At 73.5% G+C, this 57,671-nt stretch carries 42 protein-coding genes (1 of these 42 running past the window's edge); 9 read left to right on the forward strand and 33 right to left on the reverse strand.

All coding sequences use genetic code 11. The features are described from left to right. Positions 1-306 precede the first annotated feature (306 nt). The 9 genes from ACIP37_RS33785 to eccD all read right to left on the reverse strand — a co-directional run bounded on the left by ACIP37_RS33785 (position 307) and on the right by eccD (position 11,334). Positions 307-1,992, reverse strand: coding sequence for a ribonuclease J (locus ACIP37_RS33785; protein ID WP_363586538.1), 1,686 nt, complete (start codon positions 1,990-1,992; stop codon positions 307-309). A gap of 170 nt (positions 1,993-2,162) precedes the next feature. After that, complete coding sequence (dapA, locus tag ACIP37_RS33790) at positions 2,163-3,062, reverse strand: 4-hydroxy-tetrahydrodipicolinate synthase (RefSeq protein WP_063347602.1); 900 nt, start codon at positions 3,060-3,062, stop codon at positions 2,163-2,165. 228 nt (positions 3,063-3,290) lie between these two features. Then, entirely contained in the window at positions 3,291-4,022 is a 732-nt protein-coding gene (gene thyX, locus ACIP37_RS33795) for an FAD-dependent thymidylate synthase (protein ID WP_363586537.1), read from the reverse strand. After that, on the reverse strand, positions 4,019-4,477 hold the full coding sequence (locus ACIP37_RS33800; RefSeq protein ID WP_400845102.1) for a hypothetical protein: 459 nt from the start codon (positions 4,475-4,477) through the stop codon (positions 4,019-4,021). Before ACIP37_RS33800 ends, thyX begins: the two co-directional genes overlap by 4 nt. A gap of 7 nt (positions 4,478-4,484) precedes the next feature. After that, positions 4,485-5,231 carry a 4-hydroxy-tetrahydrodipicolinate reductase gene (gene dapB, locus ACIP37_RS33805; RefSeq protein WP_063347605.1) on the reverse strand — a complete coding sequence of 249 codons (747 nt, stop codon included), beginning with the start codon at positions 5,229-5,231 and terminating at the stop codon, positions 4,485-4,487. A gap of 14 nt (positions 5,232-5,245) precedes the next feature. Beyond that, on the reverse strand, positions 5,246-6,598 hold the full coding sequence (locus ACIP37_RS33810) for a pitrilysin family protein (protein ID WP_350887436.1): 1,353 nt from the start codon (positions 6,596-6,598) through the stop codon (positions 5,246-5,248). A 114-nt stretch (positions 6,599-6,712) separates the two neighbouring features. After that, positions 6,713-8,920 (reverse strand): polyribonucleotide nucleotidyltransferase, encoded by a 2,208-nt coding sequence (locus tag ACIP37_RS33815; protein WP_363586535.1) that lies wholly within the window; start codon positions 8,918-8,920, stop codon positions 6,713-6,715. Positions 8,921-9,376: 456 nt separating this feature from the next. Beyond that, positions 9,377-9,667, reverse strand: coding sequence for a 30S ribosomal protein S15 (gene rpsO / locus ACIP37_RS33820; protein WP_363586534.1), 291 nt, complete (start codon positions 9,665-9,667; stop codon positions 9,377-9,379). A 209-nt stretch (positions 9,668-9,876) separates the two neighbouring features. Continuing rightward, positions 9,877-11,334, reverse strand: coding sequence for a type VII secretion integral membrane protein EccD (eccD, locus tag ACIP37_RS33825; protein WP_363586533.1), 1,458 nt, complete (start codon positions 11,332-11,334; stop codon positions 9,877-9,879). Between the two features lie 367 nt (positions 11,335-11,701). Between eccD and eccCa the strand changes: the two genes are divergently transcribed. Both eccCa and ACIP37_RS33835 read left to right on the forward strand, forming a co-directional pair. Continuing rightward, positions 11,702-15,646: a type VII secretion protein EccCa gene (gene eccCa, locus ACIP37_RS33830; protein ID WP_400845105.1), complete on the forward strand. Its 3,945-nt coding sequence runs from the start codon at positions 11,702-11,704 to the stop codon at positions 15,644-15,646. A 483-nt stretch (positions 15,647-16,129) separates the two neighbouring features. After that, positions 16,130-17,542: an APC family permease gene (locus ACIP37_RS33835; RefSeq protein ID WP_363632068.1), complete on the forward strand. Its 1,413-nt coding sequence runs from the start codon at positions 16,130-16,132 to the stop codon at positions 17,540-17,542. Positions 17,543-17,612: 70 nt separating this feature from the next. On the opposite strand, the gene ACIP37_RS33840 is transcribed toward ACIP37_RS33835, so the two are convergent. The 6 genes from ACIP37_RS33840 to ACIP37_RS33865 form a co-directional block, all read right to left on the reverse strand. Next, the gene (locus tag ACIP37_RS33840) at positions 17,613-18,851 is read right to left on the reverse strand and encodes a hypothetical protein (RefSeq protein ID WP_400845108.1); all 1,239 of its coding nucleotides are present in this window, start codon (positions 18,849-18,851) and stop codon (positions 17,613-17,615) included. A gap of 91 nt (positions 18,852-18,942) precedes the next feature. Further along, entirely contained in the window at positions 18,943-19,485 is a 543-nt protein-coding gene (locus ACIP37_RS33845; protein WP_350885682.1) for a SigE family RNA polymerase sigma factor, read from the reverse strand. Positions 19,486-19,615: 130 nt separating this feature from the next. Further along, positions 19,616-20,848 (reverse strand): type VII secretion-associated serine protease mycosin, encoded by a 1,233-nt coding sequence (gene mycP, locus ACIP37_RS33850; protein ID WP_363632065.1) that lies wholly within the window; start codon positions 20,846-20,848, stop codon positions 19,616-19,618. Positions 20,849-20,948: 100 nt separating this feature from the next. Then, on the reverse strand, positions 20,949-21,245 hold the full coding sequence (locus tag ACIP37_RS33855; RefSeq protein ID WP_363586526.1) for a WXG100 family type VII secretion target: 297 nt from the start codon (positions 21,243-21,245) through the stop codon (positions 20,949-20,951). 102 nt (positions 21,246-21,347) lie between these two features. Then, complete coding sequence (locus ACIP37_RS33860; RefSeq protein WP_350885676.1) at positions 21,348-21,653, reverse strand: WXG100 family type VII secretion target; 306 nt, start codon at positions 21,651-21,653, stop codon at positions 21,348-21,350. Between the two features lie 181 nt (positions 21,654-21,834). After that, complete coding sequence (locus tag ACIP37_RS33865) at positions 21,835-23,568, reverse strand: type VII secretion protein EccB (RefSeq protein ID WP_363632063.1); 1,734 nt, start codon at positions 23,566-23,568, stop codon at positions 21,835-21,837. Between the two features lie 179 nt (positions 23,569-23,747). On the opposite strand from ACIP37_RS33865, the gene eccE reads away from it, so the two are divergent. From eccE to ACIP37_RS33880, 3 genes are all read left to right on the forward strand, one after another. Beyond that, a complete protein-coding gene (gene eccE, locus ACIP37_RS33870; protein WP_400812028.1) occupies positions 23,748-25,181 on the forward strand; it encodes a type VII secretion protein EccE in 1,434 nt (477 codons plus the stop codon). Further along, positions 25,181-25,948 carry a hypothetical protein gene (locus ACIP37_RS33875; protein ID WP_363586523.1) on the forward strand — a complete coding sequence of 256 codons (768 nt, stop codon included), beginning with the start codon at positions 25,181-25,183 and terminating at the stop codon, positions 25,946-25,948. The genes eccE and ACIP37_RS33875 overlap by 1 nt, the downstream gene beginning before the upstream one ends. Positions 25,949-26,077: 129 nt before the next feature. After that, on the forward strand, positions 26,078-28,237 hold the full coding sequence (locus ACIP37_RS33880; protein ID WP_400812030.1) for a MinD/ParA family protein: 2,160 nt from the start codon (positions 26,078-26,080) through the stop codon (positions 28,235-28,237). Positions 28,238-28,292: 55 nt separating this feature from the next. Here ACIP37_RS33880 and ACIP37_RS33885 read toward each other — a convergent pair whose 3' ends face one another. The 10 genes from ACIP37_RS33885 to rimP all read right to left on the reverse strand — a co-directional run bounded on the left by ACIP37_RS33885 (position 28,293) and on the right by rimP (position 41,808). Then, positions 28,293-29,237 carry a bifunctional riboflavin kinase/FAD synthetase gene (locus tag ACIP37_RS33885; protein WP_363586521.1) on the reverse strand — a complete coding sequence of 315 codons (945 nt, stop codon included), beginning with the start codon at positions 29,235-29,237 and terminating at the stop codon, positions 28,293-28,295. Positions 29,238-29,302: 65 nt separating this feature from the next. Continuing rightward, complete coding sequence (locus tag ACIP37_RS33890; protein WP_400845111.1) at positions 29,303-32,923, reverse strand: serine protease; 3,621 nt, start codon at positions 32,921-32,923, stop codon at positions 29,303-29,305. A 295-nt stretch (positions 32,924-33,218) separates the two neighbouring features. Further along, the gene (gene truB / locus ACIP37_RS33895) at positions 33,219-34,148 is read right to left on the reverse strand and encodes a tRNA pseudouridine(55) synthase TruB (RefSeq protein ID WP_363586519.1); all 930 of its coding nucleotides are present in this window, start codon (positions 34,146-34,148) and stop codon (positions 33,219-33,221) included. Positions 34,149-34,182: 34 nt separating this feature from the next. After that, positions 34,183-35,286 (reverse strand): bifunctional oligoribonuclease/PAP phosphatase NrnA, encoded by a 1,104-nt coding sequence (locus ACIP37_RS33900; protein ID WP_363586518.1) that lies wholly within the window; start codon positions 35,284-35,286, stop codon positions 34,183-34,185. A gap of 2 nt (positions 35,287-35,288) precedes the next feature. Further along, positions 35,289-35,729 carry a 30S ribosome-binding factor RbfA gene (rbfA, locus tag ACIP37_RS33905; protein ID WP_350885658.1) on the reverse strand — a complete coding sequence of 147 codons (441 nt, stop codon included), beginning with the start codon at positions 35,727-35,729 and terminating at the stop codon, positions 35,289-35,291. 153 nt (positions 35,730-35,882) lie between these two features. Then, positions 35,883-36,179: a DUF503 domain-containing protein gene (locus ACIP37_RS33910; RefSeq protein ID WP_063347622.1), complete on the reverse strand. Its 297-nt coding sequence runs from the start codon at positions 36,177-36,179 to the stop codon at positions 35,883-35,885. Positions 36,180-36,347: 168 nt separating this feature from the next. Then, a complete protein-coding gene (gene infB, locus ACIP37_RS33915; RefSeq protein ID WP_400812035.1) occupies positions 36,348-39,542 on the reverse strand; it encodes a translation initiation factor IF-2 in 3,195 nt (1,064 codons plus the stop codon). A 249-nt stretch (positions 39,543-39,791) separates the two neighbouring features. Beyond that, positions 39,792-40,091 (reverse strand): YlxR family protein, encoded by a 300-nt coding sequence (locus tag ACIP37_RS33920; RefSeq protein WP_079135592.1) that lies wholly within the window; start codon positions 40,089-40,091, stop codon positions 39,792-39,794. A 94-nt stretch (positions 40,092-40,185) separates the two neighbouring features. Next, positions 40,186-41,196: a transcription termination factor NusA gene (gene nusA / locus ACIP37_RS33925; RefSeq protein WP_063347626.1), complete on the reverse strand. Its 1,011-nt coding sequence runs from the start codon at positions 41,194-41,196 to the stop codon at positions 40,186-40,188. 57 nt (positions 41,197-41,253) lie between these two features. Then, positions 41,254-41,808, reverse strand: coding sequence for a ribosome maturation factor RimP (rimP, locus tag ACIP37_RS33930; RefSeq protein WP_350885651.1), 555 nt, complete (start codon positions 41,806-41,808; stop codon positions 41,254-41,256). 305 nt (positions 41,809-42,113) lie between these two features. Here rimP and ACIP37_RS33935 point away from each other — a divergent pair, with 305 nt between their 5' ends. Both ACIP37_RS33935 and ACIP37_RS33940 read left to right on the forward strand, forming a co-directional pair. Continuing rightward, entirely contained in the window at positions 42,114-43,217 is a 1,104-nt protein-coding gene (locus ACIP37_RS33935; RefSeq protein WP_400845116.1) for a DUF4439 domain-containing protein, read from the forward strand. An 87-nt stretch (positions 43,218-43,304) separates the two neighbouring features. Further along, positions 43,305-44,228, forward strand: a complete 924-nt coding sequence (locus ACIP37_RS33940) for an aminoglycoside phosphotransferase family protein (protein ID WP_363624957.1) — start codon at positions 43,305-43,307, stop codon at positions 44,226-44,228. An 8-nt stretch (positions 44,229-44,236) separates the two neighbouring features. Here ACIP37_RS33940 and ACIP37_RS33945 read toward each other — a convergent pair whose 3' ends face one another. The 5 genes from ACIP37_RS33945 to dxr form a co-directional block, all read right to left on the reverse strand. Beyond that, the gene (locus ACIP37_RS33945) at positions 44,237-44,788 is read right to left on the reverse strand and encodes a GNAT family N-acetyltransferase (protein WP_063347629.1); all 552 of its coding nucleotides are present in this window, start codon (positions 44,786-44,788) and stop codon (positions 44,237-44,239) included. A 70-nt stretch (positions 44,789-44,858) separates the two neighbouring features. Continuing rightward, positions 44,859-45,734 (reverse strand): GNAT family N-acetyltransferase, encoded by an 876-nt coding sequence (locus ACIP37_RS33950; RefSeq protein WP_350885688.1) that lies wholly within the window; start codon positions 45,732-45,734, stop codon positions 44,859-44,861. A gap of 157 nt (positions 45,735-45,891) precedes the next feature. Then, a complete protein-coding gene (gene ispG / locus ACIP37_RS33955; RefSeq protein WP_363586514.1) occupies positions 45,892-47,052 on the reverse strand; it encodes a flavodoxin-dependent (E)-4-hydroxy-3-methylbut-2-enyl-diphosphate synthase in 1,161 nt (386 codons plus the stop codon). Positions 47,053-47,195: 143 nt separating this feature from the next. Further along, a complete protein-coding gene (locus tag ACIP37_RS33960) occupies positions 47,196-48,500 on the reverse strand; it encodes a site-2 protease family protein (RefSeq protein ID WP_363586513.1) in 1,305 nt (434 codons plus the stop codon). A gap of 119 nt (positions 48,501-48,619) precedes the next feature. After that, on the reverse strand, positions 48,620-49,849 hold the full coding sequence (dxr, locus tag ACIP37_RS33965; RefSeq protein WP_363632052.1) for a 1-deoxy-D-xylulose-5-phosphate reductoisomerase: 1,230 nt from the start codon (positions 49,847-49,849) through the stop codon (positions 48,620-48,622). An 84-nt stretch (positions 49,850-49,933) separates the two neighbouring features. Between dxr and ACIP37_RS33970 the strand changes: the two genes are divergently transcribed. Beyond that, entirely contained in the window at positions 49,934-50,602 is a 669-nt protein-coding gene (locus ACIP37_RS33970; protein ID WP_363586512.1) for an NAD(P)-binding oxidoreductase, read from the forward strand. A gap of 89 nt (positions 50,603-50,691) precedes the next feature. Here the strand turns inward: ACIP37_RS33970 and ACIP37_RS33975 are convergent, their stop codons facing one another. From ACIP37_RS33975 to ACIP37_RS33985, 3 genes are all read right to left on the reverse strand, one after another. Continuing rightward, positions 50,692-52,134 carry an aldehyde dehydrogenase family protein gene (locus ACIP37_RS33975; RefSeq protein WP_063347635.1) on the reverse strand — a complete coding sequence of 481 codons (1,443 nt, stop codon included), beginning with the start codon at positions 52,132-52,134 and terminating at the stop codon, positions 50,692-50,694. Between the two features lie 269 nt (positions 52,135-52,403). Further along, positions 52,404-53,969, reverse strand: coding sequence for a PucR family transcriptional regulator (locus tag ACIP37_RS33980; protein WP_400812041.1), 1,566 nt, complete (start codon positions 53,967-53,969; stop codon positions 52,404-52,406). A gap of 153 nt (positions 53,970-54,122) precedes the next feature. Next, a complete protein-coding gene (locus ACIP37_RS33985) occupies positions 54,123-56,201 on the reverse strand; it encodes an ATP-binding protein (RefSeq protein WP_400845119.1) in 2,079 nt (692 codons plus the stop codon). Positions 56,202-56,441: 240 nt separating this feature from the next. Here ACIP37_RS33985 and gabT point away from each other — a divergent pair, with 240 nt between their 5' ends. Then, positions 56,442-57,671, forward strand: the 5' portion of a protein-coding gene (gene gabT / locus ACIP37_RS33990; protein ID WP_400812045.1) for a 4-aminobutyrate--2-oxoglutarate transaminase. Its footprint extends 111 nt past the window's final position; 1,230 of the gene's 1,341 nt are visible here — the first part of the coding sequence; its start codon is at positions 56,442-56,444; its stop codon lies beyond the right edge, outside the window.

The raw sequence follows: 57,671 nt of genomic DNA on the forward strand, positions 1-57,671 counted from the left end.
TGGCACGCTGTTGAGTTCTCAAGGAACGGACACTTCCTTCGGACCGCCTTCCAGCGGGCCCTCCGGGCGCTTCGTTCTTTCGTGTTTCCAGCTTATCAGATGTTTTCCGCTCCGTTTTCCGGAGTTTCATTTACCTGATCGGCTTTCGCCTTTCGGCGCTCCCGAACTCTACCAGAGTTTCTCGGGCCGTTTTCCGCGGTCATTCTCGAATTCGCATTCGAGAGACTTCCTGCGGGGCCGTCCCGTGGGGCAACCCGGAGAACATTACGCACCGGGCTGCCCCACGTCAAACCAGCCGCCGGAGGCTCAGACCTCGACGACGACCGGCAGGATCATCGGCCGGCGGCGGTAGTTGTCCGCCACCCACTTGCCGACGGTCCGGCGGACCAGCTGCTGGACCAGGCGGGGCTCCAGCACGCCGTCGCTCGCCGAGCGGTCCAGGGCCTCCTGGAGCTTGGCGGCGACCGGCACGAACGCGTTGTCGTCGATGCCGGAGCCGCGGGCCTGGAAGGTCGGGCCGCCCACGATCTTGCCGTTGGTCGAGTCAACCGCGACGAAGACCGAGATGAAGCCCTCCTCGCCGAGGATCCTGCGGTCCTTGAGCGAGGCCTCGGTGATGTCGCCGACCGAGGCGCCGTCCACGTAGACGTACCCGGCCTGCACCTTGCCGACGATCCGGGCGACGCCCTTCTCCAGGTCGACGCAGACGCCGTCCTCGGCGATGACCACGCGGTTGCGCGGAATGCCGGTGGCGATGCCCAGGTCGGCGGCGGCCCGCAGGTGGCGCCACTCGCCGTGGACCGGCATCAGGTTGCGCGGCTTGCAGATGTTGAAGAAGTACAGCAGCTCGCCGGCCGAGGCGTGGCCGGAGACGTGCACCTTGGCGTTGCCCTTGTGCACGACCTTGGCGCCCCAGCGGGTGAGGCCGTTGATCACCCGGTAGACGGCGTTCTCGTTGCCCGGGATGAGCGACGAGGCCAGGACGACGGTGTCGCCCTCGACGATGCGGATCTGGTGGTCGCGGTTGGCCATCCGGGACAGCGCCGCCATCGGCTCGCCCTGGGAGCCGGTGCAGATCAGCACGACATCCTTGTCCGGCAGGTCGTCGAGCTGCTTGACGTCGACGACCATGTTGCCGGGGACCTTCAGGTAGCCGAGGTCGCGGGCGATGCCCATGTTGCGGACCATCGAGCGGCCGACGAAGGCGACCTTGCGCTTGTACTCGTGCGCGGCGTCCAGCACCTGCTGGATGCGGTGCACGTGGCTGGCGAAGGAGGCGACGATGATGCGCTTGTCGGCGTTCGCGAAGACGTTCCGCAGCGCGGCCGAGATGTCCCGCTCGGGCGGGATGAAGCCGGGGACCTCAGCGTTGGTGGAGTCCACCAGCAGCAGGTCCATGCCCTCTTCGGCCAGCTTGGCGAAGGTCGGCAGGTCGGTCAGGCGGCCGTCGAGCGGCAGCTGGTCCATCTTGAAGTCGCCGGTGGCCACGACCATGCCCGCAGGGGTGCGGACGGCGACCGCCAGGGCGTCCGGGATGGAGTGGTTGACCGCGATGAACTCGCAGTCGAAGGGACCGATGCGCTCGCGCTCGCCCTCCTTGACCTCCAGCACGTACGGCCGGATGCGGTGCTCGGCGAGCTTGGCCTCGATCAGGGCGAGGGTCAGCTTGGAGCCGATCAGCGGGATGTCCGGGTTCTCCCGCAGGAGGAACGGGACGGCGCCGATGTGGTCCTCGTGCCCGTGGGTGAGGACGATGCCGTCGATCTTGTCGAGGCGGTCCCGGATGTAGGTGAAGTCCGGGAGGATCAGGTCCACGCCGGGCTGCTCGTCCTCGGGGAAGAGGACGCCGCAGTCGACGATCAGGATGCGGCCCCCGTATTCGAAGACCGTCATGTTGCGGCCGATCTCGCCGAGACCGCCGAGCGGGGTGATGCGGAGGGCGCCCTCCTTCAGGGCCGGGGGTGCGCCGAGTTCGGGGTGCGGGTGACTCAAAAGACTCTCCTCACGACGCACGCCATATGCCCGGGGTCCTCCCCCTGAAGACATATGGCGTGCGTACTCAGTGTCGTTTTCCTACTGGGTCGGTGCTCTCGCGCCGTCGGTCCGGTCCAGCGGCGGGCCCGTGAGGGTCCGGCGAGCCGGGGCGCGCACGTCTTCGTCTGTTACAGGTGTACCCCGCCGGCGGCGAGATCCTTCGTCAATCGTGCGATCTCCTCGGGAGTCGCGCCGACCAGCGGCAGCCTCAGCGGGCCGGCCGGCAGTCCCTGGAGCTCCAGCGCGGCTTTGGCGAGGATGACACCCTGCGTGCGGAACATACCGCTGAACACCGGGAGCAGGCCCTGGTGGATCGCCGTGGCCTTGGCCACATCGCCGGCCAGGTACGCCTCGATCATCGCACGCAGTTCACCGGCCACGACGTGTCCGACGACGCTGACCACTCCGGCGGCTCCGACCGACAGCAGCGGCAGGTTGAGGATGTCGTCGCCGGAGTACCAGGCGAGGTCGGAGCGGGCGATGGCCCAGGCGGCCGCGCCGAGGTCGCCCTTGGCGTCCTTGTTGGCGACGATCCGCGGGTGCTCGCCGAGGCGGACCAGCGTCTCGTGGCTCAGCGCGACGCCGCTGCGGCCCGGGATGTCGTAGAGCATGACCGGCAGCCCGGTGGTGTCCGCGATGTGCACGGTGTGCCGGTACAGGCCCTCCTGCGGGGGCTTGCTGTAGTACGGCGTGACGACCAGCAGGCCGTGGGCTCCGGCGGCCTCCGCCTGTCGCGCCAGCTCGGCACTGTGGTGGGTGTCGTTGGTGCCGACGCCGGCCACCACGTGGGCGCGATCCCCGACCGCCTCCACCACGGCGCGGACGAGCTGGGCCTTCTCGGCGTCGCTGGTGGTCGGGGACTCACCGGTGGTGCCGTTGACGACGAGGCCGTCGTTGCCGGAGTCCACGAGGTGCGTGGCGAGGCGCTGGGCGCCGTCGAGGTCGAGTCCGCCGTCGGCGGTGAACGGGGTGACCATCGCGGTCAGGACCCGGCCGAACGGCGTCTGGGGGGTGGAGGTCGGAGCCATGCGTCCAAAGCTACTCGTAGGCGGTGGGGCGGTACCCACACCGGTCCAGTGTTCGGACAGGGGCATACCACGCGAAGCGGCGGAAACAGGCGGTGACATGGGATTCCGGTGCTGCCCGCTCGGGGGTTCGGGCAGCACCGGAATCCGTGTTCATGAATGTAGGGAGCGGCTAGAAAAGCCGCAATCCAGACATGCGTGACACTCCGCCCATATGCCTATCGTCCCAGGTCAGGGAGCGACCCGGCCGTGCTTCTCGAAGGCCGCATGGGTGAGCGGCATGAGCCGCGCCCACTCCTGCTCCATCTGCTCGGCGACCATCTCGATCTCGCGCTGCGGGAAGGACGGCACCGCCGAGTGCTCCCGCTTGGTCCGCAGCGACAGGAAGTGCATCAGCGAACGGGAGTTGCAGGTCGCGTACATCGAGGAGAACAGGCCGACCGGCAGCACCGCCCGGGCCACCTCGCGGGCCACGCCGGCCGCCAGCATCTCCTGGTAGCGCGCGTAGGACTCGCGGTACGCGGCCTCCATCGCCTCGGTGGTGGTCCTGTGCTGCTCGGGGGTGCCGTCGACGAACTCGTAGCGGCCCGGGCGGCCCTGCTGGACGAGCTTGCGCTCCTCCGCCGGGACGTAGAAGACCGGCTGCAGCTCGCGGTAGCGGCCGGACTCCTCGTTGTAGGACCAGCCGCTGCGGTGCCGGTGGAACTCCCGGAACACGAAGATCGGCGCGCTGATGAAGAAGGTCATCGAGTTGTGCTCGAAGGGGGTGCCGTGCCGGTCCCGCATCAGGAAGTTGATCAGGCCCTTGGACTTCTCCGGGTCCTGCTGGACCGCCTCCAGGGACTGCTCCCCCGCGGTCGAGACGCGGGCCGCCCAGATGACGTCCGAGTCGGCGGCCGCGCTGCGGACCAGCTCGACCGTGACGTCGCTGCGGAAGCTGGGGGCCGTCGGTTGGTCGCTCACGCGTTGCTCCTTGCGGGTTCGGTGCTGTGCAGCTTGATGGCGTGCTGCATGGTCTTGCGGGCGCGCGGGGTGTCGCCGGCGTCGGCGTACGCCACCGCGAGGCGGAACCAGACCCGCCAGTCGGCCGGCGCGGCCTCCGCCTCGGTCTGTCGGCGGGCGAACACCGCGTCGGCCGAGGCCCGGTCGATCCGCCCGCCGGTGGTGCGCTGGAGCTCGTCCACCGGCAGGCCGCCCTCGGCCTCCAGCTCCCGGGCGAGCTGCTCGCTGGCCCGGCCGAACCGGACGGTCTGGCGCAGGAACCAGACGCCGATCACCGGGATGACGAAGGCGCACAGGCCGATGCCGATGCCGAGCGGCTTACCGGTGGCGACCAGTTGGACGCCCTCCCCGACGCAGAGGAGGGCGACCAGCAGCAGCACGCCGGACAGGACGAGGAATCCGGTACGGGACGTCATGCCGGGCTCACAGGTCCAGGAAGTGTTCGAGGCCCAGGGTGAGCCCCGGCGTCTCCACGACCTTGCGCACACCGAGCAGGATGCCCGGCATGAAGCTGCTGTGGTGCAGCGAGTCGTGCCGGATGGTGAGCGTCTCACCGGTGTCGCCGAACATCACCTGCTGGTGGGCGAGCAGCCCGCGCAGCCGGACGGCGTGCACCGGCACCCCGTCCACGTCGGCGCCGCGGGCACCGGGCAGGCTGTGGGTGGTCGGGTCCTGCTGCTGCGGGCGGCCGGCCTCGGCGCGGGCCGCCGCGATCAGCTGCGCAGTACGGGTGGCGGTGCCGCTGGGGGCGTCGGCCTTGCGGTCGTGGTGCAGCTCGACCACCTCGACCGACTCGAAGTACTTCGCCGCGGTCTGGGCGAACTTCATGCCGAGCACCGCGCCGATGGAGAAGTTCGGCGCGATCAGCAGGCCCAGCTCGGGGGCCTGGTCGAGCCAGCCGCGGACGGTGGCCAGCCGCTCGTCCGTCCAGCCGGTGGTCCCGGTGACCACGTGGATGCCGTGGTGCAGGCAGTAGTCGAGGTTGCCCATCACCGAGTCCGGGTGGGTGAGCTCGACGGCGACCTGGACGCCGGCCTCGGTCAGCTCCGCCGGCTCGGACCCGCGGCCCAGGGTGGCCACCAGTTCGAGGTCCGGCGCGGCCTCGACGGCCTTGACCGCCTCGGAGCCGATCCGACCGTTGGCACCGATCACGGCGACACGCAGCGTCATAGCGAAATGTCCTCTCACACCAGCAGATCGGCGAGCTTGGCGGCCCGCTTGTCGTTGACCGGTCCGATCAGCGCCAGCGACGGCCGGTACGCGCCCAGCACATCACGGGCCACCGCGTGGACGTCGTCCAGGGTCACGGCCGCGATCCGCGCCAGCATCTCGTCCACCGACAGGTGGTGTCCGTAGCTCAACTCGGCCTTGCCGATCCGGTTCATCAGCGAGCCGGTGTCCTCCATGCCCAGCACGGTGGAGCCGGAGATCTGGCCGATCGCGCGCCGCAGCTCCTCCTCGGTGATGCCCTCGGCGACCACCTTGGCCAGCTCCGCGCGGCAGATCCGCAGCACCTCCTCGACCCGCTTGGGCTGGCAGCCGGCGTAGATGCCGAACAGGCCGCTGTCCGCGTAGGACGAGGAGTACGAGTACACCGAGTACGCCAGGCCCCGCTTCTCCCGCACCTCCTGGAACAGCCGGGAGCTCATCCCGCCGCCGAGGGCCGCGTTGAGCACGCCCATCGCCCAGCGGCGCTCGTCGTGCCGAGGCACCCCGGGCACGCCCAGCACCAGGTGGGCCTGCTCGGTGGAGCGGTTGAGCACCTCGACCCGGCCGGCCGTGCGCAGCGCCTTGACGCCGCGGCGGGCCTCGGCGGGGGCCGCGTCGGAGCGGGCCAGTACCGCCGCGAAGGCCTGCTCGACCTGCTTGACCACCGTGTGGTGGTCGAGGTTGCCGGCGGCCGAGACGACCAGGTTCTCGGGCCGGTAGCGGCGGCGGTAGAAGCCGGCGATCTGCTCCCGGGTGAGCACCTTGATGGTCTCCTGGGTGCCCAGGATGGGGCGGCCGAGCGGGCCGCTGCCGAAGATCACCTTGGCGAACAGGTCGTGCACCACGTCGCCCGGGTCGTCCTCGGCCATCGCCATCTCCTCGAGGATGACGCCGCGCTCGGCGTCGACGTCCTCGGAGCGGATCAGCGAGCCGGTGACCATGTCGCAGACCACGTCGATGGCCAGCGGCAGGTCGGTGTCCAGGACCCGGGCGTAGTAGCAGGTGTTCTCCTTCGCGGTGAAGGCGTTCATCTCACCGCCGACCGCGTCCAGGGCAGCCGAGATGTCCAGCGCGCTGCGCCGCGCGGTGCCCTTGAAGAGCAGGTGCTCCAGGTAGTGGGTGGCGCCGTTGAGCTGCGGGGTCTCGTCCCGCGAGCCGACGCCGACCCAGATGCCGAAGGTGGCTGAGCGCACCGTCGGCAGGGTCTCGGTGACGACCCGAAGGCCGCCGGGGAGGACGGTGCGGCGCACCGTGCCGGCGCCGTCGGCGCCCTTGAGCAGGGTCCGGGTGGAGCCGGGGCGCTGCTTCGCCGCCGGGGCCTGAGCCACGGGGGGTACCTCCAGAGGAAACACGCGTGGGAACGCATGGACGAACGCGGGGGCAACAGGGTGCGGCCCGCACGCCGGGAGGCGTACGGGCCGCAAGGGTCAGCTAGCGGCGCTTCACTCGGAAGCGGTCTCGCCGGCTTCCTCGCCCTCGACGACGGGGATGAGGGAGAGCTTGCCGCGCGGGTCGATCTCGGCGATCTCGACCTGCACCTTGGCGCCGACACCGAGGACGTCCTCGACGTTCTCGACGCGCTTGCCGCCGGCCAGCTTGCGGATCTGCGAGATGTGCAGCAGGCCGTCCTTGCCCGGCATGAGCGAGACGAACGCGCCGAACGTCGTGGTCTTCACCACGGTGCCCAGGTAGCGCTCGCCGACCTCCGGCATGGTCGGGTTGGCGATCTGGTTGATCGTGGTGCGGGCGGCCTCGGCGGCCGGTCCGTCGGCGGCACCGATGTAGATGGTGCCGTCGTCCTCGATCGTGATCTCGGCGCCGGTGTCCTCCTGGATCTGGTTGATCATCTTGCCCTTGGGGCCGATGACCTCACCGATCTTGTCCACCGGGATCTTGATGGTGATGATCCGCGGGGCGTTCGGGGACATCTCGTCCGGCGTGTCGATGGCCTCGTTCATCACGTCGAGGATGTGCAGACGCGCGTCCTTGGCCTGCTTCAGCGCGGCGGCCAGCACCGACGCCGGGATGCCGTTGAGCTTGGTGTCCAGCTGCAGGGCGGTGATGAAGTTGCGGGTACCGGCGACCTTGAAGTCCATGTCGCCGTACGCGTCCTCGGCACCGAGGATGTCGGTCAGCGCGACGTAGTGGGTCTCGCCGTCGATCTCCTGGGAGATCAGGCCCATGGCGATACCGGCGACGGCGGCCTTCAGCGGCACACCGGCGTTCAGCAGCGACATGGTGGAGGCGCAGACCGAGCCCATCGAGGTGGAGCCGTTGGAGCTCAGCGCCTCGGAGACCTGGCGGATGGCGTACGGGAACTCCTCGCGCGAGGGCAGCACGGGGATGATCGCCCGCTCCGCCAGCGCGCCGTGGCCGATCTCGCGGCGCTTGGGCGCACCCACGCGGCCGGTCTCGCCGACCGAGTACGGCGGGAAGTTGTAGTTGTGCATGTAGCGGCGGCGCGTCTCCGGGGAGAGCGTGTCCAACTGCTGCTCCATGCGCAGCATGTTGAGGGTGGTGACGCCCAGGATCTGGGTCTCGCCACGCTCGAACAGGGCCGAGCCGTGCACGCGCGGGATGGCCTCGACCTCGGCGGCCAGGGTGCGGATGTCGGTGACACCGCGGCCGTCGATGCGGACCTTGTCCTTGATGACGCGCTCGCGGACGACCTTCTTGGTCAGCGCGTTGTAGGCGGCGCTGATCTCCTTCTCGCGGCCCTCGAACTCGGGGAGCAGCTTCTCGGCGGCCAGCGCCTTGACGCGGTCCAGCTCGTTGTTGCGCTCCTGCTTGCCCGGGATGGTGAGGGCCTGGGCGAGCTCGTCCTTGACGGCGGCGGTCAGCGCGGCGAGGACGTCGTCCTGGTAGTCCAGGAAGACCGGGAACACGCCGGTCGGCTTGGCGGCCTGGGCGGCGAGCTGCGACTGGGCGGCGCACAGCACCTTGATGAACGGCTTGGCGGCGTCCAGACCGGCGGCGACGACGTCCTCGGTCGGCGCCTCGGCGCCGCCCTCGACCAGCTTGATGGTCTTGTCGGTGGCCTCGGCCTCGACCATCATGATCGCGACGTCGCCGTCCGGCAGGACGCGACCGGCGACGACCATGTCGAAGACGGCCGACTCCAGCTCGCTGTGGGTCGGGAAGGCCACCCACTGGCCGTTGATCAGCGCGACGCGGACGCCGCCGATCGGGCCGGAGAACGGCAGGCCCGCCAGCTGGGTGGAGGCGGAGGCGGCGTTGATGGCCACCACGTCGTACAGGTGGTCGGGGTTGAGCGCCATGACGGTGCAGACGACCTGGACCTCGTTGCGCAGGCCCTTGACGAAGGACGGGCGCAGCGGGCGGTCGATCAGGCGGCAGGTGAGGATCGCGTCCTCGGAGGGCCGGCCCTCACGACGGAAGAACGAGCCGGGGATGCGGCCCGCGGCGTACATGCGCTCCTCGACGTCCACGGTCAGCGGGAAGAAGTCGAAGTGCTCCTTCGGCTGCTTGGACGCGCTGGTGGCCGACAGCACCATGGTGTCGTCGTCCAGGTAGGCCACGGCGGAGCCGGCGGCCTGACGGGCCAGACGGCCGGTCTCGAAGCGGATGGTACGGGTGCCGAAGGAACCGTTGTCGATCACGGCCTCGGCGTAGAACACGTTCTCTTCCACCTGGAAGATCTCCTCTTTCGTACGTCTCCGGGAGAGCGTCCCCGCGCTGCCTGCCGGCTGGCCCTGGCCCTCCTGGCAAGGAGGACGGCAGTCGGGCCGGTCTTCGATCGAAGCCTCCGGGGTGCTCCGCTCGGTCTGCGGGGCTTCCGGGGGCCACTACCGAGGACCGGCGCCTCACGGCTGCCGGGCCGGGACGGGCGGTCCGCGTCTGGACGCTCTCTCGGATGCGGGCGGCTTCCGTTTGAAGCCTTCGGCCCGCGGGGGGTTCGGGTTCGTCTGCCCGGGTGGCGCGCTGGTGCGCCATCACCGGGCATGCCCACAACCCTACGGTGCAATCCTCGGCCACCTGGGGAGGTACGCGCGAGTTGTTATGTCCGGGCGCCGCGGCTCGGGGTGTCCGCGGCATACGCGCGAGGGGCGGCTCCCCGGTGTGGGGAGCCGCCCCGAGCGGCGGTCTTAGCGGGCGCCACCGGCGGCACCGCGGCGGATGCCCAGGCGGTCGACGAGCGTACGGAAGCGCTCGATGTCCTTCTTGGCCAGGTACTGCAGCAGGCGGCGGCGCTGGCCGACCAGGATCAGCAGGCCACGACGCGAGTGGTGGTCGTGCTTGTGGATCTTGAGGTGCTCGGTCAGGTCCGCGATGCGGCGGGAGAGCATGGCCACCTGGACCTCGGGGGAACCGGTGTCGCCCTCCTTCTGGCCGAACTCGGCGAAGATCTGCTTCTTGACGTCAGAGGCGAGAGCCACTGCAACTCCTTCAGGGTGTACCGAGCGGTCCTGGTCGACAACACAGGACTCATGAGGACTCGGTGTCGTGACGGAGCGCGGCCGGCGGTCTGCGACCCACCGGAGGCGGACACACGGCTGCGCTCGAAGGCCAAGGGTACCAGTGCCGCCCACCCGGCCGGTCGGCGGGCCGGACGGGCCGAACGGGGCGGGCGGCACGGGCCGGCCGGTCAGCTGGTGGCGCCGCGGACCAGCCGGTAGACGTCCAGGACGGCGAGCGCCAGCGGGACGAGGGAGATCAGGGTCAGGCTGTCGACCAGGTCCAGGATGCGCCCCCAGAACGGGGAGACGCCGAGCCGGGGCACCACCAGCGCGATCGCGGCGAGCAGCGCCGCGCCGAACGCGATGGAGGCGGCCAGCCAGACGGTGCGCAGGTCGACCTCGGCGGAACTGGCAGCGCGCAGGATGAACTGCGGGGTGTGCAGGGACAGGCCGATGATCAGCAGGGCCAGACCGAGCAGCCCGGCGATGGTGAGGCTGAAGACCTGCGCGGTGTAGCGGAACAGCCGGGCGCGCAGCATCGTGGCCAGGCCCAGGGCGAGCGCGAGCAGCTCGGGGAACGTCCGGTCGGTGAAGCCGAGGACGGCGCAGGAGCCGACCACGACCGCGGCGCAGCCGCCGACCAGGCCGACCAGGACCTCGTGGCCGCGGCGGGCCTGGTGGGCGATCCGCTCGTACTGGACGGCCTCGGCGCGCTCGGCCTCCTCGTCGTAGTCGCGGCTGCGGGTGCGGGTCTGGCCCGGGGCGCTGAAGCCGACGGGCAGCCGGGCGAAGCGGGCGGAGAGGCCGGGCAGGAAGCCGACGGCCGCGACGGCGGTGATGCCGGTGACGGCGGCGATGTGCCCGGCGGGGGTGTCCGGCAGCAGGACGGCGGCGAAGGTGGCGAGCGCGCCGGCGGCGGCGACCAGGGCGGCGGCGACGAACACCGCGTCCTTCTCGGGGAGCAGTCCCACCAGCAGCACGGCGACCACCAGCACGGCGACGCAGCCGGCCAGGAACTGGAGCCGGCCGGGGCCGTCCCACGGGTGGGCGACGGCGAGGACGCCGCTGCCGCCGATCATGGCGTGCGGCAGGGCGCCGAGGCCGAGCGCGAGGGCGGCGTGGGCGTCCTGGTAGACCCGGGCGCGGACGCCGGCCAGCGCGGTGAGGACGACGGCGGTGACGCCGGCCAGGACGCCGGGCAGGCCGTGCATGTCGTGGCGCAGGTCGGCGAACCAGAGCGCGAAGCCGAGCAGGACGAGCAGCAGCGCGGCGCCGATCAGGCCGAAGGCCCGCATGAGTTCGGCGCTCCAGAGTCGGCGGTCGGTCTCGACGGCGCTGGCGATCGCGTCGGCGACGTCGTCGTAGACGGCCGGCGGGAGGGACTCGGCGAAGGGGCGCAGCGCGAGCAGGTCGCCGTCGCGGACCTGCTGGGCGGCGAGCGGCAGGCCGCTGTCGAGGACGGTGCCGTCGCGGCGCACCAGGTGGAAACCGGTGGGCGCGCCGTCGGGCTGGCTCTGGTTGGCCAGGCGCAGCACCTCGGGGTAGACGTCCGCGAGCGGGACGTCCTCGGGCAGGGCGACGTCGATCCGGCGGTCCGGGGCGACGACGGTGACCCGGCAGTAGCCGGTCGCGGTGGTGTCGCTCATCGCCGCACCTCGGTCCTTCGACGCACTGGGCGCTCCCCCTTGTTGACGGTGCCGCGGCACGGCGGCGCTCGGTGTGGCAGTGGAACCGGCCCGACCGGGCCGCGAGTTGGCGCGGCGTTACCCTACCCGCTCGGTTCGTGCCCGGCCCCGGTGCGGGCCGGGCCCCCGGCGGGGGGTGCGGACGCGGGCCTGGCGGGCGGTGCGGGGGCGACCGTTAGGATCGGCCCCTGCGCGCGGTACGGGGGGCGGCGCCGTGTGGTGCGTCCTCGCCCTGGTGAAACCCGTACGAGCCGTACGAGTCGTACGAGTCCAGTTGCGTGAGGGCTGATGCCGAAGTGATCGATCGACGCCGCGGGGTGGATGACACATGGGTGTGATCACGGTCAAGCGCCCGGGCCGGGCCTATCCGCCGGCGGTGCCGGACGAGCCGGTGGAGCTGGTGACCCCGCCCGAACTGCCCCGGCAGGGCGGCGAGGACTGGCTGATGAGCATCCTCCCGATGCTCGGCATGGGCGGCTCGGCGGTGTTCTTCTTCGCGCCGGGCGCGGCGGCCCCGATGAAGATCATGGGCGGTCTGATGGTCGCCTCGACGGTCGGCATGGTGCTGGCGCAGATCGTGCGGGCCCGCAAGGGCGGTTCGACCGCGATGGCGGACGAGCGGCGCGACTACCTCAAGTACCTGCAGCAGATGCGCCGCCAGGTGCGCCGCACGGCGGAGCGCCAGCGCGGCGCGCTGCTGTTCCTGAACCCGGCGCCGGACCAGCTGTGGTCGATCGTGGCGGACGGCCGGCGGCTGTGGGAGCGCCGCACCGGGGACAGCGACTTCGCGCAGATCCGGGTGGGCCTGGGCCCGGTTCAGCTGTCGACGCCGCTGGTGGCGCCGCAGACCGCGCCGATGGACGAGCTGGAGCCGCTGTCGGCGGCCGCGATGCACTCCTTCCTGAAGGCCCACGGCACCTTGCAGGACCTGCCGCTGGCGGTGTCGCTGCGCGCCTTCTACCACGTCACGGTGTGCGGGGACGCGGACTCGGTGTACGGCAACGTGCGCGCGATGATCGCCCAGTTGACCACCCTGCACTCGCCGGACGACCTGCTGGTCGCGGTGGCCGCGGCGCCGGGCGCGGCGGAGGAGTGGGAGTGGACCAAGTGGCTCCCGCACAACCAGCACCGCAAGGAGGCCGACGGCGCGGGCTCGCGCCGGCTGATCGCCACCGACCTGGGCGAGCTGGAGTTCCTGTTGCAGGACGAGCTGGCCGGCCGCCAGCGGTTCGTGCGGGACGCGGCGCCCGCGCCGGACCAGCCGCACCTGGTGGTGGTGATGGACGGCGCCGGGGTGCCGCCGAACTCGCTGCTGGCGAGCCCCGAGGGCGTGCAGGGGGTGACCGTCATCGAGGTGGTGCCGGGCGACCTGGACGAGCCGAGCGGGCACCTGATGGTGACGGTGAGCCCGCAGGAGCTGGTGCTGCGCTCGGCCTCCGGGGCGACGTACACCGGCACGCCGGACCTGCTCTCGGTCTGGCAGTCCGAGGCGCTGGCGCGGCAGTTGGCGCCGTACCGGCTCTCGGCCGGCGGGGACGACGAGCCGCTGCTGTCGAACCTGGACTTCACCGACCTGATGAACTCGGGCGACCCGGGCTCCTTCGACGTGACGCGCAGCTGGCGCCCGCGCGCCCAGCACGAGCGGATGCGGGTGCCGATCGGGGTCGGCGCGAACGGCGAGCACGTCTACCTGGACATCAAGGAGGCCGCGCTGGAGGGCATGGGCCCGCACGGCCTGTGCGTGGGCGCGACCGGCTCCGGCAAGTCGGAGCTGCTGCGCACCCTGGTGCTGGCGCTGGCGATGACGCACTCCTCGGAGATCCTGAACTTCGTCCTCGCCGACTTCAAGGGCGGCGCGACCTTCTCCGGCATGGCGGACATGCCGCACACCTCCGCGGTGATCACCAACCTGGAGGGCGAACTCACCCTGGTCGACCGCATGCGGGACGCGATCGAGGGCGAACTGCACCGCCGCCAGGAGCTGCTGCGCTCGGCGGGCAACTACGCCAACATCCACGAGTACGAGCGGGCCCGGGCGGCCGGCGCGGCGCTGGACCCGCTGCCCTCGCTGGTGCTGATCATCGACGAGTTCTCCGAACTCCTCACCGCCAAGCCGGACTTCATCGAGATGTTCATCCAGATCGGCCGGATCGGCCGGTCGCTGGGGGTGCACCTGCTGCTGGCCTCGCAACGCCTGGAGGAGGGCAAGCTGCGCGGCCTGGACACCTACCTCTCCTACCGGATCGGTCTGCGCACCTTCTCGGCGGCCGAGTCGCGGGCGGCGATCGGGGTGCCGGACGCCTACCACCTGCCGCCGGTGCCGGGCGTCGGGTACCTCAAGTTCGGCGAGGACGTGATGGACCGGTTCAAGGCCGCGTACGTCTCGGGGCCCTACCGGGCGCCGGGGCAGCAGCGGTCGACCGGCGGGCGGCGGGTGAACGCCCGCCCGGTGCTGTTCACCGCGGCCCGGGTGGAGCCGCCGGAGCCGGCGGTGGAGGAGGAGGCGCCGCTCGCCCCGGAGCAGGACGACGCGCTGGTCGACACCGTGCTGGACGTGTTCGTGCAGCGGATGACGGGCCAGGGCCCGGCCGCGCACCAGGTGTGGCTGCCGCCGCTGGAGGAGGCGCCGAGCATGGACCACCTGCTGCCGCCGCTCCAGGTGGTGCCGGAGCGCGGGCTGACCGCGCCCGGCTTCCCGGCGGGCCGGCTGCGGGTGCCGATCGGCATCGTGGACAAGCCGCGCGAGCAGAAGACCGACGTCCTGGAGGTCGACTACGCGGGGGCGGCCGGCCACGGCCTGGTCGTGGGCGGCCCGCGCTCGGGCAAGTCGACGGTGGTGCGCACCACGGTGGCCTCGTTCGCGCTCACCCACACCCCGCGGGAGGTGCAGTTCTACCTGCTGGACTTCGGCGCGGGCAGCTTCCAGTCGCTGGCCGGGCTGCCGCACGTCGGCGGGGTGGCCGGGCGCCTGGACGTCGACAAGGTGCGCCGGATGGTCTCCGAGGTGCACGGGGTGCTGAACCGGCGCGAGGAGCTGTTCCGGGCCGCCGGGATCGACACCATCGGCACCTACCGGGCCCGCCGGGCGGCCGGGCAGCTGCCGGACGAGGCGTTCGGCGACGTGTTCCTGGTGATCGACGGCTGGAACACCTTCAAGCAGGAGTTCGAGGTGCTGGAGCCGGTGATCGGCGACATCGCCCAGCGCGGCCTCGGCTACGGCGTCCACCTGGTCATCACCGCGGCCCGGTACGCGGAGGTGCGCCCGGCGCTGAAGGACCTGCTGCAGAACCGGACCGAGCTGAAGCTCGGCGACCCGATGGAGTCCGAGGTGGACCGCCGGGTGGCGCAGAACGTCCCGCCGCTGGCCGGGCGCGGCATCACCCCGGAGCGGCTGCACTTCCTGTCCGGCCTGCCGCGGCTGGACGGCTCCTGCGCGGTGGACGACCTCCAGCACGGGGTGGCCGGCCTGGTCGCCGCCGTCGACGGGGCCTGGACCGGGCCGCGCGCGCCGCAGGTGCGGATGCTGCCGGCCGTCCTGGACGGGAACTCGCTGCCGAAGGGCTTCGAGCGCCCGGAGCGCGGGATCGCCTTCGGCGTGGACGAGGCCGAGCTGGCACCGGCCTTCGTGAACTTCGAGACCGACCCGCTGTTCATCGTCTTCGGCGACACCGAGTCGGGGAAGTCGGCGCTGCTGCGGATGCTGGTCAAGCAGATCACCGAGCGGTACACCCCGGACCAGGCGGGCATCGTGGTCGGCGACTACCGGCGCGCGCTGCTGGGCGCCGTGCCGCCGGAGTACCTGGTGGAGTACGCGGCCGCGCAGCCGGCCATGGCGGCCATCGTGGACATGCTGCGCGGGGCCTGCGCGCGCCGCCTGCCCGGCCCGGACGTCACCGCCGAGCAGCTGCGCAACCGCAGCTGGTACAGCGGCAAGGACATGTTCGTGATCGTGGACGACTACGAGCTGGTCGCGACGAGTTCGGGCAACCCGCTGGCGCCGCTGGCGGAGTTCCTGCCGTTCGCCCGGGACATCGGCCTGCGGGTGATCGTGGCCCGCAGCGCGGGCGGCGCCGGCCGCTCGCTGTACGAGCCGGTGCTGCAGCGGATGCGCGAGCTGGGCGGGCAGGGCGTGATCCTCTCCGGCAACCGGGACGAGGGCGCGCTGCTGGGGACGGTCAAGCCGATGCCGCTGCCGCCGGGGCGCGGGGTGTACGTGTCGCGCCGGGCGACCGGCGGGCAGATGGTCCAGACGGGCTGGCTGCCGCTGGTGTGACGGCACCGGCGCACCGCGCCGGCGGCTACGGACGGTGATCGAGGGGTCGGGCTCGCGGGAGCCCGGCCCCTTTCGCGTCCCAGGTGTCGAAACGTTACCTAGATCTTTCCGGCGCGGGGCTGCGGTTCCCGCACCCCGCCCGGGGGTTGCGGCCGCACAGGGGGGGCGCCTGGGCGTATCGCCGTCCGACTCCACGGACACCTTTGAAAGGTGGCTTGCAACACTCTGTTCACCTTGGATTCAGTTGCAATGTGGCAGAGGTAACAAGTCGGGCAAAGCTCGCAATGACCGTACGTGATCATCGGATCGCATGTCTATGCCCTTCCGCGCAACGGATTCCGAAGCATTTCGGCCATTGACGCAATCAATACGCCCAGGTTCCATTGCGACCCAGGAGCGACCCCACCAGAACCCCGAGCAGACAGCCAGCGGAGGCGATACCGCTCCCACCCACAGGACCGCACAGAGCCGATCGGAAGCCACATGACCGACACGCTTCGCCCGCCACGCGCCGCGACCCCCGCGACGGCCGACACCGCCGCCGCCGCCGCGCCCCAGCAACTCAAGCGCTCGATCGGCGTGGTGGGCGGCACCCTGCTCACACTGTCCTGCGTCACCCCGGCCTCCACGCTCTTCGTGATCGTCCCGGAGCTGTTCTCCAGCATCGGCAGCGCCACCGCCCTGGCCATCGCCATCGGCACCGTGCTGTGCGTCGCCGTCGCGTTCTGCTACTCCGAGCTCGGCACCCTGATCCCCAGCGCCGGCGGCGAGTACGCGATGGTCGGCACCCTCGCCGGGCGGCTGGCCGGCTGGCTGGTCTTCGTGCTCTCGCTGATCGTCGTGATGATCGTCCCCTCGGTCATCGCCCTCGGCACCGCCGACTACCTCGCCCCCGTGCTGCACCTCGACAAGGCCATGACCGGCGCCGCCGTGATGCTCGCCGCCACCCTGGCCGGCCTGCTCGACCTGCGCGCCAACGCCTGGATCACCGGCGTCTTCCTGGTGCTGGAGGTCATCGCGGCCGGCGTCGTCTCGGTGCTCGGGTTCTCCCACGCCAACGGCGACGCCCCCAGCCTGCTGCACGGCGTGGTCACCGGGGACGGCGGCGCCACCACCACGGTGAGCATCGGCGCCATCGTCGGCGCGCTCGGCATCGCCCTGTTCATCACCCAGGGCTTCTCCACCGCCGTCTACCTCTCCGAGGAGCTGGAGAACCCCCGCCGCAACGTCTCGCGCACCGTGCTGTGGACGCTCGGCATCTCCTCCGCCGTCATCCTGGTCCCGGTCGTCGCCATCACCATGGGCGCCCCCGACCTCCAGACCCTGAGCTCCGGCGACATCTCCGGCATGGTCACCGCCTGGAGCAACTCCGCGGTCGGCACCTTCATCAGCCTCTGCGTCGCGCTGGCGATCATCAACGCCGGCATCGTCATGGTCATCCAGAACTCCCGGGTCCTGTTCGCCTCCGCCCGTGACAAGGCCTGGCCCGAGCCGGTCAACAAGGCCTTCGGCACCCTCGGCCGGTTCGGCTCCCCGTGGGTCGCCACCCTGGCCGTCGGCCTGCCCGGCGCCGCGCTCTGCTTCGTCAAGGGCGCACTGCTCAGCAACATCACCGGCGTCGCCGTCACCGGGATGTACCTGCTGGTCGCGATCGCCGCGCTGCTCTCCCGCCGCGCCCACCACAAGCACGCCGCCGCCTGGCGGATGCCGCTGTGGCCGGCCGTCCCGGTGGTGCTGATCGCCGTCCTCGTCTACGTGATGACCCAGCTGGACACCGAGCCCCTGCTGTGGACCGGCGGCATCACCGCCGCCGCCACCCTCTACTGGCTGTTCTACCTGCGCCCCCGCCAGGACACCCGCTGGGTGATCAGCCTCCCCGAGGACCAGCAGCCCTGACCCCCACCCCTCCCCCACACGGCAGTGCCCCGGGCTCCCCCTCGCCCGGGGCACTGCCACGTCCGCACCGCTACTTCTTCAGCTTCCACACCGGCGCGGTGGCGATCGCCTTCAGCTGGTCGTTGCTCAGCGCCGGGGTGCCGCGGGTCGCCGGGGTCTGCTGGGTGCCGCTGTTGAACGCGCTGATCACCACCCGCAGGCCGTCCGCGTGCAGGGTGTCGACGGTCCACATGCCCGGGTTGGAGCCCCGCTTGCCGACCACCACCCTGGTGCCGTCCGGCTGTGCCCGGGCACTGCCGAACAGCTCCTCCTTGGTCTTGTCGTCGCGGGACCAGTCCTGCACGTTGATCTCCACCATGGACTTGCCCTTGCCGTCGTCGACCACGAAGTCCGCGTAGCCAGGCTGTCCCCCGGTCTCCGTCTCGGTCAGCCCGGACGGCAGCAGCTTGGCGACAATCGCCAGGATCTCGTCCTTGCCGTACTCCTTGCCGTTGTCCGGCCCCGGCTCCGGCCGCGGCTCGGGGAACTTGGCGATGATCCCGTCCCAGGCCTTGTCGGTGACGACCGCCCTCAGCTGCTCCGGCGACAGCGGCGGCGTCCGACGGCTGTCCGGTGCGCCCTTCTCCGCCTCGGCGTTCCACTCCGTCAGCTCGATCACGCGGCCGTCGGCGCCGCCCAGCCAGGCGGACCACCTCTTGGTGCCGGCCTGCTTGTTCGGGTACTCGTAGCCCTGGAACAGGGTCAGCTTGCCGCCGCCCGGCAGGCCCGCGCTGGTGCAGGCGTCGTACGGGACGAGCTTCCGGTCCGGGCAGCCGTTCTCCGTCAGGACCGGGCTACCGGCCCCGACCCGGTTGACCGAGACCGCCATCGCGGCCCTGCCCCGACCGTCGTCGAAGACCAGCGTGCCGCCCTGGCGTTGGCCGGCGTTCTCGTCGCTGGTCCGGCCGCCCGGCAGCAGGCCCCGCAGGGTGGCCAGCACCTCCTCGCCGGTGACCTCGCCCGGCTCCGCGGAGGAGGCCGCCGCGACCGGGGCCGCCGAGCCGCCCCCGCTGCCGCCGGCGGTGCTCGGGGCGGCCGCGGGCACCGCACTCGGGCGCGGCGAGGAGCCGGTGAGGTACACCGCGCCGGTCCCCACCAGGGCCAGCGCGGCCGCGCCGCCCACCACCGCGGCGGTCGAGCGGCGGCGCCAGCGTCGGCGTCCGCGCTGGTACCCGCCCGCGAGCAGGTCGGACGGCTCGGTGCGGAAGCCCTCGCCCGTACGGGTGAGGGCGTAGAGAAGATCGTCATCGAACTTGTCCGGTTCGGACATGGGTGGTCACCGTCTCCTTGCATCACGAAATTGCGTCACGGGTTGCGTCACGGGTTCCGTCACGGGTTCCGTCACGGACTACGAGCAGTGGTCAGCGGGCGGCGAGCTCGGCCAGCGAGTCGCCGAGCAGGCCGCGCAGCCGGGCCAGCGCCCGGGTGGTGCGGGTACGGACCGCCCCCGGGGAGGAGCGCAGCACCTCGGCGGTCTCCGCGACGCTGCGGTCCTCCCAGTAGCGCAGCACCAGGACGGCGCGGTCCTTGGGCGGCATCCGGCCGAGGGCGTCGAGCAGGGTCATCCGCAGCGCGCCGTCCGCCTCCCGCGCCTCCGACTCGGGCACGGCCCCGATGGGGCGCTCGGTGCTGGAGCGGCGGCGCTGCTGGGCGAGGAAGGTGCGCACCATCACCGTGTGGGTGTAGGCGGCCGGGTTGTCGATCCGGTTCCGGCCGCCGGTCCAGGCGCTGCGCCGCCAGAGCACGTACATCCGGCTGAGTGCCTCCTGGACGAGGTCCTCGGCGTAGTGGGTGTCGCCGCTGGTCAGCAGGCAGGCCGAGCGGTACAGGTGGCCGGTGCGGCCGGACACCAGCTCCAGGAACTCTGCGTCCTCGGCCTCCCGGCCCGCCCCGATCCACCCCATGCCCGCCGCTCCCCCGTGTCCGCGCTCCCCGACACTTCTTGGATGCGGTGAGCGGCCCACGACGTTACAGCCGTTCCGGAGGATTCTTCCGCGCACTCCCCGGGCACCGGGCGGGTGCTGCGCACACGGATCAGTCGGCGGACCTGCGGCGGAGGTCGCGCAGGACGACGCCGCCGCCGATGAGCAGCGCGACCAGCAGCGCCCCGATGCCGAGGACGTACGTCGCGGTGCGGCCGTCGCGGTCGGCCTGGGTCTCGCCGAGGCCGACCGGCCGGGGCACGATCGGGGCGGCGGCCAGCTGGACGGGGGCGTCCGGGGTGGCGGTGAACGGCGCGCTCTCGGGGGCCTTGGTGACGGCCCTGACCGGGTCGACCACGCCCCAGCCGATGAACCGGTCCGGATCGCGCTGGGTGCGCTGTGCGGTCTGCTCGATCCAGGCCCGCACCTGGGCCGGCTTCCAGTTCGGGTGGGCGCCGACCAGCAGCGCGACGAGCCCGGACACGTACGGGGCGGAGAAGCTGGTGCCGTTGTCGACGCACTGGCCGCCCCTGGGGACGGTGGAGAGCATGTCGACGCCGGGTGCGGCGACCTTCACGAAGGAGCCGTACTGGGAGAACGGGGCGCGCTCGTTGTTGCGGTCGGAGGCGCCGACGGCGAGCACGGTCGGGAACGCGCCGGGGTAGGTGTCGCCCTCCTTGCCGTCGTTGCCGGTGGAGGCGACCACCACGACGCCGCTGTCCTCGGCGGCCTGGACGGCGGCCTTCAGCTCCTGGTACCCGCCGAAGCCGGCGGCGCCGGCGCCGCGGACGTCCTGGGAGATGTTGATGACCTTGGCCTTGGCCCTGACCGCCTCGTTGACGGCCTGGACCAGGGTGGAGACGTCGCCGTTGCCGTCGCTGTCGTTCTGGCGGATCGACAGGACGGTGGCGTCGGGGGCGAGCCCGACGAAGCCCGTCCGGTCGTAACGGCGGGCGGCGATGATGCCGGCCACCTTGGTGCCGTGGCCGACCGGGTCCTCCTTGGAGCTGCCCGGGACCTTCTCCTTGGTCTCCCGGTTCACCACCAGGTTGGAGCCCTCCAGGACCTTGCCCGCCAGCTGCGGGTTCTGGTCGTCCACGCCGGTGTCGATGACCGCGACGGTCACCCCCGCGCCGGTGGTCCGACCGCCCTGCCACAGCTCGTCCAGCAGCAGGCGCTGCAGCGACCACGGCACGGTCGGCACGTCGGGCGCGTTCTTCGGGCAGTCGCCCGCGGCGGCCAGCCCTGGTCCGCTGTCCGCGTGCGCCGGGGCGGCGAGCGGGCCGCCCAGCACGGCGAGCGCGGCCAGTGCCGCGGCCGCCTTCCGGTACCCGCGTCCGGACACCCTGCCACCCCTCATGTCGTCCACCCGTGCCGCGCGCCGAAGGGCGGGTACCCGGAGTCCGAGCACCCGCCCCCTCACGTTCCCGCTGGGGAACGCGTGGTCAGCTGTTCCCCCACAGCTTGGCGTTGTTGTTCTCGGTCGTCCGGTAACTCTGCGCGGCGCCGTCCAGCGAGGAGGCGATCTGCGTGCAGACCTTCTGCAGGTCGGCGGCGCGCGCGTCCCACTGGGTCTGGTGGGCCTGGTAGCCCTGCTGGGCCGCGCCCTGCCAGCTGGACGCGATGCGGTTGACGTCGCCCTTGAGGTCGTTCAGCAGGTGGTCGATGCGACCGGCCGAGGCGCGCACTTCCTCGGCCGCGTGGTGGACGGTCTCGAAGTTGACGAGGATGTGGTCGGACACGATGTCTCCCTTGACGAGGATGCGGAGCACCCCGCGCTCAGCCGCGGGCGCCCCACCGAGCGGAAGGTCGGAACAGAACGGTGATCAGCGCGGTGCGGCTGATCAGCCCTGGGCGTTGGAGAACAGCGCCTTCTGCTCTTCCTCGGTGCTCGCGTAGTGCTTGGTGGTCAGCTCGATCGCGTGCTGGATCGCGGTGAGCGACTCCTTCAGCTTCGCGATGTCGGTGTTGACCTGGTCCTGCAAGGCCTTGTAGGCGTTCGCCGCCTGGCCCTGCCAGCCGCCGGTGATGCCATCGACCGTGCTGATGAGCTTCTGCCGCTCAGCCTCGATCTTCCCGATCGCGTCCTCGATCCGCTTGGCGAAAGCCAGCATCTCCTGAGCCGTCATCGTGAACTGACCCTGAGCCATGCTCCACCATCCCCCATGAGACAGACATTGCGTGTACGGAGGGCATCGCGGCCCGACCGTCCCATCACCCTAGTGATGTCCAGGAGCACTGTAGTCGGCACACGCAGCTCACCCAACACCGAACTCGGCGCAGTTACCAGACCATGACACTGAGGCCAATTCCGTTGCCGGGCTTGGTCGATCAGGCGTTCTGCGGCTGGGCGGCGCTCTTCGCCGTCAGCGGCGGGCCGGCCGGAACGAGGTCCGACCACTCGTGCGGCACCGGGAGCGGCTGGAGCTCCTTGTAGCCCAACCGGGCCTGGTTGGCGCCCGATTCGTCCTGCGGCGGCTGCTGGTCCGGCGTGGTGGCGCCCGGCTGCGGGGTGGGCGTCTTCGGGGCGCCGCCCTGGCCCGGCTGCGCGCCCTGGCCCGGCTGTCCGCCCGCACCCGGCTGCGCACTCTGGCCCGGCTGCGCGCCGGGCGGGGTGGTGGCGCCGCGACCACCGTCGCCGTTGGCCGGCACCGAGTAGCGCAGACCGGTCTCGGTGATCAGGAAGTCGGTGCCGGAACCGCCCGCCGCGTTGTCCAGCGCGCGGTAGAAGAGGCCGTGCCCGGGCGTCACGTACGCGGCGCCCGCGCCGTTGTTGTACGGCGCCGGGTAGGACGTCCCGGCCCAGACGCTGCGCCGGGGCGTGCGGCCGTCCTCGGCGACGCCGTCGAAGGTGCTGCACACGACCAGGCGCGCGTCCTGCCGGTCCTGCCAGTTGTTGGCCGGCGCACCGGACTTCAGCGGCCAGTCGTCCCCGGTGCTCGGCAGCCGGACGTCGTTGCCGAGCTTGGCGTGGTCGGCCGGGGTCATCTCGTCGCTGCGCGGCCGCTTGTCGCCGTCGTACTTGTAGAGGTCCTGGTAGTCCGGGTTCTGCCGGATCAGCTCCGCCTGGAACGGCGTCACCAGGTAGAGCCGGTCCTTGCCGACCACGTAGTGCCGGTCCTGGTAGTGCACCAGCCGGCCGATCCGGCGGTCGGCCTGGTTGCCCAGCTCCACCGAGGAGTTGGGGTTCGGGCTGTCCGCCACCCCGTCGACCTTCGGGAAGGTGATCGGGCTGCCGGTCACCAGGGTGTCCAGCCACTCGCGCTTGACGCGCTGCGGCACCGCGTTGGGCCCGAAGACCGCGGTGATCAGCGACTTGCGCTCCTTGTCGTCCGCCTGCGGCGAGCCGATGCCGTGCTTGCGGCCCTGCGCGTCGACCAGGAACACCTTCGCGTCACCCGGCCTGGCCGCGGGCTGGCCCGGCGCCGGCTGCGCGGATACCTGCTGCTCGTCCGCCTGCTGCACCAGCAGCAGCTGGTCCTGGCCGAGCATCCGGTCCTTGCCCGCCAGCGCCGCCGCGTCCGGGCCGGCCGCCACGAACACCGCCTGGTTGACGGTCTCCTGCTTGTCGTCCGAGCCCGGGCGGTCGCAGACCGACCACTTCATCGGCTTGTCCGCGTTGTCCCTCGTCGGCAGCTTGTCCGGCGCGTACGGGATGCCGATCGTCGGGCCGTGGTTGGGGTAGCTGTCGAGCACCCCGTCGTCGACCACCACCACCTTGGCGTCGGCCGGCAGCACCAGCCGCGCCGAGGACATGTTGAGCACCTGGTGCAGCCGCCTGGTCCGGCCGTCCGGGTCGGTCAGCACCACGTACCGGGTGGTCGACTTCTTGCCCTGGACGACGTTCTTGCCGTCGTCCCAGTGCAGCGGCGCGCTCGGCTTGAACACCCCCCACAGCCCGAACCCGGCGACGATCACCGCCCCCGCCAGCACGCTCGGCAGCACCGCCTTCACCGGGCGCGGCGCGTCCTCGTCGCTGCCGCCGCCACCGGGCAGCAGGAACGCCCCCACCGTGCGCTTGCGGGCGAAGGTGTACGCGTTCAGCTCGTCCCGGCGCGATGCCATCCTCGTCGTCCCCCTCGTCAGACACTGTCGGACCGGCCTGCACCGCCCCCCGCACCCGCCGGGCGGGAACCCGTACGAACCCTCTACGATGCGGCAGCAGACGGTGAGTACGGTACGGGTACGGTCCGCGCACCGGCCAGCCGGGCCGCGGCAACTGATCAGAGAGGGTCACCCGGGGGATGCCAAGCCAGACCGCTCCAGGACGCCGCGGACCGGCAACGGGCGGGAGGTCGCGCCGCTCCGGCCGGGCGCAGCGCGGCGGCCCCGCGCCCGGGACCGCGCCCGGGCAGCCACTGCCGCCCGTCGGCGAGAGCAGCAGCCGCGGTGACGAAGGCGGTCGCGGGCCCGTCCTGCTCCGGATCAACCCCCGGCCCGGGCTGCTCGGCGGGCGGCTGAGACTCCAACAGCTCGTCCTGGTCGAGGTCGCGGCCGCGCTGGTCGCGGTGGGCTGGACGATCAGCCGGCCGGTCGCCGCCGGCTTCGGCGCGGTCGCGCTGGTCCTGGTGGTGCTCGCCGTGATCCCGCTGCGCGGCCGGACCATCCCCGAAGTGCTACGAGTGCGCGCCGCCCTCAAGTCCCGCCGCCGGCAGGCCCGCGGCACGCTGCCGCCGGCCGGCACCGACCCGGCACTGGCCCCCGCCCTGGAACTCGAACCGGCGCTGCGCACCTGCACCCACGCCACCGAGGCCGACCTGGGCGGCCGCCCGGTCCGCCGGGAGACCGGCATGGTCGGCGACGGCACCTTCCTCAGCTCGGTGCTGCTCGTCCAGGCCAAGGACCAGCCGCTGCGCCCGGTGCGCACCGCGCTGCCGCTGCCCCTGGACGTGATCTGCTCGGCGCTCCAGGTCGACGACATCACCCTGGAGTCGGTGCAGCTCGTCCAGCACACCCAGCCGGCCCCGGCCCCGCACCTGCCCGAGCAGTCGCTGGCCGCCCGCGCCTACCGCGAGCTGCCGGACGGCACCGCCACCCCCGGGCTGCGGCTGACCTGGGTGGCGCTCAAGCTCGACCCGGAGCGCGCCGCGGCCGCCGTCCGGGCCCGCGGCGGCGGCGAGGAGGGCGCCCGCAAGGCGCTGCAACGGGTGACCGACCAGCTGGCCGGGCGGCTCAACAGCGCCGGGTTCAACGCGACCGTGCTGGACGAGCGCGAGCTGATCGCCGCGCTGGCCATCTCCACCTGCGCCAACCCGCTCGCGGTGGCCGGGCGCCAGGGCACCGGCAGCGGCGGCGGCACCACCCGCCGCACCCAGGAGGGCAGCCGGTTCTGGCGGATCGACGACCGCTGGCACAGCACCTACTGGATCTCCCGCTGGCCGCAGCTCAGCCGCCCCGGCGGCTCGCCCGGCCGGATCGCCGCACCCGACCTGGTCAACCTGGTCACCGGCTCCCCCGCGCTGGCCAGCACCTTCAGCCTGACCGCCGGGCGCGGCACCGGCGGCTCGGTGACCGTCAGCGGGCACCTGCGGGTGACCGGGCGCAGCGAGAGCGAGGTGACGCAGGTCGGCCGCCAGGTGGAGGCGCGGGCGCAGGGCGCCGGACTCGGCCTGGTCCGGCTCGACCTGGAGCAGGCCCCCGGGGTGCTCGCCACCCTGCCGCTGGGAGGAGCGTCCTGATGGCGTACCAGACCTATCCGGCCCCCGGCCCGCAGCACGGCGCCGAACGGCCCCGGGCGCGGTCCCGGATCCTGCCCGGCTTCGGGCTGCGCGGCCCGCGCCGGGAGAAGCACGTGCTCGACGCCGCGGACCTCGGGGCGCTGGCCTTCCCGGTCGGCGACGACGGCGTGGTGATCGGCGTCGACCCGCAGGGGCTGCCCGCAGTGCTCGGCCTGTTCCGGCCCAGCGCGTACGACCTGGTGCTGGTCGGCGGCGTGTGGACGGCGCAGGTCATCGCGCTGCGGGCGGCCGCGATCGGCGCCCGGGTCGCGGTGGAGACCGCGCGCGGGCAGCTGTGGGGCCCGCTGGCGCAGGCCGCGGGCGGCGGGCAGCCGTGCGTGACGGTCCACCAGGTCGGCCGACTCGGCCCGCAGGGCGCCTCGGTGGCCTCACCGGTCCTGGTCGTGCGCGACCTCGGCGCCCGCCCGCCGCGCAGCCGGCTCTCCGCCGCGCCCTGGCAGACCACCCTGACCCTGCTGCCGTACCTGGGCCCGAACGCGGCCCGGGTGCTCAACGCGGCCGACCTGGTGGGCGTGCAGCGGGTCTCCCCACAGGAGGCGGAGCTGACCGGCCGGGTGCTGTCGCTCCCGCCGGAGGACGTCGCCGCGCTGCCCACCCTCGGCGACGACCTCACGCTGTGGGCCACCCGGATGCGGCGCCAGTACGTGCGGGCCGTGGCCGGGCAGGCCGAGCAGCAGGTTCTCGGCGGTCCGCGCCGGATGGACTGAGCGGCGGCGCCGGGCCCGGGGGGCCGCTCCGGATCCGACGCCGCCTTCAACGGGGGTTGCCGCACGGCCTAGTCTTTGATGCGGCAACGGCACCGCTGAACAAGCGGCGGCGAACACGAGGGAGCCCTAGTGAGCAGCGATCGGGACGGCGTCTACGTCGGCGACAACGCGGCAGAGGACGACGACGACTGGTCCGACGCGCCCGACTACACTCCCCCGTCCTGGTACGTGCAGACGGACGCCTCGGCGGCCCCGGCGGTGCAGGCTCCGACGGCCCCGGCCCCGGTCCTGCAGGCTCCGACGGCGGCGCAGGCTCCGCAGGCCGCCGCTCCGGCGCCGGTGCCCGCCCAGGCCCCGACGCCGGCTCAGGCGCCCGTGCCCGCGCAGCCCGTACCCGTGCCGCCCGTGCCGCCCGCACAGCCCGTCCAGGCCGAGGCGCAGCACGTCCCGTTCCCGGCGTCCGCCCCTGCCCAGGCCCCCGCCCCCGCGTTCGAACAGCCACCGGCCGTCGCCCCGGGCTGGCCGGCGGAGGTCCCGGCGCAGCCGCAGCCCGCCCCGGCCCCGCAGCCGCCGCACCCGGCCCCGGTCTCGGCCGCGCCGCCGGCGCAGCCCGCCCAGCCGGTCCCGCCGCAGACGTACCCGCAGCCGCCCGCGCAGCACCTGCCCCCGCAGCAGCCGCTGCCGCCGCAGGACGCGCAGTCCGCCGCCGCGTGGGCCGCCCAGCAGGCCGCCGCCCAGCCGCAGCCCGCACAGCCGCAGCAGCCGGCCCCGCTGTCCGCGCCGGTGGATCCGCGCCAGGGCGGCTGGCCGCAGCCCCCCGCCTACCCGCAGTCGGCCCAGCCCCAGCCGCACGAGTACCAGCCGTTGCTGCCGGGCTCGCCGCACGAGCAGTCCGGCGGGGTGCAGCCGTGGCCGCCGCAGAGCGCCGTCGCACCGCCGCCGGTCGCGTTCCCGCATTCCGCCGCCCCGCAGCCGCCCGTGGCGCACGGTGCGCCACTCGGCTACACCGCCGCGGTCGAGCTGTCCTCGGACCGGCTGCTGCGCAGCCAGCCCAAGCAGCAGCGCCAGCAGCCGCGGTTCCAGTTCGGCGGCAAGGCGGCGGCCGCCGAGAAGTCGCGCAAGCTGGAGATCATCCGCACCCCGGTGCTGAGCTGCTACCGGATCGCCGTGATCAGCCTCAAGGGCGGGGTCGGCAAGACCACGACCACCACCGCGCTCGGCGCGACCCTGGCCAGCGAGCGCCAGGACAAGGTGATCGCGATCGACGCCAACCCGGACGCCGGCACCCTGGGCCGCCGGGTCAAGCGCCAGACCGGCGCGACCATCCGCGACCTGGTGACGGCCATCCCGCACCTGCGCAGCTACATGGACATCCGTCAGTTCACCTCGCAGGACCTCAACTCGGGCCTGGAGATCCTGGCGAACGACGTCGACCCGGCGGTCTCGACCACGTTCAACGACTCGGACTACCGCCAGGTCATCGACGTGCTGGGCCGCCAGTACCCGATCGTCCTGACCGACTCCGGCACCGGCCTGCTGTACAGCGCGATGCGCGGGGTGCTGGACCTCGCCGACCAGCTGATCATCGTCTCCACCCCCAGCGTGGACGGCGCCTCCAGTGCCTCGACCACCCTGGACTGGCTCTCCGCGCACGGCTACGCGGACCTGGTGCAACGCAGCATCACGGTGGTCTCCGGGGTGCGCGAGACCAGCAAGCTGATCAAGGTCGAGGACATCGTCGCGCACTTCCAGACCCGCTGCCGCGGGGTGATCGTGGTGCCGTTCGACGAGAGCCTGGCGGCCGGCGCCGAGGTCAACCTCGACATGATGCGGCCCAAGGTCCGCGAGGCCTACTTCGAGCTGGCCACCCTGGTCGGCGAGGACATCGTCCGGGCCCAGCAGGCCGCCGCCCAGCAGTCCGGGTGGCAGCAGCAGGCGCAGGCCACGCCGTACCCGCCGCAGCCACAACCGCAGCCACAGCCGTATCCGGGTCAGGCCGGTCAGGCCGCTCAGCCCGCCCCCGGGGCGCCGTGGGCGCCGCAGCCCGGCCAGGCCCCGCCGCCGCCCCCCGGCTACGGCTACCCGCAGCAGCAGCCCGCCCCCACGGCCTGGCCGCAGCCGGGCGCCCAGCAGCAGCCGGCCCCGCAGCCGGGCCCGGGCTACGGCTACCCGCCCGCCCAGGGCCAGCCGCCGCAGCCCGCCCCGCCGTCCCAGCCCACCTCGCCGTCCCCGCCGGACGGCTACCAGCCGCCGCCCGGCTACGGCCACCCGCCGCAGCCCCCGCAGTGACGCCGAAGGGCCCGCCGACCAGGTCGGCGGGCCCTTCCCCGTGCTGCGGCAGTGCTCAGACGCCGTCGGTCAGCTCGCGGGCCTGCTTGACGTCGTCGGCCATCCGGTCGAGCAGCGCGTCGATGGAGTCGAACTTCTCCATCCCGCGCAGGTAGGCCAGGAAGTCCACGGCCACGTGCAGCCCGTACAGGTCCAGGCCGACCCGGTCGATGGCGTACGCCTCGACGGTGCGGGCGGTGCCGTCGAAGGTCGGGTTGGTGCCGACCGAGATGGCGGCGGGCATGCGCTCGCCGTCGGCGGTCAGCCAGCCCGCGTACACGCCGTCGGCCGGGATCGCGCTGTGCGGCACGGTCTCGACGTTGGCGGTGGGGTAGCCGAGCTCGCGGCCGCGCTGCGCGCCGCGCACCACCACGCCCTCGACCCGGTGCGGGCGGCCCAGCACCTCGCCGGCGCCGGCCATGTCGCCGGTCTCGACCAGCCGCCGGGTCAGGGTGGAGGAGAACGGCTCGCCGGCCCCGGCGGCGCCGCTCACCTGGAGGTCGACCACCTCGACGTCGAAGCCGGCCGAGCGGCCCAGCTCGGTGAGCAGCGCGACGTCCCCAGCGGCCCGGTGCCCGAAGCGGAAGTTGGGGCCCTCGATGACGGCCCGGGCGTGCAGGGCGTCGACCAGGACCTGCTGGACGAAGGTCTCCGGCGACTCCTGGGACAGCTCCGGGGTGAACGGCAGCACCAGCACCGCGTCCACGCCGAGGCCCGCGATCAGCTCGGCGCGGCGCGCCTGCGGGGCGAGCAGCGGCGGGTGGCTGCCCGGGCGGATGACCTCGCGCGGGTGCGGGTCGAAGGTCACCACCACTGCGGGGAGGCCGAGTTCGCGGGCCCGCTCGACCGCCCGACCGATGATCAGCTGATGCCCGCGGTGCACCCCGTCGAACGAGCCGATGGTGACGACGCTGCGTCCCCAGTCAGCGGGGATCTCCTCCAGGCCACGCCAGCGCTGCACCCTGACCGCTCCTTGTTCCGTACGGCGCGTACCCTCTGTACGCTCAAACGCTCAAACCCGAACCCCTATAGCGTGCCATGCGCCTGCTCCTGCTCCGGCACCGGAATACGGGTTGGGCGCACCGGCGGGTGCGCGGCGCGCCCGGGCACGGTCCGCTCCGCCTCGGCGGCCGCGTACTGCGGGTCGCGGCCGGCCGCCGCCAGGGCCCGCATCCGGGCCAGCCGGGGACCGTCCGGCGCGGTCGGGGCGGCGTCCCGCGGCCACTGGGCGAGCAGCTGCGCGAACGCCGCCGAGCGGCCGGCCCAGCGCACCAGCAGTTCGTCCGCGCCCGGCAGGCCGGGGGTCGCCCGGGCCAGCACCGCGCGGGCCCGGGCCGGGTTCTCGGCCGCGCAGTGCTCGGCCAGCCGCTCCACGGCCGCGGTCAGCACCGCCGGGTCGGTCTCGATGGCGAGCAGGGTGTCCAGCAGTTCGCAGCGCAGCGCGTCCGCCGCCGGGTCGGCCACCGGGACGGACAGCACCTGGGCGAACGGCCTCCGCACGCCCGCCGTCCGGGCGGCCAGCGCGCCGCCGAGCAGCACCCGCAGCTCCAGCCGGGCGGCCGGGCCGCCGGTCGCGGCGCGCTCCAGGCGGCGGCCCAGGTAGTCGACGGCGACCGGGCCGGCCAGGGCCGGGTGCTCGCGCAGCAGCCGGGCGGCCAGTTCGGCGCCCCGCCGGGTGGCCACCGGGGTGCGGGCGTCGGCGAGCACCCGCAGGGTCTCGGCGGCGGCTGCGCCGGGGGCCGCCAGCCGGTCGGCGAGCGCGGCCAGGACGGGTTCCGGGTCGCTCTCCAGGGCGGGGGCCAGCGCCCTGGGGGTGAGGAAGGCGTCGCCGCCCGCCCGGTGCAGGGACAGCGCGGCGGGGAGGTGCTCGGCCCTGGTCGCCGGGTCGCCGACCAGCAGGGCGAGGGCGGCGCCGTGCAGGCCCGGTTCGTCCTCGCGGGCGAGCAGGGTCAGCGCGGTGAAACGCAGCAGTCCGGCGGCGGCGCCGACGGCGTGCGGGGCGGCGTGCAGGGCGTGCACGGCGGCGGCGACGTGCCGCTCGGGCCGCCCGTCGTGGCTCCAGCGGTCCACCGCCCGGCAGAGCGCGGAAGGCTCCTCGGTGGCGAGCACGGTGAGCAGTGCGTCCGCCCTCGGGTGCGCGGCGTCGGCCAGGGCGTCGGCCAACTCGTCCAGGGCGAGCCGGCGGTGGGCGTGCAGCAGGTCGTGGGCGAGGTCGGCGACGGTGTGTCCGGGGCGGCCGGGCAGGCCGCGCGGATCGTCGAACCAGGCGCAGAGCAGCGGGAACACCGCGACGGGGTCGGCGCGCAGCCGTTCGGCCACCGCGCCGAGGAACGGCTGCTCGGGCCCGTCGGCGGCCACCAGGCGGCGCAGCAGCGCGAGTTCGGTCTCGACGGGCAGGCCGAGGCCGGTCCAGAACGCCGGGCCGAACGAGCCGAGCCCGTCCGCCGGGAGCGCGTCCAACCCGCCCTCGGCGACCGCCCGTTCGGCGATCCGACCGGCCAACTGGTCGAGCAGCGCCCGGTGTTCGGCCGGATCGGGACTGGCGGCCAGCCCGGCGGTGAGCAGCCGGCCCGCCCACCAGGCCGGTTCGCTGCCGGGCGGGCGCAGGTCCAGGGCGCGCCAGAGCCGGTGCAGCCAGGGGTCCAGGGCGGGTGCGCCCCAGGTCTCGGCCAGTCGGCGCAGCGCGGCGGCGACCGGGCCGATCCGGTGCCGGGGGACGCCGCGCGGGGAGCCCTCCGCTGGCGCGCCCTCCAGCCCGTTCGCGGGTGAGGAGGGCGTGTCCGCGGCCTCGCCGAGCAGCAGCCCCAGCGCGGCGTCCAGGTCCAGGTGCAGGCCCTGCAGCCAGTCCGCGAACTCCCCGTGCGCGAACCGGAATCCGGGCCCGGCCGGGACGAACAGGCCCTCGGCGAGGACGGCCGTGGCCCAGCCGCCGGCCGCCGGGAACAGTTCCTCGAAGGTGGCCCGGCCCAGGCCGCCCGGCCCGGCGCCGAGCATCCGCCGGGCCGCCTCGTGCACCCGTCCGGCCACCGCGGCCGCCAGCCGCCGCACCCGCCCGTGGGAGGGCCCGGCCGGGCGAGCGGAGCTCCGGCGGTGGGCGCCCGGGCGGCGCTGCCGGCCGTCCTCGACCAGCCGCCCGGCCACCCGCAGGCAACGCAGGTCCAGGTAGGCGGCGAACAGTTCGCCCCGGCGGGCCGGCTCCCCGCGCAGGCCCTCCGCCCACAGCTCGCCGGCCAGCCGGACGGCCAGCGGGTGCCGCGCGTCGGCGTCGGCCGGCCAGCCCGGCGGCAGCCCGTAGCGGCGGCGTACCCGCTCGGCCGCCTCGGCGGGGAGCGGGCCGAGCCGGTGCCCGGCGAGGCTGGGGGCGCCCGGGCCGCCGCCGTCCATCCGGACGGTGGGGGCGCTGGCCAGGTCGCCGCCCGGCTCCGGCGGGTCCGGGTACCGGGCGTGGCCGGTGCCGCTGCCCCACTTCTCGGCCGCCAGCCGCACCCAGGCCTCCTCGCCGCAGGCGGTCAGCAGCCGCGCCCCGCAGCCGGTCAGCCAGTCCCCCGCGCCGCGCAGCCAGCGCGGGTCCAGCGGCGCCGGGGCCTCCTCGGGACCGTCCAGGACCACCAGCAGCGGCCGCCCGGCCGCCGCGCACAGCGCCGCCACCGGTTCCGGCGCGGGCGCCGGGATGCCCAGCTCGGCCGCGACGGCGGCCAGGGCCCGTTCCACCGGGGCGGCGAGCGAGCGGTCCTCGGCGCGCAGGTCGGCGCCGCGCAGCCAGAGGGTGGGCAGAGGCCGGGCGCCGCCGGCGCGGCGGGCGGCGAGGGCGGCGAGTTCGGTGGAGCGCCCGCTGCCGGGGGCGCCGACCAGGGCGGTGACGGTGGCCTGCGGCTCGTCCCCGGCCAGTCCGTCGGGCCGGTCGACCCGGTCGGCGGCGAGCCCGGCCACCCGGCCCGGGCCGGCCCCGGCGGCGGCCAGCTGGGCCGCGGTCAGCCGCAGCACGCCGGCCAGGTTGAGCGCGGGCCCGTAGCCGGGCACGGCCGCGCCGTTGCGCGCCAGCAGTTCGGCCAGCGCCGGGACGACCGCGACCGCGCCGCCGCCGGCCGGCACCGCCGGGAGCGCGCCGCCGTGCTGCGGCCCGCGCAGCGCGGGCACGGCCAGGGCCACCACGGCGCCGCTGCGGGCGTCCAGCACCGGCGAACCGGCCGGCACCACGACGCCGGCGACCACCGGCGGGTCGAGCAGCAGCACCCCGCCGACCCCGCCGCACCCGGCACCGGCGGCACCGAGCAGACCGCAGCGCAGCGCCACCACCCGCCCGTCCTCGCCGGCCAGCGCGGGCAGCAGCACCGCGCGCCCGGCCCCGAGGGCCGCGACGGGCAGCGGCGGCACGGGCAGCCCGCCGACCGCGTCGGTGCGCAGCAGGGCGAGCCCGTGCTCGGGCAGCGGCAGGACGGCGTCCGGGCCGAGCACCCTGGTCTGCCCGCCGGGGGTGTACAGGACGATCCGGTCCAGGCCGGTGACGCTCTCGTGGGCGGTGAGGACGGTGCCCTGCGGGTCGGCGACGAACCCTAAGCCGTGCAGTCGCCCGTTGAGGTCGCGGATCCGCAGCAGGTACCGCCCCGGATCTCCCGCCACGCCGTCGCCGTCCAGGAATCCCGGCATTCGCACTGCCCTCCCCGCAGGCCGGACGGCCCGGGGGCGGGCTCGTCACGGCGACCTGCTCGCCGCCGGGGAGCCTGCCCGCCCGGGAGGCGGCCCCACCGCGCCTGCGCCGCTCACCACGGGCGTTCACCTCGCGCGCTCCCCCGGGCGGGTGACCCCTCCCTCGCCGGAACGAACCCCCGGACCTCGCCGGAACACCCCCTGAACGAGCGAAGCCCCTCCCGGGACGCCCCCCGAACGAGCGAAACCCCCGCCGGAAGACTCCCGACGGGGGTGACGCGTGCGCTGCGGGGCGTCAGCCGACGAAGACCGCGACCGGCTTCGCCTGCCCGTCCGTCTCCTCGACCAGCGCGAGGAAGCGCCCGTCCGGCCCGAACACCGCGATCGGCCCGTCCACGCCCAGCCCGGGCGCCTTGAGCCGGGCACCGTGCGACAGCTTCTCCGCCGCCGACTCGTCCAGGTCCCAGCGTGGGAAGGCGGCGGCCGCGGCCTCCCCGATCGGCAGCACCTGCAGCCCCGTCGGGGACTCGCCGGTGACCGCGGCCTCCAACTGCTCCAGGGTGCGCGCCGACTCCACCGAGTACGGCCCGACCCTGGTGCGCCGCAGCGCGGTGAGGTGACCGCCGACGCCGAGCCCGGCGCCCAGGTCACGGGCCAGCGCCCGGATGTAGGTGCCGGAGGAGCACTCGACGGTCACGTCCAGGTCGATCACCGGCGTGCCGTCCTCGGCGAGCGCCGCGCGCTGCCCGTGCACGGTGAAGGAGTGGATCGTGGTGGGCCGGGCCGCGAGCTCGAAGTCCTCGCCCTCGCGCACCCGCGCGTACGACCGCTTGCCGTCGATCTTGATCGCGCTGACCTTGGAGGGCACCTGCATGATCTCGCCGGTGAGCGCGGCGATCCCGGCGTCGATCGCCTCCCTGGTCACCCCGTCGGCCGGGGCGGACGCGGTGACCTCGCCCTCCCGGTCGTCGGTGACGGTGGTCTGGCCGAGCCGGACGGTCGCCTCGTACGTCTTGGCGGTGAGCATCAGGTGGCCGAGCAGCCGGGTGGCCCGCTCGACGCCGATCACCAGTACGCCGGTGGCCATCGGGTCGAGCGTGCCGGCGTGCCCGACCTTCCGCGTCCCGGCCAGCCATCGCAGCTTGGCGACGACCCCGTGGGAGGTGATGCCCTCGGGCTTGTCGACGATCACCAGGCCGTCCGGGCCGGTGCCTTTGCGCTTCATCAAGTTCTTTCTCTAAAAAGCGGTCAAGAGATGATCAACGTACCGGTCGCAGCGCGCTCCGGAACCGTTCGACCACCGCGGCCACGTCCTCCCGGGCGCTGAACCCGGCCGCGAAGACGTGCCCGCCGCCACCCAGCTCCGCGCAGGCGGCGGCGACGTCCACCGCGCCCTTGGAACGCGAGGAGCCCCGCAGCGTGCCGTCCGGGTCCTGCTTGAGCACCAGCGCCACCTCGGCCTCGGCCGGGCGGCGCAGGATGTCGATCAGCCCCTCGATCTCCTCGACCGTGACGCTGAACAGCACCAGGTCCTGGTACGGCACCCAGGTCCACACCAGGCCCAGCCCGCCGGCCGCGTCCGGCTCGTAGACGGCCCGGTCGAGCGCGCCCGCGAGCACCTTGAGGTAGCCGAAGGAGGAGGTGTCCCACAGCTGCCGGGAGATCAGGTCGTGCCGGATGCCGGTGGCCAGCAGCCGCCCGGCGAGTTCGTGGGTGGCGGGCGTGGTGGCCCGGTACTTGAACGAACCGGTGTCGGTGGCGACGCCGGTGTACAGGCAGGTGGCCAGGTCCTGGTCGAGTTCGACGCCGAGCCGGCGCAGCAGTTCGTCGACCAGGACGGCGGTGGCCGGCGCGGTCGGGTCGATCAGCTGGTGGGTGCCGAAGCCCGGATTGGAGGCGTGGTGGTCGATCACCACCAGCACCGGCGCGGCGAAGGCCTTGCCGTGCAGCAGGCCGAGCCGGCTCTCCGCGGCCACGTCGAAGCAGAGCACCAGCTCGGGGACGTCCGGCACCTCGACGGCCGGCACGATCAGCTCCTGGCCGGGCAGGAAGGCCAACGACTCGGGCACGATCTGCGGGTCGTCGCCGAAGGAGACCCGCACCCGCTTGCCGAGCCCGCGCAGCGCCAGCGCAGCCGCCAGCGAGGAGCCCAAGGCGTCGCCGTCCGGGCAGATGTGGCAGATCAGATCGATCGAACGGGCCCGCCCGATCTCCGCCACCACCTGCTGCCAGAGCAGCTCGAAACCGCTCTCCTCGGTGCGCGGCCCCGGGAGCGCCACGAGGGCGTCCTCCACCGTGCTGGTGGAAGACGCCCCCGTGGTCGAACCGGCTCGCGAGGCGGCCTTCGCCGGCTCACCCGCCATGACTACTCGTCCTCGTCGTCACGCTCGGCCGCCGGAACCTTGTACGGGTCCGCCTCGCCGGCGTAGGTCGCGCCCGCGGCGGTGGTGCGCACCGCCGCGTCGATGGCCTTGGCCCGGTCGAGCAGGTCGTCGATGTTCCGGGCGTTGTCCGGCAGCGCGTCCGCGACGAAGGTCAGCGTCGGGGTGAAGCGCACCCCGATCTTGCCGACCTCGGAGCGGATCACGCCCTTGGCGCTCTCCAGCGCGGCGGCCGTGGCCTCGCGCTCGGTCTCGTCGCCGAAGACGGTGTAGAAGACGGTGGCCTCGCGCAGGTCCCCGGTCACCCGGGTGTCGGTGATGGTCACGAACCCCAGTCGCGGGTCCTTGATCCGCCGCTCCAGGGTCTGGGCGACGACCACCTGGATGCGGTCGGCGAGCTTGCGCGCCCTTGCGGTGTCGGTCACGTTGCCTCCTCGTGCAGTGGGTCCGGCATTCGGGTGAGCTACGCACCCTTCGGGGCCCACGCCCCAAAGTACCGGCCCGCGCCCGGCCTTGCGGGCGCTCTGGGTCCTGATCCGTGTGAGAACGGCGACTTCCGCCGATCGTCTCCACGGCTCTCATTCGTCGTCGTCGTTGTGGTACCTCCTCCTCGCGGAGAGGAGCTGCACCTCGGGGCGGCCGGCGACCAACCGCTCACAGCTGTCCAGGATCTCGGTGACGTACCCGGCATCGCCGGCCACCACCGCGAGGCCGATCTCGGCCCTGCGGTGCAGATCCTGGTTCCCGGTCTCGGCAGCGCACACGCTGTACTTGCGCTGCAGTTCGGCCACGATGGGCCGCACGATCGAACGCTTCTCCTTGAGCGAGTGGACGTCGCCCAACAGCAGGTCGAAGGTGAGTGTTCCCACGAACATGTATGACAGGTCTCGCCGACCTGGAAGGCCTCGGGGGGGCAGCCCGGAACCGGGCTGCCGGTGCTACGTCTGAACGCTGCTGCATCTCGACTACCCCGGACCCTACACAGCGAGACCGGGGCCGGTCGACGGAAATACCACCCGTCGACCGGCCCCGGCTTTCACCGACTACGAACGCGGCTTCTCGCGCATCTCGTAGGTCTCGATGATGTCCTCGACCTTGATGTCGTTGAACGACCCCAGGGTGACACCGGCCTCGAAGCCCTCGCGGACCTCGGTCGCGTCGTCCTTGAAGCGGCGCAGACCCTCGATGGTGAGGCTCTCCGCCACGACCTTGCCGTCGCGGATGAGGCGGGCCTTGGCGTTGCGGCGCAGCAGGCCCTCGCGGACGATGACACCCGCGATGTTGCCGAACTTGGAGGAGCGGAACACCTCGCGGATCTCCGCGGAGCCGAGGCGCACCTCCTCGTACTCGGGCTTGAGCATGCCCTTGAGGGCGTTCTCGATCTCCTCGATCGCCTGGTAGATGACCGAGTAGTACCGGACGTCCACGCCTTCCTTGTCGGCCGCGGTACGCGCACGGCCTTCGGCGCGCACGTTGAAGCCGATGATGATGGCGTCCGAACCCATCGCCAGGTTGACGTCGGACTCGGTGATCGCACCCACACCGCGGTGCAGGATGCGGAGCTCGACCTCCTCGCCCACGTCCAGCTTGACGAGGGCGTCCTCGAGGGCCTCGACCGAACCGGAGACGTCACCCTTGATGATGAGGTTGAGCTGCTCGATCTCGCCGGCGGCGATGGCCTTGTCCAGGTCCTCCAGGGACACCCGGACCCGACGCTGCGCGAAGGCGGCGTTGCGGTCGCGGGCCGAGCGCTTCTCGGCGATCTGACGGGCGGTGCGGTCCTCGTCGACGACGATGAAGCTGTCGCCGGCGCGGGGCACCGAGGTCAGACCGAGCAGCAGCACCGGGCGGGACGGGCCGGCCTCGGCGAGGCTGTTGCCGTTCTCGTCCAGCATCGCGCGGACGCGGCCGTAGGCGTCGCCGACCACGATCGAGTCGCCGACGCGGAGGGTACCGCGCTGCACGAGCACGGTCGCCATGGCGCCGCGGCCCTTGTCGAGGTGGGCCTCGATGGCGATACCCTGCGCGTCCTGCTCGGGGTTGGCCCGCAGGTCGAGCGAGGCGTCCGCGGTGAGGACCACGGCCTCCAGCAGCTGCTCGATGTTGAGGCCCTGGCGCGCGGAGATGTCGACGAACATGGTGTCGCCGCCGTACTCCTCCGCCACCAGACCGAACTCGGTCAGCTGACCGCGGACCTTGGTCGGGTCGGCGCCCTCGACGTCGATCTTGTTGACGGCGACCACGATCGGCACACCCGCGGCCTTGGCGTGGTTCAACGCCTCGACCGTCTGCGGCATGACACCGTCGTTGGCCGCGACCACCAGGATCGCGATGTCGGTGGACTTGGCACCACGGGCACGCATGGCGGAGAACGCCTCGTGACCCGGGGTGTCGAGGAAGGTGATCGGGCGCTGCTCGCCGTTCACCTCGGTGACGACCTGGTAGGCACCGATGTGCTGGGTGATGCCACCGGCCTCGCCGGCCACCACGTTGGACTTGCGGATGGCGTCCAGCAGGCGGGTCTTACCGTGGTCGACGTGACCCATGACGGTGACGACCGGCGGGCGCGGGGCCAGCTGGTCCTCGTCGCCCTCGTTCGCACCGAAGTCGATGTCGAACGACTCCAGCAGCTCGCGGTCCTCGTCGTCGCGGCTGACGATCTCCAGGATGAAGCCCATCTCGCCGGCCAGCAGCTCGAGGGTCGCGTCGGAGACCGACTGCGTCGCGGTGACCATCTCACCGAGGTTGAACATGACGGAGACGAGCGCGGCCGGGTTGGCGTTGATCTTCTCCGCGAAGTCCATCAGCGAGGCGCCGCTCGACAGGCGAACGGTCTGGCCGTTGCCGCGAGGCAGCATCACACCGCCGACGGACGGGGCCTGCATGGCCTCGTACTCCTGGCGCTTCGCCCGCTTCGACTTGCGGCCACGCGCCGGGCGACCGCCCGGGCCACGACCGAAGGCGCCCTGCGTGCCACCACGGGCACCCGGGCCGCCGGGACGACCACCGAAACCACCGGGACGCGGGCCGAAGCCGCCGCCACCACCGGGGGCACCGCCACCGGGACGCGGACCGCCGAAGCCGCCGCCACCGGCCGGACGCGAGCCCGGACCGGCCGGACGACCCTGGAAGCCCGGACGGGCGCCACCGGCACCCGGACCACCCGGACGGCCACCGGGGCCACCGGGGCCACGGCCGCCGGGGCCCGGACGCGGGCCCGGAGCCGGACGCTGCGGCATCATGCCCGGGTTCGGGCGCGGCATGCCGGACGGGGACGGGGCGCCGGGGCGCGGACCGGCCGGACGCGGCATGCCGTCGGGACGCGGACGGTCGCCACCGGGACGCGGGGCGCCACGGTCGGCACCGGGAGCACCGGCGGGACGCGGACGGTCGCCACCGGGACGCGGGGCGCCACGGTCAGCGCCGGGAGCACCGGCGGGACGCGGACGGTCGCCACCGGGACGCGGGGCGCCACGGTCAGCGCCGGGAGCACCGGCGGGACGCGGACGGTCGCCGCCCGGACGCGGACGGTCGCCGCCCGGGGCGCCCTGACCGGCCGGACGCGCACCCGGCGCGCCCTGACGGCGGTCGCCGGGGCGGGCCATACCGGTCGCGCTGCCCGAGGTGAACGGGTTGTTGCCCGGACGCGGGCCGGCCGGACGCGGACCCGGACGGGCACCGCCGGCGGCGGGACCGGCCGGACGCGAGGCCTGCGGGGCCTGCGGAGCCTGCGAGGCCTGCGGAGCCTGACGCGGGGTGTCACCGGCCGGAGCCGGCGAGGAGAACTCGGCCGCGGGCGCGGCCGGGGCCGCCGGAGCGGCGGGACGCGCCGCCGGGCGCGGACCCGGGGTCGGGCCACCCGCCGGCTTCGCGGCGGCGGGGGCCGCCGGGGCGGCGGGCGCGGCCTGGGCCGCAGGGGCCGCGGCCGGGGTGGGACGGGGACCAGGGGTCGCGCTGGGGCGCGGACCCGGGGTCGGAGCACCCGGCTTGGGTGCACCCGCGGCGGCGGAGCCACCCGCGGGCTGGGGCGCCGCGCTCTTGCGCGGGCCCGGCTTGGCAGCGGAACCACCACCGGTGGGGGCCACACCAAGCGCGTCAGTCAGCTTACGTACGACCGGCGCCTCAATCGTCGAGGACGCCGAACGGACGAACTCACCGAGCTCGGTGAGCTTGGCCATGACGGCCTTGCTCTCCAAGCCAAGTTCCTTGGCGAGTTCATAAACCCGGACCTTAGCCACTTCACTCCTGTCTATGAGTCCGGGGTGTCTCGTCCGCCGGACCGTCGCTACTTCATGGGCGTACCCATCGCGTACTCATCGCGTACTCATCGAGAGCTCATCGCAATCTCGACCTACTTCCACATCGCGAGGTACCTGACTGGTGGCACGGCACGCGGCTGCCCGCGAACCGTGCTTGTTGCGGTGGTTCTCCCGCCGCACTGAGCGGCGGCCGTTGCGGGCGTCGCCCCACCGGGCGGCCTGAGGGACTCAGGGCGCCGGGGTGTCGACGGTCCGCTCCCCGATGAACTCGCGGAGCCGCTCCGTGTCGAGCGTCCCCTGGAGGCGGAAGGCCCGGGGAAACGCCCGACGGCGAACCGCGAGGTCGAGGCAGGCCGGATCGGGGTGCAGGTGAGCGCCCCGGCCCGGCAGTGCGCCACGGGGGTCGGGGACGCAGACGCCCTCGACCGCCGTGACACGCAACAGCTGGTGCTTGGCCGCTCGCTTGCGGCAGCCCACGCAGGTGCGTTCCGGGCGTGCTCGGACGTGCGTCCGGCCAGACGAAGGCAAGTCTACCCCTCCGAAGGGACATGGCGCCGCCCCGCCGATCCCGGGCGGAACGGCGGGGGGCTTTGACGGGGCGAACGGCCGGTCAGCGCCGCGCTCAGCGGTCGGTGTCCCGACCGCCGTCCTCGGGCTGGCCCTCGGTGTCCGGCCGGATGTCGATCCGCCAGCCGGTGAGGCGGGCGGCGAGGCGGGCGTTCTGCCCCTCCTTGCCGATCGCCAGCGACAGCTGGTAGTCCGGCACGATCACCCGGGCGGAACGCTGGGCCAGGTCGACGATCTCCACGCTGGTCACCCGTGCGGGGGACAGCGCCGCGGCGACCATCTCCCGGGGGTCCTCCGACCAGTCGACGATGTCGATCTTCTCGCCGTGCAGCTCGCCCATCACCGCACGCACCCGGCTGCCCATCGGGCCGATGCAGGCGCCCTTGGCGTTCAGCCCGGCCCGGCGCGACCAGACCGCGATCTTGGTGCGGTGGCCGGCCTCACGGGCGATCGCCGCGATCTCCACGCTGCCGTCCGCGATCTCCGGGACCTCCAGCGCGAACAGCTTCTTCACCAGGCTCGGGTGCGTCCGCGACAGCGTCACCGAGGCCCCGCGCACACCGCGGCGCACCGCCACGACGTAGCACTTCAGCCGGGTGCCGTGCCGGTAGTCCTCGCCCGGGACCTGCTCCTGCGGCGGCAGGATGGCCTCCAGCTTGCCGATGTCGACCAGCACGTTCTTCGGGTCGTTGCCCTGCTGGACGACACCGGTGACGATGTCGCCCTCCTTGCCCGCGTACTCGCCGAAGGTCTGGTCGTCGGCGGCGTCGCGCAGGCGCTGCATCATCACCTGGATGCCGATGCTGGACGCGATCCGGCCGAAGCCGTTCGGGGTGTCGTCGAACTCCTTGGGCTCGACGCCCTCGTCCAGCTCGGCCGGGTCCTCCGTCGCCCACACGGTGACGTGGCCGGACTTGCGGTCCAGGTGCACCCGGGCGCGGCGGCGCGAGCCCTCGGTGCGGTGGTACGCGGTGAGGAGGGCGGACTCGATGGACTCGACCAGCAGGTCGAAGGGGATGTTCTTCTCGTTGACCAGCGTGCGCAGGGCACTCATGTCGATGTCCACGGCTACGCCTCCTCGTCTTTTTTCGTCACGTTCGTCATGGTCCGGGCGGCGCGCAGGTCACAGCGCACCGTCGTCCCCCTCCTCGGAGGCGTCGTCGTCCGCGTAGTCCGCGGCCTCGTCGAGGAGCTTGTCGTCCTTGCGGTTGAACTCGACCTGCACGCGCGCCCGATCCACCTCGGCGTACGCCAGCCGGCGCTCCTTCGGACGGCCACGGCCCTTCACCGGCTGCACCTCGACCAGCGCGCCGTCCTCGTCCGCCTCCAGCACCCGGGCGACGATCTCCCCGCCGTCGACCAGGTGGATCTTGGCCAGTCGGCCCTCCGCGCGACGCCAGTGCCGGGGCAGGTCCAGCGAACGCTCAGCGCCCGGCGAACCGACCTCCAGCAGGTAGGGCTCGTCGCCCATCAGGTCCGACTCGTCCAGAGCCTCACCGACCACCCGGCTGAACTCGGCGATGGCGTCCATGTCCACGCCGCCGTCGGTGTCGACGTCGATCTGCACCTGGCGGCGGCTGCCAGCCTTGGTGACCTTGACGTCCTCCAGGTCCAGACCGGCCTGCACGGCCAGCGGCTCCAGCAACGCGCGCAGCCGGTCGGTGTGGGTGGTGCTCATCCGGGTGGACTCCTCGGCCGCGTCTGCTGTTGTCAGAAGGTCGCTCCGCCCCCTCCGGCGCCGGTCCGGCGCACACCGGGTCACGGCAGCTCGGCCCAAAGCCTAGCCGGTGAAGCCGCGAACCACCGATTCCGGACCACCCCCGACCGGGCGCACGCCACCCACTGCGAGCAAGCTCACACCCGCTCCCGGGGCGTCCCTGGATCCGAATCCCCGCCCGGAATCGTGGGGATTCTGTAATCATTCACGCCTACGAAGGGCAGGCGGGGAGGCCGCCCTCCCGCACACGCCCCGGAGTGACACCCATGCAGCCGCCCAGCCGACGGACGTTCCTGGCTCTCGGGCTGCTCGCCCTCACCGCCCTCACCGCCTGCACCGGCTCCCACGGCGGCAACGACGCCACTCCCGGCAACCGCGGCCCGCTGCCGAACCCGGACGAACCGGTCATCCTGCGCTCGATCGCCGCCACCGACACCCTGCTGGCCGGCTACGACGCGCTGCTCGCCGGCCCGGGCGGTGCCCAGGCCGCCGTGCTGCAGCCGCTCCGGGCCGAGGTGGCCCAGCACCGCGCCGCCCTGGCCTACGGGCTGCCGGCCGCCTCCATCCCCCCGGCGTCCCCGGCCACGCCCTCGGCCGGCCCGGGCGGGACACCGAGCGCGCCGCCGAGCGGGACGGCGAGCGGGGCAGCGAGCGGAACGCCGGTCGGCACCCCCGCCGCGCTCGCCGCACTCGAACGGCAGACCGCCCAGGCCCGCCTCACCGACCTGGCCGCAGCCCGGCCGCCGCTGGCCCGGCTGCTCGCCTCGGTCGCCGCCTCCGACGTGCTGCACGCCGTCGCCCTCGGCGACACCACCCCGCCGGTCGCCCCGCCCCCTGCCGCCACCACCCCCACCGAGGCGCCGACCGCGCCCCCGAGCGACCAGCCCACCGCTCCCCCCTCCGCCGGGCCGTCGGCCGACCCCGCCGCCGCAGCGGTGACCGCCCTCCAGGGCGCCCTCGGCGCCGAACACGCCGCCATCTACGGCTACGGCGTGGTCGGCGCCCGGCTCCCCGAGGACCAGCAGCGCACCGACGCCCGCACCGCCTACGCCGCCCACGAGGCCCGGCGGGACGCCTGGCAGCGGCTGATCGGCTCCCTCGGCGCCACCCCGGCCGCCGCCGCCGGCGGCTACCAGCTCCCGTTCGCCGTCACCGACGCGGCCGGCGCCACCAAGCTCGCCGCCCACCTCGAAACCCGGCTCACCACCGTCTACGCCGACCTGGTCGCCGCCGTCCCCGGCCCCCAACGGGGCACCGCCGCCGACGCCCTGCGCGACAGCGCCCTGCGCGCCCACCGCTGGGGCGCGGCCGACCCCGCCTTCCCCGGCATCCCCGAGCCCCTCCCCACCCCCACGGCCACCACTCCCTAGGGCCCGCAGCGCTGACCTGCGGTTTCCCGTTCATGGCCGACAATGGACGGGTAACACCAACGGGGGAGCGTCAACCGGAAGGCCGGCATGTCGGGAGCAGCACCGCAGATCACCGTCCCCGCCTGGCTGGCGCGCGGCGTCGCGGCGAGCGAGGGCGAACCGGGCCGGCAGTGGCTGGCCGGGCTGCCCGCGCGGGTGGCCGCCCACCTGGCGCGCTGGGACCTCACCCTGGAGCGGGTGCTCGACCCCGGCGGCAGCCTGAGCCTGGTCGCCTACGTCCACCGCGACGACCTCTCCCCCGCCGTCCTCAAGACCGGCCTGCGGACCCCCGAGACCGCGCTGGAGCACGCGGCGCTCGCCCACTGGGCCGGGCGCGGGGCCGTCCTGCTGCTGGACGCCGACCCCGCCGAGGGCGTCCAACTGCTGGAGCGGCTGCACGGGGACATCCCGCTGCGCTCGCTCGCCGAGGCGAAGGCGATGCTGGAGGCGACCAGCCTGCTGCACCGGCTCTGGAGCACCCTGCCCGAGGACCACCCGTTCCCGACCCTCGCGGCCCGGACCGCCGACACCGCGGAACGGCTGCGCGGACACCGCGCCCTGCCCGGCGCCGCCGAGGCCGAGCCGCTGATCGCCGAGGCGCTGGACACCGCCGACGGCCTGGCCGGCTCCGCCGCCGAGACCTTCCTGCTCCACGGGGACTTCCACCACGGCAACGTGCTCGCCGCCGACCGAGCGCCCTGGCTGGCGATCGACCCGCGCCCGCTGGCCGGCGAGCGCGCCTTCGACCTGGCCCGGCTGGCGCTGGACCGGGCGGACACCCTGGTCGGCTCCCCCGGCGTGGCCGCGGCCGTCCGCCGCCGGCTGCACCAGCTCGCGGACGCGCTGGAGGTGGACCGGGAACGGCTGCGCGGCTGGACGCTGTTCCGGGCCGTCGACCTCGCCCTGCGGGCCCTGGCGGCCGGCCGCCGGGAGGACGCCGAGCTCTACCTGGAGTTCGCCGGGGCGCTGTAGGGCGAGCCCTACGCCTCGCCCGGCCCGCGCAGCGGAAGCCGGGCCCCCATCACCGCGTACAGCCGGTCCGTGGCGGGAAAGCGCACCGCACGGGCGAGGTCCTGGTAGCCGAGCGCCCGGTAGAGCCGCCGGGCGGGGGTCTCCGCGTCGATCGCGGAGAGGATGCTGCGCTCCAGCCCGGAGCGCTCGCAGAGGGTGCGGATCAGCCGGGAGCCGACGCCCTGGCCCTGGTACTCGGGCAGCACGTGCAGCTCGGTGACGGCGAACACGTCGTCCAGCCAGGCGTCGTGGCCGCGTGCGTCCAGGTAGGGCTCGATCACCGTGCTCCACCAGTGGTCGCGCTGGTTGGGCATCCCGTAGCCGAAGCCGACCAGCCGGCCGCCGCTCATCGCGCCGAGCGCGATCACCCCGGGCTGGTGGGCGTGCCGGCCGACGATGTGCAGCCGGACGGCGACCTCCTCGGCCGTCAGGCCGAACGCCACCGCCTGGACCTCCAGCGCCTGCGGCGCCCAGGCCGCAAGGTCGATGGCCTCGATCGTCACCCCGGTCAGCTGATCCATGCCTCGGACGTTACTACCCGTGGGCCGCCGGCGCGGGCGAAGATCGGAACCGAACTCCCGGGGAGCGGACTCAGAACAGCACGCTCATGAACGCGCCGACCTCACGGAAGCCGACCCGCCGGTAGGCGGCCCGGGCCCGCAGGTTGAAGTCGTTGACGTAGAGCGAGACCACCGGGGCGATCTCGCGCAGCGCGAGGTCGAGGACGGCGGCCATGCCGGTCTCGGAGAGGCCCCGGCCCCGGTACCCGGGGGCGACCCAGACGCCCTGGACCTGACAGGCGCCCTCGGTGACGGCGCCGATCTCGGCCTTGAAGACGACCTCGCCGTCCTCGGTGAAACGCGCGAACGACCGCCCGGCGGAGACGAGTTCGGCGACCCGGGCCTGGTAGAGCAGGCCGCCGTCACCGGCCAGCGGGGAGACCCCGACCTCCTCGGTGAACATCGCCACGCAGGCGGGCATCAGCGCGTCGATCTCCTCCCGCCGCACCCGCCGCACCAGCGGGTCCGGCGCGATCTCGGCGGAGGGCACGGCGGTGGCCAACAGCGGCTGGTGGGCGCGGACTTCGCGGGCCGGGCCCCAACTGCGTTCCAGCAGCGCCCAGAAGGCGGCGGTGGCCCCGGCCGGGCCGACGATCGAGGAGCAGCGGCGGCCCTGCCGGCGGGCCCGCTCGGCGAAGGCGGCGACGGCCTCCGGCCCGGCGTCGACCAGGACGAGGTTGGCCCCGGCGTAGCAGAGCGCGGCGAGGGCGCCGTCCCCGTCGTACCAGCCCCACATCTCGCCGCCGAGCCGCCAGGGGTCCAGACCGACGGCCTCGACCCGGGTGGCGACGAAGGAGTTGGCGACCGGGTCGCGGTGGAGGATCTCCAAGGCGTCCGCGAGGTCGGGGGGCTCCAACACGCGGGTGGTGGCCAGGGCGCGGGCGGCCTGGAACGAGCCGGGGAGCATCACACCTCGATCGAGCATCGAGACAGCACCTCACTGAGACGAATCTGGCCGCACCCTACTCCGTGGCCCCACCCGGCTACGGCCGCGGGGCCGTCCGCGAACGGACGGCCCCGCTTCCGGAAGACTGCGCGCGGCGCACCGCGCGGACCCTGTGTGGTCAGTCGGCCGCGACGACGGTCGGCGTACCGGCCTCGACGCCCGCCTCCTGCATCTGCTCGGCGAGCTTGAGCGCCTCCTCGATCAGGGTCTCGACGATCTTCGACTCGGGGACGGTCTTGATGACCTCGCCCTTGACGAAGATCTGGCCCTTGCCGTTGCCGGAGGCGACGCCGAGGTCGGCCTCGCGGGCCTCGCCCGGGCCGTTCACGACGCAGCCCATGACGGCGACGCGCAGCGGCACCTCCATGCCCTCCAGGCCGGCGGTGACCTCCTCGGCCAGCTTGTAGACGTCGACCTGGGCGCGGCCGCAGGACGGGCAGGAGACGATCTCCAGGCCGCGCTGGCGCAGGCCGAGCGACTCCAGGATCTGGTTGCCGACCTTGATCTCCTCGGCCGGCGGGGCGGAGAGGGAGACCCGGATGGTGTCGCCGATGCCCTCGGCGAGCAGCGCGCCGAAGGCGACCGCGGACTTGATGGTGCCCTGGAAGGCGGGGCCGGCCTCGGTGACGCCGAGGTGCAGCGGGTAGTCGCAGGCGGCGGCCAGCTGGCGGTAGGCGTTGATCATCACGACCGGGTCGTTGTGCTTGACCGAGATCTTGATGTCGCGGAAGTCGTGCTCCTCGAACAGCGAGCACTCCCAGAGCGCGGACTCGACCAGGGCCTCGGGGGTGGCGCGGCCGTACTTCTCCAGCAGGCGCTTGTCGAGCGAGCCGGCGTTGACGCCGATCCGGATCGGCACGCCGGCGTCCCTGGCGGCCTTGGCGATCTCGCCGACCTTGTCGTCGAAGGCCTTGATGTTGCCCGGGTTGACGCGGACCGCGGCGCAGCCGGCGTCGATCGCGGCGAAGACGTACTTCGGCTGGAAGTGGATGTCGGCGATCACCGGGATCTGGGACTTCTTGGCGATGATCGGCAGCGCGTCGGCGTCGTCCTGGGTGGGGACGGCGACCCGGACGATCTGGCACCCGGATGCGGTGAGCTCAGCGATCTGCTGCAGCGTGGCGTTGATGTCCGAGGTCACGGTGGTGGTCATCGACTGCACCGAGACGGGAGCGTCACCGCCGACCGGTACGTTGCCGACCATGATCTGCCGGGATACACGGCGCTTGGCGAGCGGCTTGAGCGGCAGGGACGGAATACCGAGCGAGATCGCGGTCATGTGCGCAGGGTTCCCCGGGGTTGAGGTGTGGTCGACCGCCCGGCCAGTGGGACGGCCGAGGCCGGGCGCGCCTCGATCGCGCACCCGGCCTCCACGGTACGGCACGGCGCCGGACCCCAGCACACCCGCCGTACCCGAACGCTCTAGCTGATCTTCACCGGGTTCACCAGGTCGGCGACCATCACCAGCAGGGTGAAGCCGATGAAGACGCTGGCCACGACGTACGCCACCGGCATCAGCTTGGCGACGTCGAAGGGCCCGGGATCGGGCCGCTTGAACAGCTGAGCGAATCGGCGGCGGACCGATTCCCACACCGCGCCCGCGATGTGGCCGCCGTCCAGCGGGAGCAGCGGCAGCATGTTGAACAGGAAGAGCGAGAGGTTGATCCCGGCCAGCAGGTTGACGAACATCGCCACCCGCTGGCTGGCGGGCAGGTCCATGCTCACCAGTTCACCGCTGACCCGGGCGGCGCCGACCATGCCGATCGGCGAGTCCGGGTCACGCGGGGAGTCCCCGACCACGGCGTTCCACAGACCGGGGATCTTGCCCGGCAGCGCGGCCAGCGACTTCACCCCGTTCTCGGCCATGCCGACCATCCGGTCCAGCGACTGCCCGAAGCTCTGCTGGACGACCCCCTGCTTGGGGGTGAAGCCGAGGAAGCCGGCCTGCACGGTCTGGCCCTTGAGCGGCACGCCGTTGCCGTCGTACTTCTGCACGTCGTTGACGGCGATGACGGGCTTGAGGACGAGTTGCTGCCCGCCCCGGTCGACCAGGATCTCGACCTGCTGGCCGGCCGACTTCCGGATGTCCGCCTGGAGCTGGTCGTAGTCGCGGATCCGGTCCCCGCCGAAGGAGAGGACCTTGTCCCCCTGCCGCAGCCCCACCTCGTTGGCGGGGGTCTTGGGCGCGTCCGCGGGGCACACGTCGGTCGGCGAACCGGCCTTGACCACGCACTGGGCGACCGAGCCGATGGTCGGCACCGCCGTCGAGACGCCGAAGCCCATCAGGACCGTCAGGAACAGGCCGAAGGCCAGGACCAGGTTCATGAACGGCCCGGCGAACATGACGATGACGCGCTTCCACGGCTTGCGGGTGTAGAACAGCCGGTGCTCGTCGCCCTCCTGGAGCTCCTCGTAGGAGGCCTCCCGGGCGTCCTCGATCATGGTGCGCCAGGGGGAACTGCTGCGCTTGGTGATCCGGCCGTCCGCACCCGGCGGGAACATCCCGATCATCCGGATGTAGCCGCCCAGCGGGATCGCCTTGAAGCCGTACTCGGTCTCGCCCTTCTTCCGCGACCAGACGGTCGGGCCGAAGCCGACCATGTACTGCGGCACCCGGATGCCGAACAGCTTGGCCGTCGAGAGGTGGCCGAGCTCGTGCCAGGCGATCGAGACGAGCAACCCGACCGCGAAGACCAGGATGCCGACCACCGTCAAAACCATTGCCACCGCTGGCCCTCCGTCATGCCGCTCCGCTCGTCGTCTTGTCTTACCGCAGTCACGCCCGGCCGGACACCCGGTACGGGTACACCCGGCCGGAAACGGCCCACGCCGTCAACCCGCCGCCGTCAGCCCGCCGCCAGCTCGCGGGCCCGGGCGCGGGCCCAGTCCTCCGCGTGCAGGACGTCCTCGACCGTCAGGGAAGTTCCCGGCACGGGCGTGCCGTGCTCGGCGACGACCTTGGCAACAGTGTCCACGATTCCCGTGAAAGCGAGGCGCCCCTTCAGGAACGCCTCCACGCACTCCTCGTTGGCCGCGTTGAAGACCGCCGGCGCGGTACCGCCCAGGGTGCCCACCTCGCGGGCCAGCTCCACCGCCGGGAAGGCCTCGTCGTCCAGCGGGAAGAACTCCCAGGTCGCGGCCTTGGTCCAGTCGCAGCCGGGGGCGGCGTCCGGCACCCGCTCCGGCCAGCCCAGACCCAGCGCGATCGGCATCCGCATGTCCGGCGGGCTGGCCTGCGCCAGCGTCGAACCGTCGGTGAACTCCACCATCGAGTGCACCACCGACTGCGGATGGACCACGACCTCGATCCGGTCGAAGGGCACGTCGTACAGCAGGTGCGCCTCGATCACCTCCAGGCCCTTGTTCACCAGGGTCGCCGAGTTGATCGTGACCACCGGGCCCATCGCCCAGGTCGGGTGCGCCAGCGCGTCCTGCGGCGTCACCCCGGCCAACTGCTCACGCGTCCGGTTGCGGAACGGACCGCCGCTGGCCGTCACCACCAGCTTGCGGACCTCGGCCCGGGTGCCGCCCGCCAGCGCCTGGAACAGCGCCGCGTGCTCGGAGTCCACCGGCACGATCTGCCCCGGCCGCGCCACCGCCCTCACCAGCGGGCCGCCGACGATCAGCGACTCCTTGTTGGCCAGCACCAGCACCCGGCCCGCCCTCAGCGCGGCCAGCGTCGGCCGCAACCCGATCGACCCGGTGATGCCGTTCAGCACCGAGTGGCACTCCATCGCGGCCAGCTCGGTCGCCGCGTCCGGCCCCGCCAGCACCGCCGGCAGCGCAGCGCCCGCCGCCTTCGCCGCCAGCGCCGCGCGCAGCGCCGGCTCGGCCGCCGGGTCCGCCACCGCCACCGTGTGCACGCCCAGCCGCAGCGCCTGCTCGGCGAGCAGCTCCACCCGGCCGCCGGCCGCCGACAGGGCGACCACCCGGAACCGGTCCGGGTTGCGGAGCACCACGTCGATGGCCTGGGTGCCGATCGACCCGGTCGAACCGAGGATCACCAGCTCCCGGGGGCCGGAAGGGTCCTGCACGGTGGGCGTGAACCGCAGCTGCGGGTGGGCGAGCGAAGTCATGCGCCCATTGTGTCCTGCCCGGGGCCCCGCGCAGGACGCCTCCCGACAGGACGCCGGTCCGCGCCCCGGGCTACCGTCGGAGCCATGCGTACCGTCATCGCCGGGGGCCACGGACAGATCGCGCTGAAACTCGAACGGCTGCTCGCCGCGCGCGGCGAGCGGCCCGCCGGGATCATCCGCCGCCCCGAACAGGCCCGGGACCTCACCGACGCCGGCGCGGAACCGCTGCTGCTCGACCTGGAGTCCGCCACCGCCCCGCGACTCGCCGAACTGCTCGCCGGCGCCGACGCGGTGGTCTTCGCCGCCGGCGCCGGACCGGGCAGCGGCGCCGCCCGCAAGAACACCGTCGACCGCGACGCCGCCGTGCTGCTCGCCGACGCCGCCGAACTCGCGGGCGTCCGGCGCTACCTGATGGTCTCCTCGATGGGCGCCGACGCCCACGCCCAGCACCCCGCCGACGAGGTCTTCGAGACCTATCTGCGGGCCAAGGGCGCCGCCGACGACGCCGTCCGGGCCCGCACGGCCCTGGACTGGACGGTGCTGCGCCCCGGCCGCCTCACCGACGGCCCCGGCACCGGCCTGGTCCGGCTCGCCGCCTCGGTCGCGCGCGGCGCCGTGGACCGGGCCGACGTCGCCGCCGTCCTCGCCGCGCTGCTGCGCGCACCGGGCACGGCCGGGCAGACGCTGGAGCTGGTCGCCGGCGACACCCCGGTCGAGGAGGCCGTCTCCGTCGCGGGCGGACACAACGGCTGACACGGGCGGACACGACGGCTGGGCCGACCGGGCCCCGGAACGGGCGAAGGGCCCGGTCACCGGACCGGGCCCCTCACTCACGGGTTCGCTCAGAGGTCGAGGCCGCTGAGGACCAGGACCTTCTCGACCGTGTAGTCGTCCATCGCGTACCGGACGCCCTCACGGCCGACGCCGGAGTCCTTGACGCCGCCGTACGGCATCTGGTCGGCGCGGTAGGACGGCGCGTCGCCGATGATCACACCGCCGACCTCCAGCTCCCGGTGGGCGCGGAAGGCGGTCTGCAGGTCGTGCGTGAACACGCCCGCCTGAAGGCCGAACGCCGAGTCGTTGACGGCCGCGAAGGCCTCGTCCACACCGTCCACCCGGTGCAGCGACAGGACCGGGCCGAACACCTCGGCCTTGGCCAGGATCGCGTCCGCGGGCAGCTCGGCCAGCACGGTCGGCGCGTAGGTCGCACCCTCGCGGCCCCCGCCGGCGAGCACCTTGGCGCCCTTGGCGACCGCGTCGTCCACCCAGGACTCCACCCGCTTCGCGGCGTTCTCGTCCACCAGCGGGCCGACGTCCGTCGCGTCGTCGTTCGGGTCACCGGTGACCTGGGCCTTGACCTTGGCCACGACCTTCTCCACCAGCGCGTCGTACACCGACGCGTCGGCGATCACGCGCTGCACCGAGATGCAGGACTGGCCGCCCTGGTAGTTGGCGAACATCGCGATCCGGGTGGCCGCCCAGTCCAGGTCGGCCTCCGAGGACCAGTCGGCGAGCACCACGGCCGCGGCGTTGCCGCCCAGCTCCAGGGTGCAGTGCTTGCGCGGCACCGAGTCCATGATCTGGTAGCCGACCTTGTCCGAACCGGTGAACGAGATCACCGGCAGGCGCTCGTCCTGCACCAGCGCCGGCATCCGGTCGTTCGGCACCGTCAGGATGCTCCACGAACCGGCCGGCAGGTCGGTCTCGGCCAGGATCTCGCCCAGCACCATCGCCGACAGCGGCGTCGCCGGGGCCGGCTTCAGGATGATCGGGGCACCGACCGCGATCGCCGGGGCGACCTTGTGGGCGACCAGGTTCAGCGGGAAGTTGAACGGGGCGATCCCCAGCACCACACCGCGCGGGAAGCGGCGCACCACCGCGAAACGGCCCACGCCGCCCGGGTCGGTGTCCAGCCGCATCGTCTCGCCGTTGGTCCGGCGGGCCTCCTCGGCCGCCCAGCGGAAGACCGACACCGCGCGGCCGACCTCACCACGGGCCCACTTGATCGGCTTGCCGTTCTCCGCGGTGATCAGCTGGGCGAGCTCCTCGGTGCGCTCGGCCAGGCGCTTGGCCACGTGGTCCAGCGCGGCCGAACGGACGTGCGCCGGGGTGGCGGCGAACACCGGCAGCGCGGCGACGGCGGCATCCAGCGCCTCCTCGACCTGGGCCTCGGTCGGGATGCTCACCTTGCCGACCAGACGGCCGTCCCAGCTGTTGTGCACCTCGAAGTCGGCGTCGCCGCTCGCCCGTCGGCCGGCCAGCCAGAAATCGTACGTGGTGGTCACCGTGGTACCGGCCCTCTCCTCGTCGTCATCGGGCCCACGGGTGTGGGACCCGAACCCGAGGGTAGGTGGGCCGGCGCACCGACCGGATTGGCCGACTCGGAGCGTTCGCCCCCGACGCTGCTCCATCCCGTCCAGGGCCTCCCGGGCTGAGCCCGGACGGGGCCCGGTCCGGTGCGGCTCGGTGCGGCCCGGTCCGGTGCGGCTCGGTGCGGCCCGGTCCGGTGCGGCCCGGTGCGGCCCGGTGCGGCTCTGTGCGGCTCGGGTGCGACCTACTCCTCGCCGGAGCGCAACGCCAGCCACAGCTCCATCCGCACGTCGGTGTCGTCCAGCGAACGCCCCAGCAGCTCTTCGACCCGCCGCATCCGGTAGCGCAGCGTGTGCCGGTGCACCCCGAGATCGGCCGCCGCCGCGTCCCACTGCCCGTGCCGGGACAGCCACGCCCGCAGCGAGGCCACCAGATCGCCGCGGGCCGTCCGGTCGTGCTCGCGCAGCGGCCGCAGCAGCCCCTCGGCGAACGCCGTCACCGCGTCCTCGCCGAGCAACGGCAGCAGCGACCCCGCACCGACCTCCTCGTGGTCCACCGACCGCCGGCCACCGCGCAGCGCCACCGCCAGCGCCCGCTCGGCCTGCGCGTGCGCCGTCCCCGCGTCCTCCAGCGCGGCCGGCGCCGACACGCCCAGCGACAGGCCCTCGTGCTCCTCCACCGCACCCAGACAGGCCCGGTGCACCGCCCCGTTGTCCAGCGCCAGCACCATCAGCCGCGCCCCGTGCGCGCTGTCCTCCCGCGCCACCAGCAGCTTCTCGCCCACCCGGGCACCCGCCTGCTCGGCCCGGTCCCCCAGCTCCCCGAGCGCCTCCGCGGCCTCCGCGTTCGGCCCGGCCCCGGCCACCAGAACCCGTATCGTCCCCTCCGGCATACCGCCGAACAGCCCCACCGCCACCTGGCGGGCCGTCGCCACCTCGCCCGCCAGCACCATCCGCAGCAGCGCCGCGCCCATCCGCTCCTCGGCCTGGCGCAGCTCGCGCGAGCGCTCCAGCGTCAGGGTCAGCAGCGCCACCGCCGCGTTCAGCACGTACCGCTCGGTCGGGGTGATCCGGTCCTCGGTGCCCACCGCCAGGAAGCCCCGGGCCCGCCGGTCCGCCCCCAGCGACTGGACCACCACGTAGTCCTCGTCCGCCGTGTCGATCCCCGGCGCCCGCCCCTGCAACGCGGCGCTCGACGGCGCCGGACGCCGGCGCAGCCGGTCCACCTCCGCCGCCAGCCGCCCCGCCCGGCGCGCCGCCCAGTCCGGCGCCACCACCGACAGCGCCCCCGACCCGTCGTACAGCGCCGCCCAGCCGCCCAGCCGGGCCGCCAGCCGGCGCACCACCGCCGTCGTACCGTCCTTGCCCAGCGCGGCCCGGGTCAGCTCCTCCTGCGCCTCGAAGGAGGTCGTCACCGCCTCGTACTGCTCCGCGGCCAGCGCCGCGGACACCACCTTGCTGATCGCGATGAACGGCGTCGGCTCCGGCACCCGCAGCAGCGGCAGCCCCCGCTGCGCGGCCGCGTCCACCAGCGGCTGCGGCACCTCCGTATGCGACAGCCCCACCCCCAGGCCCAGCCCCACCACCCCGGCATCGGCCAGCCGGTGCACGTACGCCTGCAACTGGGCCGCCGTACGGCCCAGCTTGATCCCGGTGGTGAGCAGCAGCTCGCCACCCTCCAGGAACGGCGTCGGGTCGTCCAGCTCGCTGGTGTGCACCCAGCGGACCGGCCGCTCCAGGTGGTCCGCGCCGGCGAGGACCGTCAGATGGAGCGAACTGTTGCGGACAACGGAGGCGAGTGTGGGGGGCATGGCACCTTCGGGGGATCGACCTGACCGCGCCGTTGCGGCCGGGCGAGGAGAGGGCAATGGGACAAGTGAGAGTCTCTCCCCCTCATTATGGACGCTCCGGACAACCGGCACTGCCGAATCCACCGTGACGGCGAGCTTCCGCCCCTCGCCCCGTCAGCCCCGAAGATCCACCAGCAACGGCGACACCTGCTCCCCCGACACCGCGGTCAACGACACCACCGCGTGCCCCGCCGGCAGCGCGTGCGCCAGATCCGACGGCGACCAGCGCAAGCGCTCCACGTCCCGCGTCGTCACCGACTCCGTCTGCGCCGCCGTCCCCGACAACGCCCGCCGCCCCAACCGCCCGGCCCGCCGCACCACGCCGCCCGAGGTGTCGGGCGTGTGGGTCACCGCGGTCTCCTGCACCAGGTGCGTCCCCCAGGCCTCCGAGAACAGCCGGCCGTCCCACGGCGCGATCCCCGGGAACGCCATCCGGCAGCCGACCGCGCCGAACAACGGCGCCCGCAGCGCCTCCGGCAGATCCACCAGCGTGCGCAGCAGCAGCACCGCGCCCGCGTTCGCCCCCCGCATCCGCTGCACCCCGCGCACGGCGGTCGCGTCCAGCGCCGCCGAGGCGTCGTCCACCACCAGGCCGGCGAACAGCGAACGGTCCGTACGGGCCCCCGCCGCCTGCACGAACTGCCCCACCACCAACCGGGACAGCATCCGCGCGGCCTCCGGATGGCTGCGCTCCGGCAGCTTCACCCGCACCCGCAACGGATGGTCCAGCACCCGCATCGCGAACGGGGGCCGCCCGGTGCCGTCCGTCGCGAAGGCGCCCTCGAAGGCCGGCCGGTCCAGCAGCGCCAGCCGGTCCGCCAGCAGCGCCCCGGGATCGTCCGCCCGGCCGCGCTGACGCTCCCGGTGCTCCAGGTCCCGCTCGTACACGGCCAGCCGGCCCGCCACCCCGAGCGCCTTCACCAGGGCCGCCAGCACGTCCGGCTCACCGGCCAGCAGCGCCCGCAGCTCCCGCACCCCCGGATAGCGGGCGTACGCGGCGTGGAACGGGCCCACCACCTGCTGCAGCGCCGTCCGGGCGTTCTCCGCGCGCGCCGTCAACTCGTCCGGCAGCAGCGCCTCGGCCAACCGGGCGGCCGCCTCGTCCGGATCCTGCGCCGCACCGTAGAGGTCCAGCCCGTACACCGACGCCGGATCACCGGGCGCGATCACCACGTCGTACCAGGCGTCCGGGCCGAGATCCGCGTCCGCCGCCCCCACCACCACCACGCACGCGGTGCCGGCCAGCGCCTGCAGACACAGCGCCTCCGCCACCGGCCGCGCCAGCCGCGCCGTCTTCCCCGTCCCCGCCGGACCCACCGCCAGCAGCGACGTGCCCAGCAGCGCCGGATCCAGCGCGAAACCGGCCGCCCGATGACTCAGCGGGTTCTTCGGCACGTCCTGGGCGGTCCCGAGGCAGACCTGGCCCAGCAGCAGATCGTGCCGCTCACCCCGGTCCGCCAGCTCCCGCGACTCCGAAGGGTGCGCGAAGGCCGCCCCACCGCGCGCCACCACCTGCTCGACGAAGGCCGGCACGAACGCCGGATCCGCCTGCGCTGACTCCCACGCCCGCTGGATCCGCACGTAGTCGACGTCCCCGACCGCCTCCCGCTCCAGCCGCCCCGCCGCCTCGGCCGCCCCGCCCTGCCGCAGCCCGCCCCACGGGTCCAGCCGCCGCACCACCTGGGCCACCGCCACGCCCTCCTCCGCGGGCTGCTCCTGCGTCACCGCCCGCGACAGCAACGGCGACACGTACCGCCGCCACACCTCGGGCCAACGGCCCATCCGGCCGAAGAGCTTGATGACGACGCCGATCACCAGGACGTTCAGGGTGAGCACGACCGACGTCGCCACCAGCGCCGATTTCGACGGGAGGACGCCGATCATCGTCGTCCCGGCCTCCGCGAGTTCGACACCGTAGACATAGACCAACCACCCCACCACCGCGTTGAGTCCCGCCCGCAGGAGCAGCGGCCAGGCCGCGACCTGGGCCGCCTCCGCCCGCTCCGGGTCGATGGGGCGGTAGCCCAGCCGGTAGACGCCGGGCTCGGCTTCCGGGCGCGGGGCCGCGGCCCAGGTGGGGAGGTCGAAGGCGGGGGCCCCGTCGGTGCGGGTGCCGGGCCGCTGGTGCGGCATGGGGGCCGGGGGTCTGGTGGTGGTCCGATCGGTGTGGTGGTGTGCCCCGTCGTGCGCCATGTACGGCCCCGCTCCCTCGCCCGCCCGGCCCGATCGCCGTCGGTGCCGCCATACCCATGCCGCCGTACCGGCGACACGCCCGCGCTCAATGTAGTGGAGCGGGGCCTGCTGGTAGTCGCACCACCCGCGCTGGCCGTGCCGGACAAGTCGGACGGCTCAGTGCTACCGAGTGGCGCATGCCCGGCCGGGGAGGGCGGCCGTAGCCTGCGAAGCACCGAGCCGAGAAGTCTGGAGAACACCATGAGCGCCGCAACGCCGCTCCCGCAGGAGCGCCGCCTGGTCACCGCGATCCCCGGTCCGAAGTCGCAGGAGCTGCAGGCCCGCAAGCTGGGTGCGGTGGCGGCCGGTGTCGGCACCACCCTGCCGGTGTACGTGTCCCGTGCCAACGGCGGCGTGCTGGAGGACGTGGACGGCAACTCGCTGATCGACTTCGGCTCCGGCATCGCCGTGACGAACGTCGGCAACAGCGCCGAGGCCGTGGTGGCGAAGGCGAGCGAGCAGCTGGCCGCCTTCACCCACACCTGTTTCATGGTGACCCCGTACGAGGGTTACGTGGCGGTCGCCGAGCAGCTGAACGAGCTGACCCCGGGTGACCACGACAAGCGCACCGCGCTGTTCAACTCGGGCGCCGAGGCGGTCGAGAACGCGGTGAAGGTGGCCCGCGCCTACACCAAGCGCACCGCCGTCGTGGTGTTCGACCACGGCTACCACGGCCGTACGAACCTGACCATGGGCCTGACGGCGAAGAACATGCCGTACAAGCAGGGCTTCGGCCCGTTCGCCCCGGAGATCTACCGAGTGCCGGTGGCCTACCCGTACCGCTGGCTGACGGGTGCGGAGAACTGCGCCGCCGAGGCCGCCGCGCAGGCGATCGAGGTCATCAACAAGCAGATCGGCGCCGAGAACGTCGCCGCGATCATCATCGAGCCGATCCAGGGCGAGGGCGGCTTCATCGAGCCGGCCAAGGGCTTCCTGCCGGCGATCGTGGAGTACGCGAAGGCGAACGGCATCGTGTTCGTCGCGGACGAGATCCAGACCGGTTTCTGCCGTACCGGCCAGTGGTTCGCCTGTGAGGACGAGGGCATCGTCCCGGACCTGATCACCACCGCGAAGGGCATCGCCGGCGGTCTGCCGCTGGCGGCGGTGACCGGTCGCGCCGAGATCATGGACGCCGCGCACGCGGGCGGTCTGGGCGGCACCTACGGCGGCAACCCGGTGGCCTGTGCGGCCGCGCTGGGCGCCATCGAGACGATGAAGGAGCAGGACCTCAACGGCAAGGCGCAGCGGATCGGCGAGATCATGCTGGGCCGCCTGCGGGCGATGCAGGAGAAGTTCGACATCATCGGCGAGGTCCGCGGCCGCGGCGCGATGATCGCCGTCGAGCTGGTGAAGCCGGGCGGCAAGGAGCCGAACGCGGAGGCCACCGCGGCCATCGCGAAGGCCTGCCACGTCGAGGGCCTGGTGGTGCTG

Source organism: Kitasatospora sp. NPDC088861 (assembly GCF_044750105.1).
In the GTDB taxonomy this organism is placed as follows: Bacteria; Actinomycetota; Actinomycetes; order Streptomycetales; family Streptomycetaceae; genus Kitasatospora.

Excerpts from the sequence above, each read along its gene's own strand:
- dapA (WP_063347602.1), bottom strand. The coding sequence starts at position 3,062 with ATGGCTCCGACCTCCACCCCCCAGACGCCGTTCGGCCGGGTCCTGACC.
- ACIP37_RS33800 (WP_400845102.1), bottom strand. The coding sequence starts at position 4,477 with ATGACGTCCCGTACCGGATTCCTCGTCCTGTCCGGCGTGCTGCTGCTG.
- dapB (WP_063347605.1), bottom strand. The coding sequence starts at position 5,231 with ATGACGCTGCGTGTCGCCGTGATCGGTGCCAACGGTCGGATCGGCTCC.
- eccD (WP_363586533.1), bottom strand. The coding sequence starts at position 11,334 with ATGAGCGACACCACCGCGACCGGCTACTGCCGGGTCACCGTCGTCGCC.
- eccCa (WP_400845105.1), top strand. The coding sequence starts at position 11,702 with ATGGGTGTGATCACGGTCAAGCGCCCGGGCCGGGCCTATCCGCCGGCG.
- ACIP37_RS33835 (WP_363632068.1), top strand. The coding sequence starts at position 16,130 with ATGACCGACACGCTTCGCCCGCCACGCGCCGCGACCCCCGCGACGGCC.
- ACIP37_RS33840 (WP_400845108.1), bottom strand. The coding sequence starts at position 18,851 with ATGTCCGAACCGGACAAGTTCGATGACGATCTTCTCTACGCCCTCACC.
- ACIP37_RS33845 (WP_350885682.1), bottom strand. The coding sequence starts at position 19,485 with ATGGGGTGGATCGGGGCGGGCCGGGAGGCCGAGGACGCAGAGTTCCTG.
- ACIP37_RS33860 (WP_350885676.1), bottom strand. The coding sequence starts at position 21,653 with ATGGCTCAGGGTCAGTTCACGATGACGGCTCAGGAGATGCTGGCTTTC.
- ACIP37_RS33865 (WP_363632063.1), bottom strand. The coding sequence starts at position 23,568 with ATGGCATCGCGCCGGGACGAGCTGAACGCGTACACCTTCGCCCGCAAG.
- eccE (WP_400812028.1), top strand. The coding sequence starts at position 23,748 with ATGCCAAGCCAGACCGCTCCAGGACGCCGCGGACCGGCAACGGGCGGG.
- ACIP37_RS33875 (WP_363586523.1), top strand. The coding sequence starts at position 25,181 with ATGGCGTACCAGACCTATCCGGCCCCCGGCCCGCAGCACGGCGCCGAA.
- ACIP37_RS33890 (WP_400845111.1), bottom strand. The coding sequence starts at position 32,923 with ATGCCGGGATTCCTGGACGGCGACGGCGTGGCGGGAGATCCGGGGCGG.
- truB (WP_363586519.1), bottom strand. The coding sequence starts at position 34,148 with ATGAAGCGCAAAGGCACCGGCCCGGACGGCCTGGTGATCGTCGACAAG.
- ACIP37_RS33900 (WP_363586518.1), bottom strand. The coding sequence starts at position 35,286 with ATGGCGGGTGAGCCGGCGAAGGCCGCCTCGCGAGCCGGTTCGACCACG.
- ACIP37_RS33910 (WP_063347622.1), bottom strand. The coding sequence starts at position 36,179 with ATGTTCGTGGGAACACTCACCTTCGACCTGCTGTTGGGCGACGTCCAC.
- rimP (WP_350885651.1), bottom strand. The coding sequence starts at position 41,808 with ATGAGCACCACCCACACCGACCGGCTGCGCGCGTTGCTGGAGCCGCTG.
- ACIP37_RS33935 (WP_400845116.1), top strand. The coding sequence starts at position 42,114 with ATGCAGCCGCCCAGCCGACGGACGTTCCTGGCTCTCGGGCTGCTCGCC.
- ACIP37_RS33940 (WP_363624957.1), top strand. The coding sequence starts at position 43,305 with ATGTCGGGAGCAGCACCGCAGATCACCGTCCCCGCCTGGCTGGCGCGC.
- ACIP37_RS33945 (WP_063347629.1), bottom strand. The coding sequence starts at position 44,788 with ATGGATCAGCTGACCGGGGTGACGATCGAGGCCATCGACCTTGCGGCC.
- ACIP37_RS33950 (WP_350885688.1), bottom strand. The coding sequence starts at position 45,734 with ATGCTCCCCGGCTCGTTCCAGGCCGCCCGCGCCCTGGCCACCACCCGC.
- ispG (WP_363586514.1), bottom strand. The coding sequence starts at position 47,052 with ATGACCGCGATCTCGCTCGGTATTCCGTCCCTGCCGCTCAAGCCGCTC.
- dxr (WP_363632052.1), bottom strand. The coding sequence starts at position 49,849 with ATGACTTCGCTCGCCCACCCGCAGCTGCGGTTCACGCCCACCGTGCAG.
- ACIP37_RS33970 (WP_363586512.1), top strand. The coding sequence starts at position 49,934 with ATGCGTACCGTCATCGCCGGGGGCCACGGACAGATCGCGCTGAAACTC.
- ACIP37_RS33980 (WP_400812041.1), bottom strand. The coding sequence starts at position 53,969 with ATGCCCCCCACACTCGCCTCCGTTGTCCGCAACAGTTCGCTCCATCTG.
- ACIP37_RS33985 (WP_400845119.1), bottom strand. The coding sequence starts at position 56,201 with ATGGCGCACGACGGGGCACACCACCACACCGATCGGACCACCACCAGA.